General features: G+C 68.9%; 52 protein-coding genes and 1 pseudogene. 15 read left to right on the forward strand and 38 right to left on the reverse strand.

Annotation, left to right across the window (positions count from 1 at the left end; translation table 11 throughout):
• Positions 1-121 precede the first annotated feature (121 nt).
• On the reverse strand, positions 122-517 hold the full coding sequence (locus tag BEMPMBAN_RS24245; protein ID WP_159233818.1) for a DUF2784 domain-containing protein: 396 nt from the start codon (positions 515-517) through the stop codon (positions 122-124).
• A gap of 62 nt (positions 518-579) precedes the next feature.
• Here BEMPMBAN_RS24245 and BEMPMBAN_RS24250 point away from each other — a divergent pair, with 62 nt between their 5' ends.
• Both BEMPMBAN_RS24250 and BEMPMBAN_RS24255 read left to right on the forward strand, forming a co-directional pair.
• Complete coding sequence (locus BEMPMBAN_RS24250; RefSeq protein WP_159233819.1) at positions 580-1800, forward strand: serine hydrolase domain-containing protein; 1221 nt, start codon at positions 580-582, stop codon at positions 1798-1800.
• 7 nt (positions 1801-1807) lie between these two features.
• Positions 1808-2530, forward strand: coding sequence for a type 1 glutamine amidotransferase (locus tag BEMPMBAN_RS24255; RefSeq protein ID WP_234897676.1), 723 nt, complete (start codon positions 1808-1810; stop codon positions 2528-2530).
• Here BEMPMBAN_RS24255 and BEMPMBAN_RS24260 read toward each other — a convergent pair.
• Positions 2512-3861, reverse strand: coding sequence for a TIGR01777 family oxidoreductase (locus BEMPMBAN_RS24260; protein WP_159233862.1), 1350 nt, complete (start codon positions 3859-3861; stop codon positions 2512-2514). The two genes, BEMPMBAN_RS24255 and BEMPMBAN_RS24260, sit on opposite strands and share 19 nt — an antisense overlap.
• A 121-nt stretch (positions 3862-3982) precedes the next feature.
• On the opposite strand from BEMPMBAN_RS24260, the gene BEMPMBAN_RS24265 reads away from it, so the two are divergent.
• The gene (locus tag BEMPMBAN_RS24265; protein ID WP_159233821.1) at positions 3983-4663 is read left to right on the forward strand and encodes a phosphoribosyltransferase; all 681 of its coding nucleotides are present in this window, start codon (positions 3983-3985) and stop codon (positions 4661-4663) included.
• Positions 4664-4673: 10 nt separating this feature from the next.
• On the opposite strand, the gene BEMPMBAN_RS24270 is transcribed toward BEMPMBAN_RS24265, so the two are convergent.
• The 20 genes from BEMPMBAN_RS24270 to BEMPMBAN_RS24365 form a co-directional block, all read right to left on the reverse strand.
• Entirely contained in the window at positions 4674-5060 is a 387-nt protein-coding gene (locus BEMPMBAN_RS24270) for a DUF308 domain-containing protein (RefSeq protein ID WP_234897677.1), read from the reverse strand.
• A gap of 39 nt (positions 5061-5099) precedes the next feature.
• Complete coding sequence (gene wag31 / locus BEMPMBAN_RS24275; protein ID WP_159233822.1) at positions 5100-5912, reverse strand: DivIVA-like cell division protein Wag31; 813 nt, start codon at positions 5910-5912, stop codon at positions 5100-5102.
• A gap of 190 nt (positions 5913-6102) precedes the next feature.
• Complete coding sequence (locus BEMPMBAN_RS24280) at positions 6103-6393, reverse strand: YggT family protein (protein WP_159233863.1); 291 nt, start codon at positions 6391-6393, stop codon at positions 6103-6105.
• A 138-nt stretch (positions 6394-6531) separates the two neighbouring features.
• Positions 6532-7170: a cell division protein SepF gene (locus BEMPMBAN_RS24285; protein WP_159233823.1), complete on the reverse strand. Its 639-nt coding sequence runs from the start codon at positions 7168-7170 to the stop codon at positions 6532-6534.
• Positions 7167-8015, reverse strand: coding sequence for a YggS family pyridoxal phosphate-dependent enzyme (locus BEMPMBAN_RS24290; protein WP_159233824.1), 849 nt, complete (start codon positions 8013-8015; stop codon positions 7167-7169). The genes BEMPMBAN_RS24285 and BEMPMBAN_RS24290 overlap by 4 nt, the downstream gene beginning before the upstream one ends.
• Positions 8012-8722, reverse strand: a complete 711-nt coding sequence (gene pgeF / locus BEMPMBAN_RS24295; RefSeq protein WP_200846107.1) for a peptidoglycan editing factor PgeF — start codon at positions 8720-8722, stop codon at positions 8012-8014. The genes BEMPMBAN_RS24290 and pgeF overlap by 4 nt, the downstream gene beginning before the upstream one ends.
• Positions 8723-8762: 40 nt before the next feature.
• Entirely contained in the window at positions 8763-9941 is a 1179-nt protein-coding gene (gene ftsZ / locus BEMPMBAN_RS24300; protein WP_159233825.1) for a cell division protein FtsZ, read from the reverse strand.
• Positions 9942-10184: 243 nt separating this feature from the next.
• Entirely contained in the window at positions 10185-11126 is a 942-nt protein-coding gene (locus BEMPMBAN_RS24305; RefSeq protein WP_159233827.1) for a cell division protein FtsQ/DivIB, read from the reverse strand.
• Positions 11123-12538, reverse strand: coding sequence for a UDP-N-acetylmuramate--L-alanine ligase (murC, locus tag BEMPMBAN_RS24310; RefSeq protein WP_159233865.1), 1416 nt, complete (start codon positions 12536-12538; stop codon positions 11123-11125). The genes BEMPMBAN_RS24305 and murC overlap by 4 nt, the downstream gene beginning before the upstream one ends.
• Positions 12539-12588: 50 nt before the next feature.
• The gene (murG, locus tag BEMPMBAN_RS24315; RefSeq protein ID WP_159233828.1) at positions 12589-13716 is read right to left on the reverse strand and encodes an undecaprenyldiphospho-muramoylpentapeptide beta-N-acetylglucosaminyltransferase; all 1128 of its coding nucleotides are present in this window, start codon (positions 13714-13716) and stop codon (positions 12589-12591) included.
• Positions 13713-15266, reverse strand: a complete 1554-nt coding sequence (ftsW, locus tag BEMPMBAN_RS24320; RefSeq protein ID WP_159233829.1) for a putative lipid II flippase FtsW — start codon at positions 15264-15266, stop codon at positions 13713-13715. The genes murG and ftsW overlap by 4 nt, the downstream gene beginning before the upstream one ends.
• Before the next feature lie 3 nt (positions 15267-15269).
• On the reverse strand, positions 15270-16745 hold the full coding sequence (gene murD, locus BEMPMBAN_RS24325; RefSeq protein ID WP_200846105.1) for a UDP-N-acetylmuramoyl-L-alanine--D-glutamate ligase: 1476 nt from the start codon (positions 16743-16745) through the stop codon (positions 15270-15272).
• Positions 16738-17817: a phospho-N-acetylmuramoyl-pentapeptide-transferase gene (gene mraY / locus BEMPMBAN_RS24330; RefSeq protein WP_159233830.1), complete on the reverse strand. Its 1080-nt coding sequence runs from the start codon at positions 17815-17817 to the stop codon at positions 16738-16740. Before mraY ends, murD begins: the two co-directional genes overlap by 8 nt.
• Entirely contained in the window at positions 17814-19325 is a 1512-nt protein-coding gene (locus BEMPMBAN_RS24335) for a UDP-N-acetylmuramoyl-tripeptide--D-alanyl-D-alanine ligase (protein ID WP_159233831.1), read from the reverse strand. Before BEMPMBAN_RS24335 ends, mraY begins: the two co-directional genes overlap by 4 nt.
• Complete coding sequence (locus BEMPMBAN_RS24340; RefSeq protein WP_159233832.1) at positions 19322-20890, reverse strand: UDP-N-acetylmuramoyl-L-alanyl-D-glutamate--2,6-diaminopimelate ligase; 1569 nt, start codon at positions 20888-20890, stop codon at positions 19322-19324. Before BEMPMBAN_RS24340 ends, BEMPMBAN_RS24335 begins: the two co-directional genes overlap by 4 nt.
• Before the next feature lie 52 nt (positions 20891-20942).
• Positions 20943-22910 carry a peptidoglycan D,D-transpeptidase FtsI family protein gene (locus tag BEMPMBAN_RS24345; protein WP_159233833.1) on the reverse strand — a complete coding sequence of 656 codons (1968 nt, stop codon included), beginning with the start codon at positions 22908-22910 and terminating at the stop codon, positions 20943-20945.
• On the reverse strand, positions 22907-23974 hold the full coding sequence (gene ftsL / locus BEMPMBAN_RS24350) for a cell division protein FtsL (RefSeq protein WP_200846106.1): 1068 nt from the start codon (positions 23972-23974) through the stop codon (positions 22907-22909). The genes BEMPMBAN_RS24345 and ftsL overlap by 4 nt, the downstream gene beginning before the upstream one ends.
• Entirely contained in the window at positions 23971-25128 is a 1158-nt protein-coding gene (gene rsmH, locus BEMPMBAN_RS24355) for a 16S rRNA (cytosine(1402)-N(4))-methyltransferase RsmH (protein WP_159233834.1), read from the reverse strand. The genes ftsL and rsmH overlap by 4 nt, the downstream gene beginning before the upstream one ends.
• The gene (locus BEMPMBAN_RS24360) at positions 25103-25537 is read right to left on the reverse strand and encodes a division/cell wall cluster transcriptional repressor MraZ (protein WP_159233835.1); all 435 of its coding nucleotides are present in this window, start codon (positions 25535-25537) and stop codon (positions 25103-25105) included. The genes rsmH and BEMPMBAN_RS24360 overlap by 26 nt, the downstream gene beginning before the upstream one ends.
• Before the next feature lie 300 nt (positions 25538-25837).
• Positions 25838-26236 (reverse strand): SCO2097 family morphological protein, encoded by a 399-nt coding sequence (locus BEMPMBAN_RS24365; protein WP_159233836.1) that lies wholly within the window; start codon positions 26234-26236, stop codon positions 25838-25840.
• Positions 26237-26484: 248 nt separating this feature from the next.
• Here BEMPMBAN_RS24365 and BEMPMBAN_RS24370 point away from each other — a divergent pair, with 248 nt between their 5' ends.
• The 4 genes from BEMPMBAN_RS24370 to BEMPMBAN_RS24385 all read left to right on the forward strand — a co-directional run bounded on the left by BEMPMBAN_RS24370 (position 26485) and on the right by BEMPMBAN_RS24385 (position 30646).
• Positions 26485-27054, forward strand: coding sequence for a GNAT family N-acetyltransferase (locus BEMPMBAN_RS24370; RefSeq protein ID WP_200846108.1), 570 nt, complete (start codon positions 26485-26487; stop codon positions 27052-27054).
• A gap of 46 nt (positions 27055-27100) precedes the next feature.
• Positions 27101-27790: an LppM family (lipo)protein gene (locus tag BEMPMBAN_RS24375; RefSeq protein WP_159233837.1), complete on the forward strand. Its 690-nt coding sequence runs from the start codon at positions 27101-27103 to the stop codon at positions 27788-27790.
• A gap of 143 nt (positions 27791-27933) precedes the next feature.
• Entirely contained in the window at positions 27934-29013 is a 1080-nt protein-coding gene (idsA2, locus tag BEMPMBAN_RS24380; RefSeq protein ID WP_159233838.1) for a bifunctional (2E,6E)-farnesyl/geranyl diphosphate synthase, read from the forward strand.
• A gap of 4 nt (positions 29014-29017) precedes the next feature.
• On the forward strand, positions 29018-30646 hold the full coding sequence (locus BEMPMBAN_RS24385; RefSeq protein WP_159233839.1) for an alpha-(1->6)-mannopyranosyltransferase A: 1629 nt from the start codon (positions 29018-29020) through the stop codon (positions 30644-30646).
• Here BEMPMBAN_RS24385 and BEMPMBAN_RS24390 read toward each other — a convergent pair.
• Positions 30567-30971 (reverse strand): Rv2175c family DNA-binding protein, encoded by a 405-nt coding sequence (locus BEMPMBAN_RS24390; RefSeq protein ID WP_159233840.1) that lies wholly within the window; start codon positions 30969-30971, stop codon positions 30567-30569. The two genes, BEMPMBAN_RS24385 and BEMPMBAN_RS24390, sit on opposite strands and share 80 nt — an antisense overlap.
• A gap of 69 nt (positions 30972-31040) precedes the next feature.
• Between BEMPMBAN_RS24390 and BEMPMBAN_RS24395 the strand changes: the two genes are divergently transcribed.
• Positions 31041-32258: a protein kinase domain-containing protein gene (locus BEMPMBAN_RS24395; RefSeq protein ID WP_159233841.1), complete on the forward strand. Its 1218-nt coding sequence runs from the start codon at positions 31041-31043 to the stop codon at positions 32256-32258.
• A 15-nt stretch (positions 32259-32273) separates the two neighbouring features.
• Here BEMPMBAN_RS24395 and BEMPMBAN_RS24400 read toward each other — a convergent pair whose 3' ends face one another.
• The 3 genes from BEMPMBAN_RS24400 to BEMPMBAN_RS24410 form a co-directional block, all read right to left on the reverse strand.
• Positions 32274-33674 (reverse strand): class II 3-deoxy-7-phosphoheptulonate synthase, encoded by a 1401-nt coding sequence (locus tag BEMPMBAN_RS24400; RefSeq protein ID WP_159233842.1) that lies wholly within the window; start codon positions 33672-33674, stop codon positions 32274-32276.
• A gap of 63 nt (positions 33675-33737) precedes the next feature.
• The gene (locus tag BEMPMBAN_RS24405; protein WP_159233843.1) at positions 33738-34217 is read right to left on the reverse strand and encodes a polyadenylate-specific 3'-exoribonuclease AS; all 480 of its coding nucleotides are present in this window, start codon (positions 34215-34217) and stop codon (positions 33738-33740) included.
• A 2-nt stretch (positions 34218-34219) separates the two neighbouring features.
• Positions 34220-35110, reverse strand: a complete 891-nt coding sequence (locus BEMPMBAN_RS24410; protein WP_159233844.1) for a hypothetical protein — start codon at positions 35108-35110, stop codon at positions 34220-34222.
• 81 nt (positions 35111-35191) lie between these two features.
• Here BEMPMBAN_RS24410 and BEMPMBAN_RS24415 point away from each other — a divergent pair, with 81 nt between their 5' ends.
• On the forward strand, positions 35192-36472 hold the full coding sequence (locus BEMPMBAN_RS24415) for a glycosyltransferase 87 family protein (protein ID WP_159233845.1): 1281 nt from the start codon (positions 35192-35194) through the stop codon (positions 36470-36472).
• A 36-nt stretch (positions 36473-36508) separates the two neighbouring features.
• Here the strand turns inward: BEMPMBAN_RS24415 and BEMPMBAN_RS24420 are convergent, their stop codons facing one another.
• The 5 genes from BEMPMBAN_RS24420 to BEMPMBAN_RS24440 form a co-directional block, all read right to left on the reverse strand.
• Positions 36509-37234 carry a lysophospholipid acyltransferase family protein gene (locus BEMPMBAN_RS24420; RefSeq protein WP_159233846.1) on the reverse strand — a complete coding sequence of 242 codons (726 nt, stop codon included), beginning with the start codon at positions 37232-37234 and terminating at the stop codon, positions 36509-36511.
• A 109-nt stretch (positions 37235-37343) separates the two neighbouring features.
• Positions 37344-37721, reverse strand: coding sequence for a hypothetical protein (locus BEMPMBAN_RS24425; protein ID WP_159233847.1), 378 nt, complete (start codon positions 37719-37721; stop codon positions 37344-37346).
• Entirely contained in the window at positions 37718-39004 is a 1287-nt protein-coding gene (locus tag BEMPMBAN_RS24430; protein WP_159233871.1) for an ArsA family ATPase, read from the reverse strand. Before BEMPMBAN_RS24430 ends, BEMPMBAN_RS24425 begins: the two co-directional genes overlap by 4 nt.
• Positions 38997-39434 (reverse strand): SRPBCC family protein, encoded by a 438-nt coding sequence (locus BEMPMBAN_RS24435; RefSeq protein ID WP_159233848.1) that lies wholly within the window; start codon positions 39432-39434, stop codon positions 38997-38999. The genes BEMPMBAN_RS24430 and BEMPMBAN_RS24435 overlap by 8 nt, the downstream gene beginning before the upstream one ends.
• A gap of 101 nt (positions 39435-39535) precedes the next feature.
• The gene (locus tag BEMPMBAN_RS24440) at positions 39536-39934 is read right to left on the reverse strand and encodes an SRPBCC family protein (protein ID WP_159233849.1); all 399 of its coding nucleotides are present in this window, start codon (positions 39932-39934) and stop codon (positions 39536-39538) included.
• Between the two features lie 108 nt (positions 39935-40042).
• Between BEMPMBAN_RS24440 and BEMPMBAN_RS24445 the strand changes: the two genes are divergently transcribed.
• A complete protein-coding gene (locus BEMPMBAN_RS24445; RefSeq protein WP_159233850.1) occupies positions 40043-41836 on the forward strand; it encodes an AMP-dependent synthetase/ligase in 1794 nt (597 codons plus the stop codon).
• Here BEMPMBAN_RS24445 and BEMPMBAN_RS24450 read toward each other — a convergent pair.
• From BEMPMBAN_RS24450 to BEMPMBAN_RS24465, 4 genes are all read right to left on the reverse strand, one after another.
• Complete coding sequence (locus BEMPMBAN_RS24450) at positions 41833-42978, reverse strand: glycosyltransferase family 4 protein (RefSeq protein ID WP_159233851.1); 1146 nt, start codon at positions 42976-42978, stop codon at positions 41833-41835. The two genes, BEMPMBAN_RS24445 and BEMPMBAN_RS24450, sit on opposite strands and share 4 nt — an antisense overlap.
• 10 nt (positions 42979-42988) lie before the next feature.
• Entirely contained in the window at positions 42989-43852 is an 864-nt protein-coding gene (locus BEMPMBAN_RS24455; RefSeq protein ID WP_159233852.1) for a peptidase, read from the reverse strand.
• Positions 43821-44960 (reverse strand): peptidoglycan hydrolase RipC, encoded by a 1140-nt coding sequence (ripC, locus tag BEMPMBAN_RS24460; RefSeq protein ID WP_159233853.1) that lies wholly within the window; start codon positions 44958-44960, stop codon positions 43821-43823. Before ripC ends, BEMPMBAN_RS24455 begins: the two co-directional genes overlap by 32 nt.
• A gap of 152 nt (positions 44961-45112) precedes the next feature.
• On the reverse strand, positions 45113-45367 hold the full coding sequence (locus BEMPMBAN_RS24465; RefSeq protein WP_159233854.1) for a hypothetical protein: 255 nt from the start codon (positions 45365-45367) through the stop codon (positions 45113-45115).
• A 142-nt stretch (positions 45368-45509) separates the two neighbouring features.
• Here BEMPMBAN_RS24465 and BEMPMBAN_RS24470 point away from each other — a divergent pair.
• Positions 45510-47300, forward strand: a pseudogene (locus BEMPMBAN_RS24470) (DEDD exonuclease domain-containing protein); the annotation flags it as partial.
• On the opposite strand, the gene trpD reads toward BEMPMBAN_RS24470, so the two are convergent.
• A complete protein-coding gene (gene trpD, locus BEMPMBAN_RS24475) occupies positions 47238-48332 on the reverse strand; it encodes an anthranilate phosphoribosyltransferase (protein WP_159233856.1) in 1095 nt (364 codons plus the stop codon). The pseudogene BEMPMBAN_RS24470 and the gene trpD sit on opposite strands and share 63 nt — an antisense overlap.
• Positions 48333-48400: 68 nt before the next feature.
• Here trpD and ctaE point away from each other — a divergent pair, with 68 nt between their 5' ends.
• The 4 genes from ctaE (at position 48401) to qcrB (ending at position 52777) form a co-directional block, all read left to right on the forward strand.
• The gene (ctaE, locus tag BEMPMBAN_RS24480; RefSeq protein ID WP_159233857.1) at positions 48401-49012 is read left to right on the forward strand and encodes an aa3-type cytochrome oxidase subunit III; all 612 of its coding nucleotides are present in this window, start codon (positions 48401-48403) and stop codon (positions 49010-49012) included.
• A gap of 68 nt (positions 49013-49080) precedes the next feature.
• On the forward strand, positions 49081-49917 hold the full coding sequence (gene qcrC / locus BEMPMBAN_RS24485; protein WP_159233858.1) for a cytochrome bc1 complex diheme cytochrome c subunit: 837 nt from the start codon (positions 49081-49083) through the stop codon (positions 49915-49917).
• Complete coding sequence (qcrA, locus tag BEMPMBAN_RS24490) at positions 49914-51122, forward strand: cytochrome bc1 complex Rieske iron-sulfur subunit (RefSeq protein WP_159233859.1); 1209 nt, start codon at positions 49914-49916, stop codon at positions 51120-51122. Before qcrC ends, qcrA begins: the two co-directional genes overlap by 4 nt.
• A complete protein-coding gene (qcrB, locus tag BEMPMBAN_RS24495) occupies positions 51119-52777 on the forward strand; it encodes a cytochrome bc1 complex cytochrome b subunit (RefSeq protein WP_159233860.1) in 1659 nt (552 codons plus the stop codon). The genes qcrA and qcrB overlap by 4 nt, the downstream gene beginning before the upstream one ends.
• A 67-nt stretch (positions 52778-52844) precedes the next feature.
• Here the strand turns inward: qcrB and BEMPMBAN_RS24500 are convergent, their stop codons facing one another.
• Together BEMPMBAN_RS24500 and BEMPMBAN_RS24505 are read right to left on the reverse strand one after the other, a co-directional pair.
• Complete coding sequence (locus BEMPMBAN_RS24500) at positions 52845-53507, reverse strand: DUF2561 family protein (protein ID WP_159233861.1); 663 nt, start codon at positions 53505-53507, stop codon at positions 52845-52847.
• Between the two features lie 16 nt (positions 53508-53523).
• On the reverse strand, positions 53524-53933 hold a 410-nt coding region (locus tag BEMPMBAN_RS24505), incomplete at its 5' end, for an MmpS family transport accessory protein (RefSeq protein WP_234897678.1).

Here is a 53933-nt window from a genome sequence, read left to right on the forward strand (position 1 = left end):
GCCACGCTTTTCAGCGTCTCGAGCTGCTCGACCTGCGCGCGCAGCTCAGCCTCACCAGCGGCCACATCCACATCGAACACACGTTCGAACATGAAACCCACGCTAAACCACCCCACCGACATCACTGCGCCGGCGAGCCCACCCGCCGATCTCGGCTCCGAAGAATGAGACCCGTCCAAGACACCGCCACCGCGGCGAACACCAGCACCTGCACCCCGACGGCGTAGTCAGCCGGGTACCAGACCCCGGTGAGGTAGTGCTCGATGAAGCCTTCCGGGGGCAACTCCCCCATCCCGGCGCCCGCACGGCCGAAGCGCTCGACATCCGTCAACGGGCACGGCAGCCCGAACAAAAGGCTCGCCGCACCCCACGCCACCACGGCGATGTGCAGGCCGATGGTGGCGGGCCACCGCCACGCCAGAAAGCCCCCGACGACGAGGTAACCGAGAAACACAAGATGAAGCGTGACCGCGACGGCCACGACAAACGTGTACGGAACTGCCCCAATCAGATTCATGCCTGCTGTCATGGTAACGACAAACGGCTGCCCCAGCAGGCACAGTCTGTCAGGATCCGGAGATGCCACCCCTGCGTCGCCTGGCCACTGCGTCCTGCGCTCTGCTGCTGCTGACCGGTTGCGGCGCCTCCTCCGTCAGCACCGACCGCCCGGCGTCGGCGGAAGCGGACGCAGTGATGCGCATCGTGAGCGAAGCCCTGACGCAGTCCCACCTCAGGGCGGCGATCGTCCGGGTGACGGTGGACGGAAACGAGGTGGTCACCGCCGCGGTCGGCGAATCGATGACGGGCGTCCCCGCCACCCCGGCGATGCATTTCCGAAACGGCGCGGTCGCCATCTCCTACATGTCCACGCTGCTGCTCAGGCTTGCAGAGGAAGGCGCCGTCGGCTTGGACGACAAGCTCTCAGCGTACCTGCCAGACGTGCCGAACGCCGAGCGGGTGTCGCTGCGCCAACTCGCCCAGATGACGTCCGGTTACGTCGATTACGTGATCGGCAACACCGCGATGAACGACGCGCTGTTCGCCGATCCGTTCCGCGCGTGGAGCACCGGCGATCTGCTCGACTTCGCGATCGCCGAGCCGCTGCTGTACGAACCGGGCACGAACTGGAACTACTCACACACCAACTACCTGCTCCTGGGGATGGCGATCGAAAAGGCCACCGGGCAACAGATCTCGGACCTGCTGGCCGAAAACGTGCTTCGACCATTGGGCCTGACCAACACCGTCGCGTCGCTGACCGCGCAGATTCCGTCCCCGGTGCTGCACGCGTTCACCTCGGAACGTCGCCAGGCTCTCGGAATCCCTGCCGGCACAGCGTTCTACGAGGAGTCGACGTTCTGGAACCCGTCGTGGACGATCACCCACGGGGCCGTTCAGACCACCAATATCCACGATCTCGAGGCCACCGCGGCGGGCATCGGTTCCGGCGAGCTGCTGAGCCCTGAGTCCTACGAACAGATGGTCTCGACCGGGCTGCGCGGCAAGACACGCGCCCAGCCCGGCTGCGCCACGTGCATGGAGATGACCGAGGGCTACACCTACGGGCTCGGGCTGGTGATCTCGGGCAACTGGCTGTTGCAGAACCCGATGTTCGCCGGTTACGCCGCCGTCGCGGCCTACCTGCCCAGCCAGAGGATCGCCGTCGCCGTCGCGACGACGTTCGCCCCCGGGGCGTTCGACGAGCAGGGCGACTACGCCAACGAGGCTGAAGCGTTGTTCCGGGCGATCGGCGCCGAACTGGCCCCCGGGGATGCACCGCCGATGCCGCCATCGAAATAATGGTGTCGTGACACCCAAGGTTCTTTTTCTGCGAAACGAGCACATGGCAACCGAAGCCCTGCTCGGAGAGGCGTTCAGCGACCACGGTTTTGACGTCGAGGCGTTCGAGGTCGTCCCCGCCGAGCGAGTCCACGACCCGGTGGGCGACGTGGCATTCCCCGACCCGACCGGATACGACGTCATCGTTCCGCTGGGTGCGACGTGGGCGGTGTATGACGAGGCGCTCCGCGATTCCTGGGTCGGCGCCGAGATGGCGCTGATGCGCGACGCGGCCGAAGCGGGCACAGCGCTGCTGGGCGTCTGCTTCGGGGGCCAACTGCTCGCACAGACGTTCGGCGGCACCGTGGCCCGATCACCGCACCCGGAAATCGGTTGGTACGACGTCGTCAGCGACCGACCCGATCTCGTTCCGGAAGGGCCATGGTTCCAGTGGCACTTCGACCGCTGGAGCCTGCCGCCCGGTGCCACCGAACTCGCCAGGACCGCGAACTCCTCCCAGGCGTTTGTGCTCGGCCGGACAATGGCGCTGCAGTTCCACCCCGAGGTCGACGCCGACCTACTCGAGGTCTGGCTCGCCGAAGACCGCGACGGCGATGTCGTCGCCCTCGGCTCGACTCATGACGAATTACTCAGCCGGACAGCTGAACTCGCCGACGATGTCGCAGCGAGAATCCGTCTTCTGGTGCAGGGCTTCCTGACCTACACGGCGGCTCAGCCACGCCCCAGTTGATGGGCGAGCGCGTCGCCGAGGTCCGGATGCCGGAATGGGTGACCGACTGCCAGCAGCTTCGAGGGCACCGCCCGTTGGCTTGCCTCGGCGAGCTCACGGGCGCCCTGCGCACCCAACAACACCCGCGGCCCCAGCGACGGGACCGGAAGCACCGCCGGCCGGTGCAACACCCGGGCCAGCACACGGGTGTATTCGGAGTTGCGCACGGGGTCAGCGCCGACGGCATTGACCGGACCGTCCAGCCGATCGTCGTAGAGCGCCCGATGGTAGACGTCCAGCAGGTCGTCCAGACCGATCCAGGACAGCCACTGCCTGCCGCCCGCGACCGGACCGCCGAGGCCCGCCGCGAACAGCGGACGCAACAGACGCAACGTCCCGCCGGCGGCCGCCTGCACGATCCCGGTGCGCACTCTGACCACCCGCAGCCCGGCATCGGCAGCAGGGGCGGTCGCCGCCTCCCAGTCGGCGGCCACGTCGGCGAGGAACCCGTCGCCGCGGGTGCTGTCCTCGGTCAGTTGGGTGTCACCGCGGTCAAACCCGTAGAAGCCGATCGCCGAAGCGCTGACGAAGGCGCGTGGCCCGTCGGCTGCGGAGGCTGCCGCGGTCGCCAGGAGTCGGGTGGGTTCGATCCGGCTGTCCCGGATCGCGGCCCGGTGCCCGTCGGTGAAACGCCCCGCGATGGACGCGCCGGCGAGGTGCACGACCGCGTCGACGCCGTCGAGCAGACCCGGAGCGGGAGCGTACGGGTTCCACAGCCGCTCGTCGTCGCCGTGTGCGGTCGAGCGCACCAACCGGATCACCCGGTGACCACCCGTGGTCAGGAAGGCGCTCAGCGCCGACCCCACCAGCCCAGAGGCTCCGGTGAGCGCGATGACCAACGGTTCGGCGCCCGCCTCTGCGGCCCGTCGGTGGGCCGCGAGGTCGTCGACGAGCTGTCGGTGCCGGTAGACGAATGTCGACCGCAGCGCCGCCGCCGGCACCGCGGTCTCCACCTGGTCGTGGATCTGGGTCTGCGGGCCGGTGCCGCTGAAGTCGTGGGTGTGCCGCCACCCGCCGATGATCCGGGCGGGCCAGGACGCCGGACCGCGAGACGCGAGCTCGTCGGCGAATCGGCTACCCGGGACGTACGCCGACGGATCGTGGCGGGCGACCCACCGCAATCCGCCCGGCAGCCCCAGCACGGCCACCCCGTCGGCGAGTGACGTCGCCTCCTCCACCACGGTCATCGGCTGCCAGGGCGGCACCAGCCGCCGCATCGCCCCGGGCCGCGCGTGCCACTGCCACACCTCGTCTCGTGGGTGGTCGATGACGCTGTCGTATTCGATGCCCATGCAGATCCCGTCCTCAGCAGTTGTCAACCATTCGTCACCGGTCAGGTCAGGGATTGCCCCGGATGGGCTTCGGGTATCACCTCTGCGGGTACCACCATGATCACCGAGCAGCGACCGAGAAATGACCGACACCCGACGAACGTTTCGAGACCGCCACGAAGCCGGCAGGGTCCTGGCCCAGGATCTGGCCCACTATCGCGGCCGAGCACACCTGCTGGTGCTCGGGCTGGCCCGCGGCGGGGTGCCGATCGGCTGGGAGGTCGCGTCCCTACTTCAGGCCCCGCTGGATGTGTGCCTGGTGCGCAAGCTCGGTGTGCCGCAATGGCCTGAGCTAGCGATGGGCGCGGTGGCCACCGGGGGCGGCGTGGTGCTCAACGACGACCTGCTGGCGAGTCTGGACATCGGCGAGGAGCAGATCCGTGACGCCGTCACCCGTGAGACCGCAGAACTACACCGTCGCGAGCAGGCCTACCGCGGTGGTCGCGACGCACTGAAGCTGACAGGGCTGACCGTGATCCTCGTCGACGACGGGATCGCGACCGGCTCCAGCATGATCGCCGCAGTGCGCTCGGTGCGGCAGGCGGGCGCGGAACGGATCGTCGTCGGCGTCCCCGTCGGGCCGGCGTCGGCCTGCCGGCAACTCCGCCGCGAGGCCGACGACGTGGTGTGTTCGACGATGCCCAGCGACTTCCGGGCGGTGGGGCAGGTTTTCGAGGACTTCCATCAGGTCAGCGACGACGAGGTGCGCGACCTGCTGGCCACGCCCACCGACGGACGTGGACCGGTCATCAACAATCGTTGACCGCCGGGGCTCAAGCCTTGGGGTTGTCGTCACCGGCCACCGGCTCGTGTTCCGGGGAAACCAACGGGGCGTCTTCTTCGCGATCGCGGGGCACCGGTTCGACGTCGGCGGAGACGTCGTCGGCAGGCCCGTCCTGATAGTCCGACGCCACCGGAGCCTCTTCGGGATAGTCCTCGTCGTAGACGACGGCGTCGGCCTCCGAGATCTCGGCGGCCTCGTCTGCGGACTCCTCATCCCCGTCGCGCTTGCGGTCTCGCAGCGCATCGACGATCAACAGCAGCACACCGATCACACTCGCGGCGATGCACACCCAGGCGATCAACTCGTTGCTGGTGACCACGGCGGTCACCAGGGCTGCGAGGCCGACGACTGCGAGCACGAGCGCGACGATCAGCATGGGCCTGCCCCGAAAGGTGTGAGTTGGAGGTGCACGTGACTAGTTGTTGCCCCGGTTGAACTGGTTGAATCCGCCCTCGTTGTTGGCACCGGAATCCACCGGTGCGGCCGAGCCACGCTGCCCGAGTTCCTCGAGCTGCGACTCCAGGTAGGTCTTCAACCGGGTCCGGTATTCGCGTTCGAACGTACGGAGCTGCTCCAGACGACCCTCGAGCACGGTGCGCTGCTGGTTGATGGTGCCCATGATCTCGGAGTGCTTGCGCTCGGCGTCGGCCTGCAGCGCGTCCGCCTTCTCCTGCGCCTGCCGCAGCTGGGTTTCGGAGCGGGTCTGCGCGTCGGCCAGCATGGCGTCGGCGCGCTGACGGGCTTCCGCCACGGTGGTCTCGGCGGTCTGGCGTGCCTCGGCGACCATCGAGTCGGCCTGGGCGCGGGCATCCGAGAGCATCTTGTCGGACTCCGCCTTCGCGGTTCCGGTGAGCCGGTCGGCGGTGTCCTGGGCAAGGCTGAGCACCTTGGCCGCACGCAGGTGCTGATCCTCGGTGGCGGCTGCGGGCTGCGCGGCCGGCGCCTCGTACACCGGCTGCGGCGGTGGCGGTGCGGGCTCGGGCTCCGGCTCGTAGACTGGGATCGCCTGCGTCGGTTGCGCACCGCCGCTCCCGGAACGCGCCGAGGCGAGTTCCTGGTCCAGTTCGGCGACGCGCTGTCGGAGGTCGCTGTTCTCCTCGATGAGGCGGGACAGCTCGTTCTCGACGAGATCGAGGAACGCGTCGACCTCGTCCTCGTTGTAGCCGCGCTTGCCGATGGGTGGCTTACTGAACGCGACGTTATGCACGTCGGCAGGTGTGAGCGGCATCGTCTGCCCCCTTGAAGTCTGGATCGTCAAACGATCTCAAAGTGTAGAGCCTTGCTGGAGAGTAACTGGCGTCCATCCTGTCACACCAGACCCGGCGGTTGCAGGCGAGGCCGCAATTAGGGGCGAATTTCAACAATACCGAGATGTTCTCGACCGGCATCGATACGCGCCCGACCCCTCGGAGTCGGGCTCAGGCAGCTGCCCCGAAGGCCAGCTGCATGCCGATGAACGCCACCAGGAGCAGCACCATGATCGACAGATCGAATCGGATGGCACCTATCGTGAGCTGCGGAATGATGCGGCGCAACAGCTTCACCGGCGGGTCGGTGAGCGACATGATGATCTCCAGGATCACCACCGTGGCACCTCGCGGTTGCCAGTCACGGCTGAACGAGCGGATGAACTCGACCACCACCCGGGCGATCAGCAACAGCCAGAACACGAACAGCGCAAAACCAAGGATCTCGAAGAAGAGCGCCAACTGGGCCGACCTCACTACTGGCGGATTTGTGACATTTTGATACAGGTCATTGCCGCTCAGAGCCGAGGGCGCCGGCGCGACGTCGCCAGCCTACCCGCCGGACCCGGGGGTGCAGATCCCGAGTGACCGGCGCACGGCCTACTGATACGCGTAGAAGCCGGCCTCCGCGATCCGACGGCGCTGCTCGGCAGTGACGTCGACGTCCGCCGGCGACAGCAGGAACACCTTGGTGGCGACCTTGTCGAAGGAGCCGCGCAGCGCGAATGCCAGTCCGGCCGCGAAATCGACCAGCCGCTTGGCATCGGCATTGTCCATCGAGACCAGGTCCATGATCACCGGCGTACCGTCGCGGAACCGCTCGCCGATGGTGCGGGCCTCGCTGTAGTCCTTCGGGCGCAGGGTGGTGATCTTGGCCAGCGGGCTGCCCGCCTCGAACAGCTCGGCCATCCCCCGCGGGTCCATCGCCAGCGCACCTCGGGTGGAGCCGCGCATGGAACCGAATCGTGGTGGGGTGCGGTCGAATTCGCGCGGGGCACGCAGCCGGGGCTCGAACCGGGCGTCCTCGAAACCGCCGGGCAGACCGCCCCGGTAGGAGGGCTCGTCATAGTCGCGCCGGTCGTCGTAGCCGCGCGGGTAACCCTCGTCCTCGAAGCGGTCCTCACGGGGACGGCGGTAGCCGCGGACGGGGCCGCGGTCGTCGTCCTCGTAGTAGTCGTCCTCGTAGTCATCCATAGGCGCCATACCGAAGTAGGCCTTGACCTTGTGCAGTGTGCTCATCGTGAGGACCCTTCTCGCGGTGCTGAGGTGTCTGAGGAGTCTGGAGTATTCGAAGAATCTGCAGAATCTGTTGTCTGTGATGAAGGTGTGACTGGAGTGACTACTTCGGGTGACGTTAGCGGTCGCGATCCCAGAAGCGCGGTACCGACACGCACACAAGTCGAACCATGTTCGACCGCCGCCTCGAGGTCGCCGGACATCCCGGCCGACAGCTCGAGGCGCTGCTGATATGCGGTTTGTACCCGTTCGCGTTCCTGTCGCAAACGCGCGAATGCGGTTGCCGGATCCGCGTCCCGCGGCGGAATCGCCATCAGCCCGACGAAGCGCAGCCCGGGCGCCTCGTGCATGGCGCCGCACAACTCGTCGATGCGGCCGGTCGCCGCGACGTCCACCCCGCCCCTGGTCTCGTCCCCATCGAGGCTGACCTGCAGATAGACCCGCAATGCCTCGTTCCGGCGGCCGCCCTCGAGCGCCTCGACCGCGGCGCGGTCGAGAGCCGCGATGACCTTGGGGCTGTCGACGGAGTGCGCCGCGTAGGCCCACTGCGCCACCGAGCGCGCCTTGTTGCGCTGGATCCGGCCCACCATGTGCCAACGGAGGGCGTCACCACCGTCGATGCCGCGGACCTCCTCGATCTTCTGGGTGGCTTCCTGGTCCCGGGACTCGCCGACCGCCTCGCAGCCGAGTCGGTGCAGCAGCACTACGTCGCCGGCCGGGAAGAACTTGGTGATCGGCAGCAGTTCGATGTCGCCGACGTCCCGCCCGGCGGCTTCGGCGGCATTGGCGAGTCGCCGGCGCACTGCGGCCAGCGACTGTCGCAACTCCTGTTCCCGCGCCGTACTCATCGGCCGGGTTCCAGCCACAGCAGCGACGCCAACCGGCCGGTCGGGGCATCCCGCCGATGACTGAACAGATTCGGGTCCTCGAACGTGCAGCGCGGATCGACGTCGATCGCGGTGACCCCGAGCGTGCGGAGCTGGGCAGCGATCCCGGCCCGAAGATCCAGGCCCGGCGTGCCGCGAGAAGTGGTGGTCCGGCTGCCCGGAAGCGACCTTTCGACCTCGGCGGCCATCTCCGCGGGCACCTCGTAATTGGGGCCACTGATCGCGGGTCCCAGAAGCACCGAGATGTCCCGCGCCCGGGCACCGAGGTCGGCCATCGTCTCCAGGGCGCGCGCGACGATGCCCCGCTGCGCACCGACGCGGCCGGCATGGACAGCGGCGATCACCCCGGCGCGCGCGTCGGCCATCAGCACCGGTACGCAGTCGGCCGTCACCACCGCCAGCGCCAGCCTCGGCGTCGTGGTGACCAAACCGTCTGTGCTGTCCACGGTTTCGCCGGCGTCGTCGACGACCGCGACGTCGGCGCTGTGCACCTGGTTCATCCACACGATGCCGTCGGGCAACCCGATCGCGGTGGCCAGCCGGTGTCGGTTCGCCGCCACAGCCGCCGGATCGTCGCCCACGTGGTCACCGAGATTGAACGTTGCGAACGGCGGTTTGGACACACCGCCGGCACGCGTGGTGGTCACCCGACGCACCCGAAAGGTCACGCCGGCGGACGCGTGATCAGGCACGGTGCGACTGTATGCGCTAGTGGCGCATGAAGGGTGGCACGTCGACGTCATCGTCGGAGATGCCACCGTCATCACGGCCGTCACCGCCGATCCGCACCGTCGCGCCGTTGGTGTGCACGGGCACGCTCGCGGGATCGGACGGCTCGAATAGCGACGAGGTCACCCGGCCCGCCTTGCCGGGCGCAATCGGCTGACCGCCCGACGCCGCAGGCGCCGCATCCGCACCAGTGACCGGCTTGCGGCCGGGACCGGCAGCATCGAAGCCCGCGGCGATCACGGTGACCCGGACCTCGTCTCCGAGCGAGTCGTCGATGACGGTGCCGAAAATGATGTTGGCCTCTGGATGTGCGGCCTCTTGGACCAGCGACGCCGCCTCGTTGATCTCGAAGAGCCCCAGATCGCTGCCACCGGCCACCGACAACAGCACGCCCTGGGCACCCTCCATCGACGCTTCCAGCAGCGGCGAGTTGATGGCGATCTCGGCCGCTTTGAGCGCCCGCCCGTCGCCGCGCGCCGAGCCGATACCCATCAGCGCCGTGCCCGCGCCGCTCATCACGCCCTTGACGTCGGCGAAGTCGACGTTGATCAGGCCGGGCGTGGTGATCAGGTCGGTGATGCCCTGCACGCCGTTGAGCAGCACCTCGTCGGCACTGCGGAACGCGTCCATCAGCGACACCGCGGCATCACCCATCTGCAGCAGCCGGTCGTTGGGGATGACGATCAACGTGTCACAGCTCTCCCGCAGGGCAGCGATGCCCTCCCCGGCCTGGTTGCTGCGACGCTTGCCCTCGAACGAGAACGGCCGCGTCACCACGCCGACGGTCAGCGCACCGAGCTTGCGGGCGATGGTGGCCACCACGGGTGCGCCGCCGGTGCCGGTGCCGCCGCCCTCGCCTGCGGTGACGAACACCATGTCGGCGCCGCGCAGCAGTTCCTCGATGTCGTCTTTGGCGTCCTCGGCGGCCCTGCGGCCGACCTCGGGATCCGCGCCGGCACCGAGACCGCGGGTCGAGTCCCGACCGACGTCGAGCTTGACGTCGGCATCACTCATCAACAACGCCTGCGCATCGGTGTTGATCGCGATGAACTCAACTCCCTTGAGTCCCTGTTCGATCATCCGGTTGACGGCGTTGACGCCGCCGCCGCCGATGCCGACCACCTTGATCACGGCGAGGTAGTTGTGCGGGGGGGTCATCGCCACACCTTCTTCGCGCATGCGCTCATCGCGGTCGCCTTTCCTGCCTGGTTGCCTGTCCGTCATCCTCGGGTACCCCTCAAGCAAACTCTCAACCTCAACCATAGGCTTAGAGTTATGTCAAGTTGTTCCGCGCAAACAGAACGGTAGGGCGATCACACACGGGATCCATGCAGGCGCGCCGACACATTCACCAACAAATTTAGGCGACTGTGTCGCCGGCCGTCCCGGCCCGGCCGCGCACTACCTGACGGTGGGCAGGTCCGGGCTGGAGACGTCGTAGGTCTGGCCCGGCTGGGTCAGCAGCGCAGCGAGTTTGAGCGCTTTCTCCTCGGTGCGGTCGGTGGTCCCCCATACCACGACGCGGCCGTCGATCAAGGTCAGCGTGATCGACGCGACCGACGGCGCCGACACCCTGCCCACCTGAGTTGCCACGTCCGGTCGCAGCGACGTCATCACCTGCAGCGCAGCCTGAGTGGCCGGATCATCGGGCCCGGGGTTGTCGGTGTCCAGGTAGGGCACCCCCGGCGGCGGCGGCGCCGTGGCGAAGTCCACGCCGTCCCGGTCGAACAGGTGCACGCCGTCCGGATAGTCCTTGACCACGATCGGGATGCGTTCGACGAGCGTGATCCGCAGCGTCGACGGGTACTGGCGCTGGACCCGGACCGACGCGACGCGGCGGATCTCGGCCACCCGCTCGGCCACCACGTCGGTGTTCACCTGCAGCAGCGGGGTTCCCGACGCCACCCCGGTGGCGGCGACCACCTCTTCCTGGGTGACCGCGCCCAGACCGGTGACCACGATGCTGCGCGTCGACATCACCGGCGTGAAGTACAGCACCAGCCCGAGCCCCACCACGAGGACGGCGATCACCGCGGTCCACATGATCAGCTTCAGCCCACGCACCGCACCCCGGCCCAGCGTCTTCGGCTCCTGGGCGGGTCGTCCCAGCGCGCGCCGCTTGGCCTCACGCCGGGCCTCCTCGATGGCCGTGGCCCTGGCCTGGGCCGCCCGCCGCTCCTCCCGCTCCCGACGGGCCCGGCGGCGCGGGCCCTCGAGATCCTCGGCGGGCGCGTCCCCGCCGGCCTGCTGGTCGGTGGCGGCCGGGTCCGGATCGCCGCCCTCGAGGACGGTGTCATCCAGGTCGGGCTCGGGCTCGGCGCCGTCCTGTGGGGGCCCGGTCATCGCAGGACCGTCCCCGCTCCGCCCGCATCGCCACGATCAGCCTCGGCCTGCAGTGCCGCCAGGATCTCCCGGCCCAGCATGGTCACGTCGCCGGCACCCATGGTGACGAGGACGTCGCCGGGTTGGGCGGCGGCGGCGACCCGCGCGGGCACCGCCGAGAAATCCGGCAGGTAGGTCACCGGGGCGCTGACCGCGTCCGCGATGGTGGCGCCGCTGACACCGGCGAGGGGCTGCTCCCGCGCGGCGTACACGTCGAGCACGAACACCTCGTCGGCGATGTCGAGGGCCCGTCCGAACTCCGCGGCGAAAGCCTCTGTGCGGGAATACAAATGGGGCTGGAACACCACCAGAGCGCGACCCGCACCGGCCTGCTCGACGACCGCCCGCAACGCCGTGAGCGTGACACCGACCTCAGTCGGATGGTGCGCGTAGTCATCGAAGACACGGACACCGCTCGCTTCACCGACCAACTCGAAGCGACGACGCACCCCCTCGAATCCGGCCAGCCCGTCGAGCACTTCCTCGATCTGGGCGCCGGCCTGGGTGGCCGCCAGCATCGCCCCGAGCGCGTTGAGCGCCATATGCCGACCCGGAACCGACAACCGCATCGTCCGCGGCTCGCTCTCGCCGCGCAGCAGCATGCGCGCGACGGCGCCGGTCCCCTGCTGGGTCCAATCCACCAGCGTGGCGTCCAGATGCCGGGCGCTGCCGTAGCGCAACACCCGGATGCCCAGCTCTGCGGTCCGGTCCCCCAGCGCCGCGGCACCTGGGTCGTCGGCGCAGATCACCAGGGCGCCACCGGGTCTGATGCGCTCGACGAATTGGTCGAACACCGCCGTATAGGCCTCGACGCTGCCGAAGAAATCCAGGTGATCGGCCTCGACATTGGTGACGACCACGACGTCGGGCCGGTATTCGAGCAGCGAACCATCGCTCTCGTCGGCCTCGGCGACAAACGACGTTCCGCTGCCGTGATGGGCGTTGGTGCCGGCCTCTCCGAGGTCGCCGCCGACCGCGAAGGACGGGTCGAACCCGCTGTGCTGCAACACCACGATCAACATCGACGTGGTGGTGGTCTTGCCGTGCGTGCCGGTCACCATCAGCGTGGTGTGGCCCGTCATCAGCTTCGCCAGCACGGCTGGGCGCAGGATCACCGGGATTCCGCGTCTGCGGGCCTCCACCAGCTCGGGGTTCGTCTTCGGGATCGCCGCGTGCGTGGTCACCACGGCGGTCGGGCCGCCCGGCAGCATGTCCAGCGAGGACGGGTCGTGGCCGATCCGGATCGCGGCACCACGGGCCCGCAGCGCGATGAGTCCGCGCGAGTCCTTGGCGTCCGAACCGGACACCATGCCCCCGCGGTCCAGCAGGATGCGGGCGATGCCCGACATCCCGGCGCCACCGATGCCCACCATGTGCACCCGGCGCAGCTCGTCCGGCAGAGCCACGGAGCGGTCGCCGGAGGTCACCGCGCCGTCCGCCGTTCTCGCGCGGCCCGCGCGACATCGAGCGCCACCTCGGCCACCCGCCGGGCGGCGTCAGGATGTCCCGCCAGCGCCGCGGCGGCCGTCATCGCCGACAGCCGGGCCTCGTCATTGAGCAGCGAGGTGACGGTATCGGCGACAAAATCCGCGGTGAGCGCCCGGTCGTCGACGATCAACCCGCCACCGGCCTCGACCACCGGCAGGGCGTTGAGTCGTTGCTCGCCGTTGCCGATCGGCAGTGGGACGTAGACGGCGGGCAACCCGACGGCGGTGACCTCGGCCACCGTCATCGCCCCGGATCGGCAGATGGCCAGGTCCGCGGCCGCATACGCCAGATCCATTCGGTCCAGGTACGGGACGGCGACGTAGGGCGGATCTCCCGCGAGCCGGTCCCGCAGCTGCAGGGTGTTCTTCGGGCCGTGCGCGTGCAGAACCGAGATACCTTTTCCGGCCAGGGCTTCCGCAGCTGCTGACACTGCCCTGTTCAGCGACTGGGCGCCCTGCGAGCCCCCGAACACCAACAGCACCCGGGCGTCGTCGGCGAATCCGAAATGGGCACGGGCCTCGGCCCGCAACGCCATCCGGTCCAGCGAGGTGATCGCCTCCCGCACCGGCACGCCCACCACCTCGACGTGGCGCAGACCGGGATCGGGCACCGCCGCGAGCACTCGCTGCGCCGACCTGGCGCCGACCTTGTTGGCCCAGCCGGCGCTCGCGTTCGCCTCGTGAATCACCACGGGTATCCGCCTGCCGCGTCGCACGCTGCGCGCAGCCAGGTAGGCCGGCAGCGCGACGTATCCGCCGAACCCGATGACCACATCGGCGTCGACGGCATCGAGCACGGCACGGGTCTGCCTGACCGCACGCCACACCCGCCCCGGCAGCCGGATCAGGTCGGCCGACGGTTTACGCGGCAGCGGTGCCGGGGTGATCAACTCGAGCTGATATCCGCGGGCCGGGACGAGCCGGGTCTCCAGCCCACGCTCGGTGCCCAACGCGGTGATCCGCACCCCCGGTTCGAGTGCGGTCAACGCGTCGGCCACCGCCATCGCCGGTTCCACGTGGCCCGCGGTGCCACCGCCGGCGAGAACCACCGAGATTCCCGTCACCCGTAACGCTGACCTTCCAGTGTGCGGGCCCGTCGGCCCTGCTTGCGCTGGCCAGCACCATACCTGCCACCGGCGGCCGCCTGCTTGCCACCGGCGGCCGCCTGCTTGGCGCCGGCGCTCCCGGAACGACGCACCGGACGGTCGGCCGCACGCGGCGCGCGGGCTCGCTTCGGAGGCTGCTTCTGCTCGACCCGGGCCGGTGGTCGGCCCGAACGCGACCGCAACCGGTCGCGCAGCGCCTCGGTGCGGGTCGGCACATACGGCGCGGGCAGCGGCAGCCGCAACACCCGGTTGACCCGGTCATCACGGCCGGCCCGCAGCGCCGCGACCGCCTCCGGTTCGTGGCGCGCGGCGTTGGCCATGATGCCGATCATCAGCAGCGTCGTGGCGGTCGATGTTCCACCGGCCGAGATCAGCGGCAGCTGCAACCCCGTCACCGGAAGCAACCCGACCACGTAGCCGACGTTGATGAACACCTGGCTCAGGATCCACAGCGTCGCGGTGGCGGTGAGCAACCGCAGGAACGGGTCGGCCGATCGGCGCGCGATCCGCATCCCGGTGTAGGCGAACAACCCGAACAGGCACAGCAGCCCGGCGGCGCCGACGAAACCCAGTTCCTCGCCGACGATCGCGAAGATGAAGTCGTTGTGGGCGTTGGGCAGGTAGTTCCACTTCGCCGAGCCCTGACCAAGCCCGTCGCCGAAGATGCCACCGTTGGCCAGCGCGAACCTGGCCTGGCGCGCCTGGTATCCCGACCCCTGGGCATCGGCAGCCGGATTCAGCCAGGACTGCACGCGGGCTGACCGGTAGCCCTCGGCGACCGCGAGGATCGCACCCGAGGCGATCACCGCACCCAGCGAACTCAGGAAGACCCGCAGCGGGAGCCCCGCGTACCAGAGCAGTCCGAGCAGGATCACCCCCATCGACATCGTCTGCCCCAGGTCGGGTTGGGCGACGACGAGCGCCAGCGCAATGACCGCGGCGGGCACCAGCGGGATCAGCATCTCGCGCAACGACGCCTGTTCCATGCGTCGGGCGGCGAGCAGGTGGGCACCCCAGACCGCCAGGGCGATCTTGGCCAACTCGGAAGGCTGCATCGAGAAACCGGCGACGATGAACCAGCTCCGGGACCCGTTCGACAGGGTGCCGATCCCGGGCACCAGAACCAGGATCAGCAGCATGACCGAGAGGGCGAACCCGCTGAACGCGAGCTTGCGCATCAGCTGCACCGGCATCCGCAGCGCGACGTAGAAGGCGAACAATCCGACGATCGTCCACGCCGCCTGCCGGCCGAAAACCGCCCACGGCGAACCGTCGGTGTCGTAGGAGTACACCCCGGAGGCCGACAGCACCATCGTCAGGCCCATCGTGGTTAGTAATGCAGTGATGGCGATGATTAGGTGAAACGACGTCATGGGGCGGCCCAGCCACGCCCCGAACCGGGTACGCGGGCCCCGGACCGGGGCGGTGACGGCGGCCGCGGGCTGCGCCGAGTCGTCGGCGGCGGGGTTGGCGCGGCGGTTACGCAGCCGGGTGAGGATGTTGCTCACGGGTTACCCGAGCGCGGCGCGGACGGCCGCGGCGAACGAGTCTCCGCGGTGGCCGTAGCCGCTGAACTGATCGAACGAAGCGCCTGCCGGGGCGAGCAGCACGGTGTCCCCCGGCCGGGCCAGGCCTCGGGCGGCCTCGACGACAGCGGTCATCACCGCGTCTGCCATCGGTCGACCACCAACATCGACTACTCGAGTCACATGAGTAACACCTGACCCAATTGAATCAGCTTTCACAGGCACCCCAGAATCCTCTCCTGCCACTAGCTCCACGACGGGGACATCCGGTGCGTGTCGCGATAACGCCTCACCGACGACCGCCCGGTCCCGGCCGATCAGCACCGCACCGGCCAGCCGATCGGCTGTCGCCGCGACCATCTCGTCGACCGAGGCGCCCTTGAGCAGCCCCCCGGCCACCCACACCACCCGGGGATAGGCGCTGACCGAGGCCTGCGCGGCGTGCGGGTTGGTGGCCTTGGAATCGTCGACGTAGGTGACGCCGTCGGCGACGGCGACGGTCTCGGCGCGGTGCCGGCCCACCCGGAACGTCGCGAGCGCGTCGGCGATCGCCGTGGCCGGCACGTCGACCGCACGGGCCAGGCAGGCGGCGGCCAGCGCGTTGAGCACGCCCACCGGGCCCGCCGCCGTGATGCTGTCCACGTCGGCCAGCACCAGTCCGTGCGCGAACGCGTTGTCCACCAAGGCGCCGTCACGCACCCCGACCTCACCCGGTCCGGGCTTCCCCGACCGGAAACCCACCTTCATCGGAGCCGGCGCCGCGTCCAGCAGCGCGGCCGCGGTGGCGTCGTCCAGCCCACCGACAGCCACCGCCCCGGTCAGCGCACGGGCTTTGGCCTGCGCGTATGCCTGCATCGAGCCGTGCCAGTCCAAGTGGTCCTCGGCGATGTTGAGCACTGCCCCTGCGGTCGGGCGCAACGACGGCGCCCAGTGCAACTGGAAGCTGGACAGCTCGACGGCGAACACGTCGGCCGGCTGATCGAGTACGTCGAGTACCGGTTCGCCGATGTTGCCGCACAACGCCGCGCGGATTCCCGCCGCCTCGAGCATGGCGAACAGCATCGACGTCGTCGTGGTCTTGCCGTTGGTGCCGGTGACCACCAGCCACTGCCGTGGCGCGCCGTACCGGCCCGATTGGTCCAGCCGCCAGGCAAGTTCCACGTCACCCCAGATCGGGACGCCCGCGGCGGCCGCTGCCGCCAGCACCGGCGCGGTGGCCGGGAACCCGGGGCTGGTGACCACGAGCTCGAAGCCGGTCATCTGCTCGACGGCCGCCGCCGAGTCCAGCACCGCGACACCCTGCTGGGCGAACGAGGTCAGCGCCGTCGGGCTGTCATCGGTGAGCGTCGCCCGCACCCCCAGCGGAGCGAGCACGGTGAGCACGGCGCGGCCGGTGACACCGGCGCCCGCCACCAGGACCCGGGAGCCGCCCGACAGACCCGGGCCGACGTCCTCAAGCACCAACGGTGGTCAACCACTCGCTGTAGAAGAGCGCCACCCCGAGACCGCACGCGATCGCCGTCAGCAGCCAGAAACGAATGATCACCGTGGTCTCGGCCCAGCCCACCAGCTCGAAATGGTGATGGAACGGCGCCATCCGGAACACCCTGCGTCCGGTGGTGCGGAAGGCCATGATCTGCACGACCACCGAGGTCACCTCGGCGACGAACAGCGCACCGAGCACCACGGCGAGCATCTCGGTCCGGCTGGTGACCGACAGGCCGGCGATGATGCCGCCCAAGGCCAGCGAGCCCGTGTCACCCATGAAGATCTTGGCCGGCGCGGCGTTCCACCACAGGAACCCGATGCACGCCCCCGCGGTGGCCGCCGCGACGATCGCGAGGTCGAGGGGATCACGCACGTTGTAACAACCCACCCCGGGGCTGGTTGCGCAGGCATTGCGGAATTGCCAGAACGTGATGAGCACGTAGGCGGCACACACCATCGCCATCGCTCCGGCCGCCAGTCCGTCCAGCCCGTCGGTGAAGTTCACCGCGTTCGACCACGCGCTGACGATCACCACGCAGAACAGCACGAAGATGGCGGGCGCCAGCGTGACCGTCGCGATCTCGCGCACGTAGGAGAGCTCGGCGCTGCCCGGGGTCAATCCGTCGGCGTTGCGGAACTGCAGGGCCAGCACGCCGAACAGCACGGCGGCGACGAGGATCCCCACGGTCTTGGCGGTCTTGTTCAATCCGAGGTTGCGGGCGCGCCGGATCTTGATCATGTCGTCGGCGAACCCGACGGCGCCCAGCGCCGTCACCAGCCCGAGCACCAGCAGCCCGGACGCCGACGGGCCCTTGCCGTCGATCAGCACGCCCACCAGATGGGTGCCCAGATAGCTGGCCCAGATGCCGGCGATGATCGCCACGCCGCCCATCGACGGGGTGCCGCGCTTCTTGTGGTGGCTCGGCGGGCCGTCCTCACGGATCTCGTGACCGAAGCCCTGCCGGGTGAACACCCTGATCAGCACCGGCGTCAGAAGTATCGACACCGCCAGCGCGATCGCGACTGCGATGAGTATCTGCCTCATCGATCGCCCTCCCCGGCACCGGGGACATCGGCCACCAGCGCATCGGCCAGCGCTCCCAGCCCGGCAGCGTTGGACGCCTTCACCAGCACCACATCACCGGCCCGAAGCTCGGCACGCAGCAGGTCCAGGGCGGCGTCGGCGTCGGCGACCGCGGTGGCCTCGGCTCCCCACGATCCCTCCATGACCGCCCCGTTGAGCATGGCGCTCATAGGCCTCCCGGTTCCGACGACGATGAGTCGTGACACATCTAATCGCACCGCCAGTCTTCCGATGCGGTCATGCTCGGTTATCGCGTCGTCGCCGAGTTCGGCCATCCCTCCCAATACCGCCCAGGTTCGGCGTTTGGGCGCCCCACCCCGGCTCATCCACGCCAGCGCCTTGAGGCCGGCGCGCATCGACTCGGGGTTGGCGTTGTAGGCGTCGTTGATGACCGTGACACCGTCGCTGCGGGTGCAGACCTGCATGCGCTGCCGGGAGGCCGGGCCCGCGGCGGCGAGCGCGGCGGACACCTGTTGCAGGTCGGCGCCACACTCCAGTGCGACGGCCGCCGCGCACAGCGCGTTGGACACCTGATGATCGCCGTGCACGGCGAGGGAGACAGGGACCCGGGCACCGCCGGCGTGCAGCGTGAACCGGGGCCGGGCCAACTCGTCGAGGGTGGCGTCGCCGGCCCACAGGTCCGCACCGGGCGAGCGCGAGACCCGCACCACGCGTGCCGCGGTGGTCTCGGCCATCGCCGCCACCATCGGGTCGTCGGCGTTGAGGATCACCACTCCCGAAGCCGGAACTGCTTGGGGCAGCTCAGATTTGGTGGCGGCGATCACTTCGCGCGATCCGAACTCGCCGAGGTGGGCGGTGCCGACGTTCAGCACCACGCCGATCGACGGCGGAGCGATGCGGGCCAGTGCGGCGATGTTGCCCGGATGCCGCGCCGACATCTCCAGCACCAGGTAATCAGTGGATCGAGTGGCCCGCAGCACCGTCCACGGGTGACCGAGTTCGTTGTTGAACGAACCCGGCGGGGCGATCACCTCCCCCAAGGGCGCGAGCACTGCGGCGATCAGATCCTTGGTCGACGTCTTACCTGACGAACCGGTGATGCCGACGATCGTCAGCCCGCCCGCCGTCAGCTCCGCGGCGACGGCGGCCGCGAGCTTGGCCAGCGCCGCGAGCACCGCGGCACCGGAGCCGTCGGCGTCGTGCTCGAGGACACCGGAGATGCCGGGGGACGCGCCCGTCGGTTCGACCGGCTCCATGACGATCGCGGGCACACCGACCGGGCGGGCCGACAGCACCGCCACCGCGCCCGCTGCGATCGCCGCCGCCGCGAAGTCGTGCCCGTCGGAACGCTCACCAGGCAACGCCAGGAACATCCCGCCCGGCGTCACGGCACGTGAGTCGAACTCGACGGTGCCGGTGACGTACGTGGTAGCGGCCTCGTCGGCGTCGAGGCCGTCGAGGCGGCCCCCGACGATCTCGGCGATCCGGGCCAGCGACAGCTCGATCATGCGTCCGGCTCCGCATCGTCAGGCGCCCGGTGCGGGGACGTCAGGGCCTCCAGTGCACCGGCCAGCTCGTCGCGGTCGTCGAACGGGCGAGTCCGGCCCCGGCTGGTCTGGCCCGCCTCGTGTCCCTTCCCTGCGATCAGCACGATGTCGCCGGGTCTGGCCCAGGCCACCGCATGATCGATCGCCCGGCGCCGATCCCCGATCTCCACGACCTCGGCTCGACCGGCGGCTCCGACTGTGCTTGCGCCCTTCATGATCGCCGCACGGATGGCCGCCGGGTCCTCGTCGCGCGGATTGTCGTCGGTCACCACCACCAGGTCGGCCAGTTCGCCCGCCACCTCCCCCATCGGTTCGCGCTTGCCCCGGTCACGGTTACCGCCGGCGCCGAAAACCACGGCGAGCCGGCCCTCACCCTGTCGGCGCAGGGTGTGCAGCACCGCCCGCAACGCACCGGGCTTGTGCGCGTAGTCGACAAGGGCGAGGAACGGCTGCCCACGGTGCACCGCCTCCAGACGGCCCGGCACCGTGGCAGTTCGAAGTCCCGGCGCCGCCTGCTCGGGTGACACGTCGACGGCGTCGAGCAGCGCCACTGCCAGCAGCCCGTTGGCCACGTTGTATCCGCCCGGCAGTCCGATCTGCAATCCGTGATGGACACCGGCCGGATCCACGGCAAAAAAGTCCTGGGAGCCGCCCTCGCCGGGGGTGATCGCGTCGACGGCCCAGTCGGCCGGTTGGGTCACGCTCACCGTCACCACGCGGTGAGCCCGCTTCGCCATCGCGCGGCCCCACTCGTCGTCGATGCATACCACCGACACCTCGGCGTGGGTCGGCGCCTGAGGGTCGAACAGTCGCGCCTTGGCCTCGAAGTAATCCTCCATCGACTGGTGGAAGTCCAGATGGTCACGGGACAGGTTGGTGAACCCGCCGACCGCGAACGACACGCCGTCGACGCGGCCCAGGGTGAGCGCGTGGCTGGACACCTCCATCACGACGGTGTCCACCCCCTGCTCGACCATCACCGCCAGCAGCGCCTGCAGGTCCGGAGCTTCCGGGGTGGTCAGCCCGCTCGGCTGGTCGCGGCCACCGATGCGCACACCGACGGTGCCGATCAACCCGGCCACCCGGCCGGCCGCTTGCAGGCCTGCCTCGACCAGATACGCCGTCGTGGTCTTGCCGGAGGTGCCGGTGACCCCGATGACGCGCAGGTGTTGTGACGGGTGGCCGTACACAGCGGCCGCCACCTCCCCGAGCACCGCCCGCGGCGTCGGGTGTACCAGCACCGGAACTCCCAGCGCACCGTCCGGGCCGGCGACCTGCGCCACACCTTCCTGATCGGTCAGCACCGCGACCGCGCCGCGGGCGACCGCGTCGGCGGCGAACCGGGCACCGTGCGCCGTCGCCCCGGGTAACGCCGCGAACAGATCACCGGGCTGGGCGTCCTGCCCGCGAAGGGTCACGCCGGTGACCCGGAGAGCGGACGTCGACGGGCCCAGGGACAGACCGGCCACCAGATCGGCCACCGCGACGAGCGGCAGACCGACAGGATGTGAGGGGCGCAGATTCATGGCCTTGACACAGTACCGGCCTCGTTGTTCGGCTCAGCCGGCCTGAAGTGGCTCACCCAGCCTGGAGGGTAAGCGGCGCACCCGGATCCGCCGACAGCGGAACGTTCTCCCGTTGCAACAACCAGGATGCGATCTCGTGGAACAGCGGAGCACCCGACGATCCGGGCGAGCCGTCGGCGGCTCGGTGCGGAGCGTCGAGCATCACACCGACCACGTAGCGCGGGTCGTCGGCCGGCGCCATCCCTGCGAAGGTGATCCAGTAGACGTCGTCGTAGTAGCAGCCGCAGCCCGGGTTGATCTGCTGGGCGGTACCGGTCTTGCCGGCGATCTGGTACCCATCGACCGCGGCCTGCGGGCCGGTGCCCTGCTGGATGCCACGCGGGTCACGCTGCACGACCGAGCGGAACATGTCGCGCACGGTACGGGCGGTCTCCGCCGACACCACCCGCACGCCGTCGGGCCTGGGTTCCTCGGTGCGGGTGCTGTCGGACGCGACCGTCGCCTTGACGATCCGGGGCGGGATGCGCACCCCGTCGTTGGCGATGGCCTGGTACATCCCGGTCATCTGCAGCAGAGTCATCGAAAGCCCCTGGCCGATCGGCAGGTTGGAGAAGGTGCTGCCGGACCACTGGTCGATCGGGGGAACCAGACCGGCACTCTCACCGGGGAGGCCCACATCGGTGCGCTGGCCCAGGCCGAACTTGCGCAGCATGTCCGCATACCGTTCCGGCCCGATGCGTTGGGCCAGCATCAGCGTGCCGACGTTGGAGGATTTTCCGAACACGCCGGTCGTGGTGTACGGCATCACCCCGTGGTCCCACGCGTCGCCGACCGTGACCCCGCCCATGTTGATCGACCCGGGCACCTGCAGCACCTCGTCGGGGTTGGACAGCCCGAACTCGATCACCGACGCCGCGGTGACGATCTTGTTCACCGAGCCAGGCTCGAACGGCGAGGACACCGACAGGTTGCCCAGCTCGCGCTCCTGCTGGCGGCTGAGCTCCTGGGAGGGGTCGAACGTGTTGTCGTTCGACATGGCCAGCACCTCACCGGTTTTGGCGTCCAGGACGACGGCCGAGGCGTTCTTGGCACCGGACCGGTCCTTGGCCAGCTGCACCTGCTGCTGCACGTAGAACTGGATGTCGTCGTCGATGGTCAGCACCACGTTCGACCCGTTCACCGCGTCGTGGCGGTTGCGGTAGCTACCCGGGATCACCACCCCGTCAGAGCCGCGGTCGTAGGTGACCGAACCGTCGGTGCCGGCCAGCACCGAGTCCAGCGAATCCTCCAGGCCGAGCAGGCCGTGCCCGTCCCAGTCGATGCCGCCGACGATGTTGGCCGCCAGCACCCCGCCCGGATACTGGCGCAGGTCCTGACGCTCCGAGCCGACCTCGGGGAACTCGCTGGTGATGGCCTCGGCGATCGCAGGATCGACGGCCCGGGCGAGGTAGACGAAGGTCTCGTTGCTGCGCAGCTTCTTGAGCACGGTGGCACTGTCCGGCTTGTTGCCCAGCCGGGAGGCCACCTCGGCAGCGATGTCGCGCAGCCGCTCGTTCGGGTCAGGTGCATCAGAGCCCTGCTGCTGCGCCTTCTGGGCCGCTTCCTCCAACTCCTTGCGCACCTTGACCGGCTGGAACGTCAACGCGCGCGCCTCGATGGTGAACGCCAGTTTGTCGTTGTTGCGGTCGACGATCGCGCCGCGCAGCGCTGCGTCGATATCGGTGACCTTCAGCTGACCCGCCGCCTCGGCGCGCAGCCCCTCGGCGCGTGGCACCTGCAGGGTGAACAACTGGGCCGCGGCCACCACCAGCAGCAGGAAGATCGCCGCGTTGCCGGCGCGGTGCCGGAACACGAAAGATGCGCTGCGCAGCCCGTTCTGGGGCGCTGCCTGCCGGGAGCGCCGCGCTCTGGCCGAGCGCTCCTGGCTGGGCGGTGTCTTCGGCGCTCTGGCCGAGCCCGCCGGTCGTGCGGACTTGCCCGACGTGGTCCCGCGCTCCCGCCGACCTGGCTCGCGGGTCATGCCGGCGGTCCCGGCAGCGGCGCCNCGGGTGCGAGTTGTTCAGCGCCCACCGGGGCGCCCGGCGCGGTCGCGACCCCCGGCTGCTGGGGCAACGGACCGGCACGCAGCGGCTCGGCCGGCTGGTAGACCGGTGGCTCCACCCCGGTGGCCGGTGCCGCCGGCGGCATCGCGGGCATGGGCCCCGGCAACTGCTGCCCGGACACGACGTGCGGCACCTCGGCACCCGGCGGTGCCGCCAGCGGTACCCCGGGCGCGGCCGCCGGAGGTACCCCGGGCGCGGCCGGGACGGGTAGCGCCGCCCCGGGTACTTCGGGGCGGGCGGCGGGGATCCGCACCGGCACCTCGAGCGGTTCGACCACTCGCTGCGCGGGCGGCGCCGGGACCGGATCGGGCAGTGGGGTGTTCAGCGGCGGGGGCGGCACCCCTTCGGCGGGCTTGGGGGTACCGACGACAACCCAGTTGCCCGCCGGATCCTGCACGAGGTGCGCGGTGTCGCGGGACGGGATCATGCCCAGTTCCCGCGCGGCCTCGGCCAGTGCCGGGGCGGCCTGGGCTTCGAGGACGTCGCGTTCGAGAGCCTCTTTCTGTTGCATCAGAGCCTGATTGACCTGGCGGGCATTGCCGAGCTGGTAGGAACGCTCGGCGGCGTCGGTGGACAACCACAGCGTCACGCCCAGACCGGTGCCCAGGGCGGCGATGATCAGGACGACGAACGGAACCCGTGCGACCAGCGTGCGGGGACGAAGGTCTGTCGAGGCGAGCCTGATCAGAATCCGCTGGCGCAGCGGAGTGCGAACAACCTTGGGCGCCTTGGCCTTGCGGGCCTTGGAGCGCGCTTTGGCCTGGCTGGCATTCTTCGGCCGCGCCGGGTTGGTCGCCGGACGCCGTACCGGGCTGGTCTGCGGCACCGAGCGCTGCGGGCGAACCTCGTGCTCGCGTGTCGGCTTGCGCCTGCGCGGGGGCGCGTCGGCCATCCGCTTCGTCTCGCGCGCCGACCCGCGAGCACCTCGCTTGGGGGCCTTCTTCTTCGACGCAGCGTCGCGTCCAGGCCGCTTTTCCTTCATCGCTGCTGATTCCCCCCCACTCGTTGCAGCGCACGCAGCCGAACCGGGGCGCTTCGCGGATTGCGTTCTGTCTCGTCGGACCCGGCCCGTTCGGCGCCGCGCGTCAGTGTGACGAATTCGGGCTCGTACCCGGGCAGTTCGACCGGCAGTCCTGGTGGTGTCCGGGACGCGGTTGCCGCGGCGAACTCGGTCTTGACGATCCGGTCCTCCAGCGACTGGTAGGCCATCACGACGATCCGGCCTCCCGGGCGCAGCGCCGCCATCGCCACCGGGAGGGCGGTGCGCAGCGACTCCAGCTCGGCGTTGACCGCGATGCGCAGCGCCTGGAAGGTCCGCTTCGCCGGGTGCCCCCCGGTGCGCCGTGCCGGGGCCGGAATCGCTTGGTAGAGCAGCTCGACCAGCTCACCGGTCCTGGAGAACGGGGTGACGGCGCGACGCCGCACGATGTGACGGGCGATGCGGCCGGCGAAGCGCTCCTCGCCGAACTCACGGAGCAGTCGCGTCAGGGCTTTCTCGTCGAACGTGTTCAGGATGTCGGCGGCCGTCAGATCGGCTTCCGGCCCCTCCCGCATGCCCATCCGCATGTCCAGCGGCGCGTCCGTCGAGTAGGAGAAGCCGCGCTCCGGCCGGTCGAGCTGCATCGATGACACGCCCAGGTCGAACAGGATCCCGTCGATGCCGGTGTCACCGACGGTCGTGTCGTTGATGACGGTGGCCATGTCGTCGTAGCGGGCGTGCACCAACGTCACCCGGTCGGCGAACGGCGCGAGACGGTTGCCGGCGATCTTCAGGGCATCGGGGTCGCGGTCCAGGCCGATCAGCCGCAGACCGGGAAACTGGGTGAGGAATCGTTCGGCATGCCCCCCGGCGCCGAGGGTGGCATCCACCAGGGTGGCACCTGTCCCGTCGGAGTCCGTTCGGGTCAGCGCCGGGGCGAGCAACTCGACGCACCGGTCGAGCAACACCGGGATATGGGGCTCGTCATCCACCATCGCAGCACCCTGTGGGGTTGGAGCGGCCCCTGCAGTGAGGTCCCTGCCCGAGTGCGCGAACCTGACGTCGGGGAAGTACGTCAGGGCCGGGTCGGGCAGAGGCCACACTGCACGGGCCTGCGGGCCAGTGGCCAGATCAGAGAATGTCGCCGAGTGCTTCATCGCTGGCCGCGGAGAAGTTCTCTTCGTGAAGTTCCTGGTAGTCGTGCCATGCCTGGGCGTCCCAGATCTCCAGGAACCCGATCGAACCGGTCACCACGCAGTCCTTGGAGAGGTTTGCGTAGCGGCGATGTTCTGCGGAGAGCGTGATGCGGCCTTGGGCATCGGGGTACTGCTCGTCGGTGCTCGCTGCCAGGTTGCGCAGGTAAGCACGCGCCTGCGGGTTGCCCCGCTTGGCCTTGCCGGAAATGTCAGCGACCATCGCCTCGAACTCCGCACGCGGATGGACAGCCAGGCTGTGATCTTGGCTCTTGGTGACCATCAACCCTCCTGCCAGTGCGTCTCGGAACTTGGCGGGCAACGTCAGCCGCCCCTTGTCGTCGAGCCGTGGTGTGTAGGTGCCGAAGAACATCTCGCCACCTCGCAGACCTCGCTCGAGTCTCGCTCAACGGAACCCCGGTCGCTCCGTTGTCCGCCACTTTACCCCACAATCCCCCACCTTGCGCCAAATCTTGCCCTGCATTTCCCTCCAGCCCCCACGATCCACCCTCGTTGCGCGGGACAGCACGCACCGATGACCGGTTCATCGGCATCCGGAGGGCAGAAAATCACAGCTCACAGCGCTATGACCGACCTCGGGCGTCAGGTGGGGCGCAGTGGGGCAAAAAAGAAGGGGCAGCCCTTACGGACTGCCCCTGACTCGGAGAGACGTTTACTCGTCGAAGCGCCGGCGGAACCGGTCTTCCATGCGGCTGGTGAACGAGCCGCCACCCTTGGCACGCTTCTGGCGGGGGGCCGCGGTGTCGGCAGGCGCTGCGCCCTTTCCGCTGGTACGGGGCCCGGTGATGGCAAAAACCACACCGCCGAACATGATGATGAAGCCGAACACCGACAGGATCGGGAAGCTCCCGATCATGGTGGCCTTGAACGCCACACCCGACACGAGCATCGCCAGACCGGCGACGAAGAGCGCGGCACCCTGCAGGCGACGGCGTGTCGAGGGTGTCCGCAGATTTCCACCACGAACGCTTGACGCGAACTTGGGGTCCTCGGCATAAAGCGCGCTCTCGATCTGGTCGAGCATGCGCTGCTCATGATCGGAGAGTGGCATTCGTCCCTCCCTTTGCCGTGGGGTCGTCGCTGTCGTTCGAAAGTGAGTGTGCGCATGTGACTGCGCACTTAACAGTAATGATACGAGGTGAATCTGACCCGTACCACCTTGTTCGTAGGCCGATTCTATGACGTGCGCCGCCGCTGGAACCCAGCACCTCGCTCACCGGATAATGGTGGCGTCACACATTTCACCCACCGGGAGGTATCAGATCGTTGACAACCCTCATCGATCTGTCGCCCAGCGATATGGCGCATCGGCTCAGCGACGCGCTGGCGGTGTACGTCGACGCGATGCGATACCCCCGGGGCACCGAGGATCAGCGAGCGTCGATGTGGCTCGAACACACCCGCAGGCGGGGCTGGAAGGCCGTCGCTGCCATCGATGACTCCGCGGCCCTCGACGGCAACGACGGTGCCGGCACAGGCGCGCTGACCGCGGCACCCATGGTCGGCGTCGCCTACGGCTACTGCGGCGCCCCGGACCAATGGTGGCAGCAGCAGGTCGTCGCCGGGCTGCGACGCAACGGCGCCGATCAGGCGGACATCGCCAATCTGATGACCAGCTATTTCGAGCTCACCGAGCTCCACATCCACCCGCGTGCCCAGGGCCGCGGGCTGGGCGAGGCGCTGATCCGGCGGCTGCTCGACAACCGCGGCGAGCAGCACGTCCTGCTGTCCACCCCGGAGATCAACGGGGAGGCCAACCGCGCCTGGCGGCTGTATCGCCGGCTCGGCTTCACCGACGTGATACGCAGCTACTACTTCGCGGGCGATCCTCGGGCTTTCGCAATCCTGGGACGCTCGTTGCCGCTGTAGCGCTCCACACGGCGCCCCGACGCGCCTCGTCTGGCACGATGACCAGGTGCCGACCCGTCACCGCACCCGCAAGCGCTTCCTCGCGTTGTTTTTGCTGCTGTTGGTGACGGCACCCTCAATGATCGGGTGCGTCCGGATCAGGACGTCCCTCACGGTGTCGCCGGATGACCGGGTGTCGGGCCAGATCATCGCGGCGGCGATCGCCCGCGACGGCGACGACAAGGGCCCGCAGCTGCTCAACAGCCTGCCGTTCGCGCAGAAGGTCGCCGTGTCCGAGTACAGCCGAGACGACTACGTCGGATCCCAGGCGGTGTTCTCGGACCTCACGTTCGCCGAACTCCCCCAGTTGGCGAGCATGAACCGGGACGCTGCCGGCGTCGACATCTCGCTGCGGCGAGCCGGCGACCTGGTGATCCTGGAAGGCCGCGCCGATCTGACCTCGCTGAGCGATCCGGACGCCGACGTGTCGCTGAGCGTGTCGTTCCCCGGCGAGGTGACCTCGACCAACGGTGACCAGATCGCCGCCGAGATCGTCGAATGGGAACTGCAGCCCGGAGTGGTCAGCACGATGAATGCTCAGGCCCGTTACACCGACCCCAGCGCGCGCTCGTTCACCGTCGCCGCCATCTGGCTCGGGGTCGCATCGTTCATCGTCGCCGGCATCATCGGGGCGCTCGCCTACACCACCCGGGACAGCTCGTCGCGCCCCGGCGAAGAACCCGCCGACGCGCAGTAGCTGCGCAGACCGCACCACACTGGCAACCTGACTTGCTACAACTTCATTCTCAGGCTCTACTCTGAAGACACTCGGGGCCAGAGTGGGACGGACTTGCGACGACGACGATCTTGCGACGACATGGAAAGGGGCGCCCGCTGAGCGTGGATGCAGCGGCACCGTCGGCCGTCGAACTGGCCGCAGCCGTCACCGAACAACTACGGGGCTACCTTCGTGAGCGCCGCCGCGACGCCGCATACATCGGCGCCGACTATGCAGTGCTGACCGAGGCCGTCGAAGAGTTCGTCCTTCGCGGCGGCAAGCGCCTGCGCCCGGCTTTCGCCTATTGGGGCTGGCGGGCGGTGGCGGGCACCGAACCGGACCCCGGTGTGCTCCGCCTTTTCTCGGCACTGGAACTGTTGCATGCCTGCGCACTCGTGCACGACGACGTCATCGACGCCTCCGCCACCCGGCGCGGGCTGCCCACGGTGCACCGGATCTTCACCGAACGGCATCGCGGCAACAACTGGCTCGGCTCGCCGGAGCAGTTCGGTTTGTCGGCAGCGATCCTGCTCGGTGATCTGGCCCTGGTCTGGGCCGACGACATCGTCGCGACCGCCGAACTCGACGTGCCCGCCCACCGCCGGGTCCAACGGGTGTGGGCGGCGATCCGCACCGAGGTGCTCGGCGGGCAGTATCTCGACATCGTGGCCGAATCCAGCGGCGCGGAAACGGTGGCCTCGGCGCTGACCGTGAACATCTACAAGACGGCCTCGTACACGATCTCCCGGCCGCTGCAGCTCGGCGCCGCGGCTGCCGCGGACTGCCCGGAGATCCTCGAGGCTTTCCACGAGGTGGGCACCAGCCTGGGCGTGGCGTTCCAGCTACGCGACGATGTGCTCGGCGTGTTCGGCGACCCCGCCGTGACCGGCAAGCCCTCGGGGGACGATCTGCGCTCCGGCAAGCGCACCGTGTTGTTGGCCGAGGCGATCGAGCTCGCCGAGAAGCGCGACCCGATTGCCGCCAAGCTGCTTCGCACGTCGGTGGGCACCGAGCTGTCGGACACCCAGGTCAAGGAGGTCTGCCTGGCGATCGAGTCGGTGGGCGCGCTCGCCGCGGTCGAGGACAGGATCACCACGTTGACCCGCCGCGCGCTGGAGATCCTCAACGCCGCACCGATCGACGCCGGCGCCAAGTCCGGACTGGCCGAACTCGCCAGATTGGCCGCGAACCGGACCGCATAGGAGCATGACGACGCCCGCGCCGGCCCAGACCCCGAGACCCGGTCTGTCAGCGACCTTCTCGCAGATCTTCTCGCAGCTCGCACGCCTCGGAGAGTTCACCCGGTCCCCCGACGCCCGGCCCGCTCTGGTCGGGGCGCTCGGCGCCGCGCTGATCACGGCCGGTGGGCTCGGCGCGGGGAGCACCCGGCTGCACGATCCGGTGCTGGAGTCGATGCATCTGTCGTGGTTGCGGTTCGGGCACGGGCTTGTGCTGTCCTCGGCGCTGCTGTGGGTGGGTGTGGCGCTGATGCTGATGGCCTGGCTGTGGCTGGGCCGTCGGGTGATCGACCGCACCGCCAGCGAGTACACGATGGTCGTCACCACCGGATTCTGGCTGGCCCCGCTGCTGCTCAGCGTTCCGGTGTTCAGTCGCGACACCTACTCCTACCTGGCCCAGGGCGCGCTGCTGCGCGACGGCTTCGACCCGTATCTCGTCGGGCCGATCGACAACCCGAACTCGCTGCTGGACAACGTGAGTCCGATCTGGACCACAACCACCGCGCCGTACGGACCGGCGTTCATCCTGGTCGCGAAGTTCGTCACCATGGTGGTCGGTGACGACGTCGTCGCCGGGACGATGCTGTTGCGGTTGTGCATGCTGCCGGGTCTGGCACTGCTGATCTGGGCGGCCCCCAAGGTGGCCCGCCACGTGGGCGCCAGCGGGGCGGCGGCGCTGTGGATCTGCGTGCTGAACCCGCTGGTGATCGTCCACCTGATGGGCGGCGTGCACAACGAGATGCTGATGGTCGGGTTGATGATGGCGGGCATCGCGCTGTCGTTTCGCGGTCACCACGTGTCGGGCGTCGGCCTGATCGCGGTGGCTGTCGCGGTGAAAGCCACGGCGGGGCTGGCACTCCCGTTCATGGTGTGGGTGTGGGCACGCGGCCTTCGTGATCGCCGCGGCCTGGGTCCGGCGAAGGCGTTCGCCGCGGCCACAGCTGGGTCGCTGGTGATCTTCGTCGCGGTGTTCGCAGTCCTGTCGCTGGTGGCCGGCGTCGGGCTGGGCTGGCTGACCGCACTCGCCGGGTCGGTCAAGATCATCAACTGGCTGACGGTGCCCACCGCGACGGCGAACCTGATCAACGCGTTCTTCGGGCTGTTCCTGCCGGTGAACTTCTACGCGGTTCTCGAGACCACCCGCATCATCGGGATCGCGGTGATCGCGGTCTCGGCGCCGCTGCTGTGGTGGCGGTTCCGGCGCACCGACCGGGACGCGCTGATGGGGATCGCGCTGCTGATGGCCGTGGTGGTGCTGTTCGTGCCCGCCGCGCTGCCGTGGTATTACACCTGGCCGCTGGCGGTGGCTGCTGCGCTGGCGCAGTCCCGGCAGGCGATCGCCCTCATCGCCGGGCTGTCGACGTGGATCACCGTGATCTGGAAGCCCGACGGCGCCCACGGGATGTACTCGTGGGCCCATGTGCTGCTGGCCACCGCGTGCGCGGCCGGTGCGTGGTACTGGCTTCGCCAGGACCGGCGAGCCGAGCCGGTCAGTTCCACCACGACCGGCGAGCCGGTCAGTACGCCATCGCCTGCGCGCGACGAACCACCTCACGCGCCTGATGCGAGTGCAACGCATCCACCGGGCGGGCGTTGACCTGTGACTCGGTGGACCCGTCTCGGGTGATCGTCAGCGACGGGTCCGGCGTGAACAACCACCGCACGATCTCGGTGTCGCCGAATCCCCCGTCGTGCAGCACGACCAGTAACCCGGACAGACTCTTGACCACCTGCCCGGATTCGTCGAAGAAGATCTTGGGCACGACGACGGTCTTCGCGCGGCGGACCGCGATCAGATGTCGCTCTCGGAGATGCTGATGCACCTTGGTCACCGCTACGCCCAGCAGATCCGCCACGGTGGACAGGTCGTAGACGGGCTCGTCGGGGTCCAGGATGTCATCGGCAGTCGGAATGCTGCTCACCGCACTGAGTCTAGGTCCACCCGGCGTCCGGCCGGCGGATGGCGGGCCGCCGGGGATCCGGCTCGTAACATGTGTCCGGTGGAGACCTATCAGCCCGCCGACCCGCTCACCGGGTCCGTGCTGGACGGTAGGTACCGGGTGGACACGCTGATCGCGACCGGAGGCATGTCCGGGGTGTACCGCGGGCTGGATCTTCGGCTGGACCGTCCGGTGGCGATCAAGATCATGGACACCCGCTATGCCGGCGACGAGCATTTCCTGACCCGCTTCCAGCGCGAAGCCCGGGCAGTCGCCCGACTGAAGAACCCCGGTCTGGTGGCGGTTCACGACCAGGGCATCGACGGTCGGCACCCCTTCCTGGTGATGGAGCTGATCGAGGGCGGCACGCTGCGGGAGCTTCTCCGGGAGCGCGGTCCGATGCCCCCGCACGCCGTCACCGCCGTGCTGCGGCCGGTGCTCGGCGGGCTGGCCGCAGCGCACCGCGCCGGTCTGGTGCATCGCGACATCAAGCCGGAGAACATCCTGATCAGCGACGACGGCGAGGTCAAGATCGCCGACTTCGGGCTGGTCCGGGCCGTCGCCGAGGCCAAGATCACCTCCAACAGCGTCATCCTGGGCACGGCCGCGTATCTGTCGCCCGAGCAGGTGAGCACCGGTGACACCGATTCCCGGGGCGATGTCTACGCCGTCGGCGTCCTGATCTACGAACTGCTGACCGGCGCCACCCCGTTCACCGGAGACACCACGCTGGCGGTCGCCTACCAGCGACTCGACCACGACGTTCCGCCGCCCAGCACTGCAATCGGGGGCGTGCCGCGGCAATTCGACGAGCTGGTCCACACCGCCACCGCGCGCGACCCGGCGGAACGATACGCCGACGCCGGCGAGATGCTCGACGAGCTCGACACCGCCGCCCGGGTGCTCGGCCTGCCCCAGTTCCGGGTGCCCGCCCCGCGGAACTCCGCGCTGCACGCCTCCGCGATCGTTCCGGCGGCTGACCCCGGCCCCACCGACGGCCTGGACAAGCATCCCGGCCCCCCGTCGGGGCACCGGCATACCAGGGTGTTCACCCGCGACGAGCTTCCTGCGGTCGACTATGACCAGGACGACGACGAATACCAGCCCTTCACGGGGCGATTCGCCGGGATCGAGCTGTCAGAGTTCCACTGGGCGCGGCAGCGCGCCAAGCGGGTGCTGTTCTTCTGGGTCGTCGCGATCATCACCCTGGCCGGCCTGACCGCCGCCGGAGCCTGGGCACTGGGCAGCAACCTCAGCGCGCTGCTCTGAACCGCTCCGCGACGATCAGTCCCGCAACATCTCCGCGACCAGGAACGCCAACTCCAGCGACTGCTGGGTGTTCAGCCGCGGATCGCAGGCCGTCTCGTAGCGACCGGCGAGGTCGGTGTCGGAGATGTCCTGTGCGCCACCGAGACACTCGGTGACGTTCTCGCCGGTGATCTCGACGTGGATGCCGCCGGGATGGGTGCCCAGCGAGTGATGCACCTCGAAGAAACCCTGAACCTCGTCGACGATGCGGTCGAAGTGACGTGTCTTGTAGCCGGTCGACGACTCGTGGGTGTTGCCGTGCATCGGATCGCACTGCCAGATGACCTGATGCCCGGAGGCCTGCACCTTCTCGATGATCGCCGGCAGCACGTCGCGCACCTTGCCGTTGCCCATCCGGCTGACCAGGGTCAGCCGGCCGGGTTCGTTGTTCGGATCGAGCCGCTCGACGTACTCCACCGCCAACTCGGGCGACGTGGACGGGCCGATCTTCACGCCGATGGGGTTGGCGATCACCTCGGCGAACGCGACATGGGCGCCGTCGAGTTGCCGGGTGCGTTCACCGATCCACACGTAGTGCGCCGACAGGTCGTAGAGCTTGGGACTGGGATTTTCTGCGTCCGCATCGGGAACATCCATCCTCAACATCGCGCGCTCGTAGTCCAGCACCAGTGCCTCGTGGCTGGCGTAGATCTCGGCGGTCTGCAGGTTGCGGTCGTCCACGCCGCAGGCGCCCATGAAGCGCAGTCCGCGGTCGATCTCACCGGCCAGCGCCTCGTAACGCGCCCCGGCGGGCGAGGTCCTGACGAATTCGCGGTTCCAGTCGTGGACCTTCTGCAGCGACGCCATCCCCGACGAGGTCAGCGCCCGCACCAGGTTCATCGCCGCGCTGGCGTTGGCGTAAGCCCGCACCAGCCGCGAGGCGTCGTGCTCACGCACGGCGGCGTCGGGGGCGAACCCGTTGATCATGTCCCCCCGGTAGGAGCGCAGGCCCAGCGCGTCGATGTCGGCCGAACGCGGTTTGGCGTACTGCCCGGCGATCCGCGCTACCTTCACCACCGGTGTGCTCGCCCCGTACGTCAGCACCACCGCCATCTGCAGCAACGTGCGGATGTTGGCTCGGATGTGCGGTTCGGTGTTGTCGACGAACGTCTCGGCGCAGTCACCGCCCTGCAGCAGGAACGCCTTTCCCCGCGCGACGTCGGCGAGGTGGGATTTGAGCCGCTCGATCTCGGACGGCACGGTGACCGGTGGGACGCTCTCCAGCACCGTGCGCATCGCCTTTGCCTGGTCCGCAGGCCAACTCGGCTGCTGCAGGGCCGGCCTGGCGAGCGCCGCGTCCAGCCGTTGCCGCAGGTCCTCGGGCAGCGGCGGAAGGTCCGGCAGCTGGTCGATGGGTACGTCGACGGTCCAATTCACCCGTCCATCGTAACCGCGGCTCAAAACCGCTTTTCACGCCTGGGCAGCCGTCTGCGGTCAAGCTCAGCCGCCGGTGATCAACTGGTACCGGTACAGGTTGTGTTTGGCGTCGACGAGCGCATCGTGAGCGTCGCGCGGGCGCGGCGGCATCCGCGGGCAGCCGTGCTCCTCCCAGAACTGCCGCAACTCACGGGTGAAGCGCGGGATCGCGGGCGGCAGATCCGTCATCGGTCCCCACAGCTGGCACAGCACCACGTGGTCGTAGGCGCCGACCCACGCCCACAGCTCGATCGGCTCGTCGCCGTCGATCCCCAGGAAGTCCTCGAGCTCGGCGCGGATCTGCCGGCGCGAACGCCACAGCGGAGACGCCGGCGAGGGCAGCTTGGGAAGTACGTGTTTGCGTACCCAGCTGCCGGCCCGCTCGGGATCGAATTCGGTTGAGATCGCATAGTATTCGCGCCCGTCCTCGGCCGCCACGCCGATCGAGATCAACTCGATGGTGTAGCCGTTGTCGATGAACTCGGTGTCGTAGAAGTACCGCACAGTTATGTGACTTCCTCACTGACGGGGCCGCGATCGAGGGGGGCGGGCGCTGCGTGGATCTCGCGGTCGAGTTGTTCGTCAACCTTGGCATCGTCGGGGAATTTCGGCATCCCCGCAATCGCGTCCTGCAACCACAGCTTGGCCTGGACGACAGGCCGGCGCAGCCACCGCTCGCGCTCCAGCGCCCGGTGCATCTTGCGCGGGCGATTGGTGTAACGCCACCGCGCCCATGGCGCATGCGGCCGGGACAACCGGATCGCACCGACGACCAACAGCGGGGTGATGAACATGCCCACCAGACCGGTCCAGACCTTGCCCTTGAGCAACACGATCACCGCGAGGCCCAGCGTCAGGAGCGCCACCACGACCACGATGGTCCGCGCGACCACGGACTGATCGCTGCGCCAGATGTCGATGTCGAAGAACGACAGCGGGCTGAACCCCAGGATCAGCAGCCCGGCGACCGCGACGGCGACGAACACCGCATCAACCGAGGTCCGCCCGTCCTCCGCCCAGTACACATCGGACAGATGCAGGATCAACGCGAACTCGTCGAGCACCAGCGCAGCGCCGATACCGAAAAGGATGGACGCGGCCGTGAACTCGGGCACTCCCCCGTCGACGGCCAGCGTCACCATGGCCACCCCGGAGATCATGACCAGGACCACACCGATCACCACGTGATGGATATGCAGGCCACCGCCGCCGGAGATGTTGCGGGGTTGCCACCACTTGCGGGGGGTGTCGCTGTCCGCCTGGCTGCGGATGTACCGCACGATCGTGCGGGTCACAAAGAACGTCAGGATGAACGCCACCAGGCAGCAGACCAGCGGCAACCGCGACGGCGGGATGTCGGTCGAGAATCCGAGGTCGAGGTCCAGGGTCGGGCGCACTCAGAGAACTTACGCCGACCTGCGCGTGTCCATGCCGGGATACCCGCAGACGCGCCGGTGGGCAGCGATAGTCTCTGCGCAATGAGTACGTGGCGGTCGCCGGGAGCGGCCGGTTGGGGGCCAACGCTGGCATGGCGGCTGTTTCAGCTGATGACCGCCGCGGCGTTGCTGTGGGCGGGTTGGCGGCTGCTCGGGCAGACCCCCTACCGCATCGACATCGACGTCTACCGCATGGGTGGACAGGCTTGGCTCGACGGGCAGCGCCTCTACGCCGACGAAACCGAGTTCTACACCCAGAGCGGCGTTGACCTGCCCTTCACCTATCCGCCGCTGGCGGCCGTGCTGTTCGCCCCTTTCGCATTGTTGTCGCTGGGCGGTGCCAGCGCGGCCATCACCGTGACCACGCTGCTCCTGCTGCTGGTGTCGACGGTGATCCTGCTGACGCGGCTGGAGGTGTGGTCGACGACCCGGATCACCGGTGAGCCGGCGTGGGTCCGGCGGTGCTGGCTGGCTGCGGCCGTCGTGGCGCCCGCAGTGATCTATCTCGAGCCGATCCGGTCGAACTTCGACTTCGGCCAGATCAACGTGGTGCTGATGACGTTGGTGATCGCCGACTGCGTCCCGCGCAGAACCCCATGGCCGCGGGGCATGCTGCTCGGTCTCGCGATCGCGCTGAAGCTGACGCCGGCGGTGTTCCTGCTGTACTTCCTGCTGCGCCGCGACACCCGCGCGCTGTTGATCACCGCGGCATCGGCGGCGGTCGCGACGCTGGCCGGGTTCGCGTTCGCGTGGCGCGACTCCTGGGAGTACTGGACCCAGACGGTCGGCAACACCGGCCGCATCGGCCCCGCGACGCTGAACACCAACCAGAACATCGCGGGCGCATTGGCCCGGCTGGGCCTCGGGGAAGGCGAAAGATTCCTGCTGTGGACGATCGCGTGCTTCGCGGTGCTCGGCCTGACCGTGTGGGCCGCCCGCCGGGCCCTGCGCGCCGGACAGCCGGTGCTGGCACTGATCTGCGTGGCGATGTTCGGTCTGATGGTCTCGCCGGTGTCATGGTCACACCACTGGGTGTGGGCGCTACCGACGGTGCTGGTGTCAGCTGTGCTGGCGGTGCGCCTGCGTCATGTCGCGCTGGGTGTGGTGTCAGCGCTGGGAGTGGCGCTGATGGTGTGGACGCCGATCACGCTGCTGCCGGTGCACCGTGAGACCGCGGCGCCCCTGTGGCGCCAGCTGGCGGGGGGTTCGTATCTGTGGTGGGCGCTCGCGGTGATCGTGGTCGCCGGAACCGTCTCCACCCGTGCCGCTGTCAAGAGCGCCTCGTCGGTCGATGCCGCGCCGGTCGCCGCCCGCAAGCCCTGACCTGCCGGCTCAGCCGGCTCCAGCTGAACTGCCGGCTCAGCCGGCGGCTGCCTCGGGGAGCCGTGTCGGCGGCTTCACAGCTCCCTCAGCTTTTCCCTCTTTGATGTCGGCGGCGTAGAGGTCGACGTACTCCTGGCCCGACAGCTGCATCAGCTCGTACATCACCTCGTCGATGACGGCCCGTTCGATGAACCGGTTACCGGCGAGGCCCTCGAAGCGACTGAAGTCCATCGGCTCGCCGAACTTGACATGCACCCGGCCGAACCGCCACATCTTGCTGCCGGGCGGGTTCACGGTGTCGGTTCCGATCATCGCGACCGGGATCACCGGGACCTGGGTCTCCAGCGCAAGCCGGGCCAACCCGGTCTTGCCCTTGTAGAGCCGTCCGTCCGGAGACCGGGTGCCCTCCGGGTACATGCCCAGCACCTTGCCCTGCTCGAGAATGCGCTCCGCGGTGGTCAGCGCGTCCTGGGCGGCGTCGGCACCGGCACGGTCGATGGGAACCTGGCCCGCCGCGGTGTAGAACCACCGGGTGAACCAACCTTTCACGCCGGTGCCGGTGAAGTACTCGGCCTTGGCCAGATAGGTGATCCGGCGGCGCACCACCAGGCACTTGTAGAAGCTGTCGGCCACCGCCAGGTGATTACTCGCCAGGATCACCGCTCCGGACTGCGGGACATGCTCGAGCCCTTCGACTTTCGGGCGACCCAGCAACGACAGCAGCGGCCCCATGAAGATGAACTTGAACAGCCAATACCACATGGAACCTCCGCATCACCCGACCGCAGGGCCGGTCGGGTTGGCCGACCGCCGGCACGGTGCTCTGGCACAACCTTACCCACGGGTCTGTGCGCCCGACCACATGTGCGCCTCACTCCTCCACAATCACCGTGATGCGCTGATAGTGACCGGGCTCCACCGGCCCGGCCGGGTCGGGCGGCGGCTGACCATCCGGCGGGGGGCCGTCGGGATCCGGGGGTGTCGCCGCACCATCGAGGTTCTCGACCATCGCCTTGACCACTGTCAGCAGTGCGACGCTGTGCTCGGCGAGCACATTGAGCAGTGGGTGCTGCTCGCCGGAGATCAGCGCGGCAAGCGCGCACACCGGGCACCACACCTGGTCGCACTTGCCGGGACCGCCTGCCTGTGCCCTGGCTGCGGCCAGGCGCACCGCGGGATCAAGGCGATCGAGGATCGACTGCGCGAGTTGCCGCAGTTCGGGCCCGATTTCGGAGTGAGAGCCACTCAAGCCGGCCACACCTCCGGGTTCGGTCGAAATCGCACCGTCAACTCGGTGCCACGCAGCGCGGCATCGGTGACGATGCATCGCCGCAGCACCGACGCCAGCCGCACCCGGCGCCGCATCCCACCGACGCCGATGATCAGGTCGTCCCCGACCCTACCCAACGACAGCGCAGAGGAGTCCACCTGCGGTAGCTGCAACCGCAGCCGGTAGACGGCGTCCAGACCACTGCCGGACTCACGGTCGACGATCGGCCGCAGCGGACCCGGTGGCGGTGCACCGTCCCGGCGTCGTGCGCAGTCCAGCAGCTCGCCGAGCGCCTTCGCGCCGATCGGCTCGCCTGCCAGATGCGGCACCAGGACCAACGCGACGTCTCCGATGACGCGGTCGAGTTCTCCGAGCACCACCCGCTGCTCGGAGATGCGCTCGGCGTACCAGTCGAAAGCCGGATGCTCGGGGAGGTTGTGGTACTCGAACGAATCGTCCTCGACAAGAAGCTGGTTGACGATCAGCTCGGCCACCTGCACGCCCATCAGGGCCAGCGAGCCCAATGTGCGGACCGCCTCGGCGGCGACCACCCGTTCGGCCGTCATCACCAGGTGAGCGCTGACCCTCGCTGAGTCGGTGAGCATGGTGCCGAGCTGCTCGGTGCCCACGCTGATCCGCTCGAGCAGGCCCACCACAGCCGCGGTGCGCGCGTCGTCAGCGCCGGACAACCGGCGGTGCCTGGGCCAAGCGCGCTCAAGATACAGCGCGAATGTCGCGGGCAGCGTCAGCATCCGCATCGCATCGGCGGTCGAGGCACAGTCGACGACGACGAGGTCCCACTGCCCGGAGTCGGCGAGTTCGCCGACCTCGTGCAGACCGAGCACCTCCTGCACGCCCGGAAACGCGGAAAGCTCTTCTGGCGCAATATCGCCGACGTCGGAGTCCGGGAACCTCTCGGAGAGCAGTCCGGCGATCTCCCGCCACCGCGCGGCCAGCAGCGCCAGGGTGTCGAGGGCGAGCGCGTCCAGCGATCCACCGCCCGATTCTGCGGTGTCCAGTTCGGCGAGCACCCGAGTGGGCTCGCGCCTGCCGGTGGGGATGATGGTGGTGCCCAACACGTCACCGGTCGAATGCGCCTGGTCGGTGGACACGATCAGCACCCGCATCCCGGCGCGCGCCGCGCGCACTGCCGTGGCGGTCGCCAGCGTCGACTTCCCCACGCCGCCCTTGCCGACGAACAGACTGATCCGGGCGCTGCCGGCTGTTCGCTCCGCGTCGACGGCGTGCCTGTCCTCAGTCAGCCTCGACTCGTTTCTTGAGGTCTTTCAACGCGGTTTCCGTCAGGCGTCGTTCAGCCTTCCTTTTCAGCAGGCCGATCATCGGGATCATCAGATCGACCGCCAGCTCGTAGGTGACATCGGTGCCAGATCCCTTGGGCGCCAGCCGATATGCACCTTCCAGAGACTTCAGCAAGTTGCTCGAGACCAGCGACCATGTCACGGACTCCCGGTCGGCCGGCCACTGGTAGGCCAGGACCATGGTGTCCTTGAGCACCGCGGCATCCAGGACCAGCCGGGCCACCTTCGGGTAACCGGCCTCGTCCGCCTCGAGAACCTCGGCCTCCTTGTACTCGGCGACCCAGTCCGGGTAGGAGCCGATGTCGGCGATGACATCCATCACCGTCGAAAGGTCGGCATCGATGAAAATGGTCTGCGCCGTCTTGTCCGCCACTGAATCATTCCCCGCTCGGTCTGGTCGCTGGCCAAAAATCTACCCTCCCGTCCCGGGGATGGCCCCCGTACTCACGATTGGGGCACGACCCGGGAGCGGCATCAGGCCAGCCGGGACACCCCGACCGGGCGTCCGGCCTCCAATCGGTGTTTCACCTCGAAGGCCATGTTCTTGCCGGCGACGCGGCGCCGGTGGTTCATCTTGGCGAGGTTCATCTTCGCCAGTTGCCACGCCGCAGCCCCCGACGGCTCGGCATGCAGGAAATAGTGCAGCACCACACCATCGGGGCCGTCACGCGTCTCTTCCAGCCAGATCTCCATCGTGCCCGTCAGCGCCCCGGTCACCGTCCATCGCTGTCCGACCTCACCCCGGTCCTCGACAACCGTCAGGCGCAGGTCGGGCCACCACCGGGACCAGCTCGCCGGGTCGGCGACGGCCTCGCCGACCTCGGCCGGGTCGGCCGCGATGAAGGTCTCATCGGCGATCTGGATGCTGTTCATGACAGACAAGCTTCACACATCGCGGACGTCGCCCGGTCCCGGCCGACTAGGCTGGACAAGGCAACACCTTTTGTCGAGCCGCCTGAGAATCACGAGAGGGCCTCCACCGTGCGCGAGTTCAGCGTCCCCGCATCATTCACCGTCGGCGAGCACGACAACATCGTCAGCTCCGTCTACACCCACGAGCGCGACGATCCCGACCACGTGATCTTCCAGCGCCTCGTCGACGGCACCTGGGTCGACGTGACCTGCCGTCAGGCGGCTGATCAGATCCGTTCTGTGGCAAACGGTTTGATTGCCCACGGGGTCCAGCCCGGCGATCGCGTCGCGATCCTGTCCGCGACCCGCTACGAATGGCCGATAATGGACTTCGCCATCTTGTCGATCGGCGCGGTGACCGTGCCGATCTACGAGACCAGCTCGACCGAGCAGGTGCAGTTCGTCCTGGCCGACTCCGGCGCCGTCGCGGCCTTCGCCGAGACCGACGCGCATGTCGGTCGGATCGACCAGCTGCGAGACCAGTTGCCGCAGCTGCGCCAGGTGTACTGCATCGACGGTGCGGGTCTCGACGAGTTGGCCGACGCCGGCCGCGACGTCGAAGCCACTGCGGTCGACGAGCGCCTCGCCGCGATCCGCTCCGCCGACCCCGCGACCCTGATCTACACCTCGGGCACGACCGGGCGCCCCAAGGGCTGTCAGCTGACGCACTCCAACCTGCTCTACGAGATCCGCGGCGCCAAGGCGTGCTTCCCGGATCACCTGGCCAAGGGCGAGAAACTGCTGGTGTTCCTGCCGCTGGCCCACGTGCTGGCCCGCGCACTGACGGTCGCCGCCTTCTCCGGCGGGGTAACGCTCGGCTTCACCAGCGACATCAAGAACCTGGTGCCGATGCTGGCGGTGTTCAAGCCGACGCTCGTGGTGTCGGTACCGCGGGTGTTCGAGAAGGTCTACAACACCGCCGAGCAGAACGCCGAAAGCGACGGAAAGGGCAAGATCTTCGAGATCGCGGCCGACACCGCGATCGAATGGAGCGAGGCCCAGGACAGCGGTGGCGCGGGCCTGCTGCTCAAGCTCAAGCACGCGCTCTTCGACAAGCTCGTCTACGGCAAGCTGCGTGCCGCCCTCGGAGGCAACTGCCACGCCGCGATCTCCGGAGGCGCACCGCTGGGCGCCCGGTTGGGTCACTTCTACCGCGGTGTCGGGCTGTCCATCTACGAGGGCTACGGGCTCACCGAGACCAGCGCGGCGATCACCGTGAACCGGGTCGGCGAGCTGAAGGTCGGCTCCGTCGGCAAGCTGCTGCCCGGAAACAGCATGAAGTTGGGCGACGACGGTGAGCTGCTGGTCAAGGGTGGCGTGGTGTTCGGCGGCTACTGGGGCAACGAGGAGGAGACGAAGGCGGTGTTCTCCTCGGACTGGTTCCACACCGGCGACCTCGGCACGATCGACGACGACGGGTTCCTGACGATCGTCGGTCGCAAGAAGGAGATCATCGTGACCGCCGGCGGCAAGAACGTCGCTCCGGCGTTGCTCGAGGACCGGCTCCGCGCGCACCCGCTGATCAGTCAGGCGATGTGCGTCGGGGATGCGAAGCCGTTCATCGCATCGCTGATCACCATCGACCCCGAGGCGTTCCCCGGCTGGAAGGAACGCCATGGCAAGGCCGCGGACGCCTCGGTGTCCGACCTGACCACCGATCCGGACCTGTGCTCGGAGATCGAGTTGGCGGTCAAGGAGGCCAACCAGGCCGTGTCGAAGGCTGAGCAGATCCGCAAGTTCCGCATTCTGCCGGTCGACTTCACCGAGGACACCGGCGAGCTGACACCCACCCTGAAGGTCAAGCGCAAGGTCGTCGCCGAGAAGTTCGCGGCCGACATCGAGGCGCTCTACGCGAAGGGCTAGAGCAGCCGGGCCAGCCGCTGCGCCTGGGTGCGCCACTGCCAGTTGTCGACGACCCAGCGGCGGCCCGCCGCGCCCATCTCCGCGGCGTGCCGCGGCGCCGCGAGCAGATCGATGACGGCAGCGGCGATCGCGCCGACATCCCAGCCGTCCACAACGGTGCCGGTCTGGCCGTCGATCACGGTCTCCGGCGCGCCGCCGGACCTGCCGGCCACCACGGGCACGCCGGATGCCGACGCCTCCAGGTAGACGATGCCCAGCCCTTCGACGTCCAGCCCGGCCCCGCGGGTTCGACAGGGCATCGCGAAGACGTCGGCCATGGCGTGATGGGCGGGCAACTCGTCCCCGGGCACGCTGCCGGTGAACACCACGTGCTCGGCGACCCCGAAGCTGTGCGCGAGGCGGGTCAGCGTGGTCCGGTACGGGCCCCCGCCGACGATCACCAGCGCCGTGCCCGGCACCCGCTCCCGGATCGCCGGCAGCGCCCGGATCAGCATGTCCTGCCCCTTGCGCGGCACCAGCCGCGACAGACACACCACGACCGGGCGCCCGCCGAGTCGGTAGCGGGCCCGCATCTCGGCCCGCGCCACCTCGTCGGGGACGAAGCGGTCGACGTCCACACCGGGCGGGACGTGCTCCAGCGCCGCCGCGGGCCCGAACGCCGCGGCGAACCGTCCCCGGGTGTAGGAGCTGATGTAGGTCACCACGTCGGTGTCGTTCCCGATGCGCCGCAGCGCCTGTCTAGCCAGCGGCAACATCGACCAGCCGACCTCGTGCCCGTGGGTGCTCGCGATGACCCGGGTGGCCCCCGCGGCCCGCGCGAACGGGCTCAGCAGCGCCAACGGCGCTGCGGCGCCGAACCACACGGTGTCGACGTCCCGCTCGACGATGAGGCGGCGCATCCGCAGCACCACCGTCGGTTCGGGCACCATCAGGGTCCCCGGGTGACGCACGACGTCGTAACCGGCCTCTGCAGCGGCCGTGTCGTAGTCGCTCGCGCCCTTCCACTTCGGCGCGTAGACGGTCAGCGAGTGCCCCCCTGAAGCCCCGGAACCGGTGAGATGGGTGACCAGAGCCTCGAGGTAGGACTGGATCCCGCCGCGGCGAGGCGGGAAGTCGTTGGTGACCAGCAGCACCCGGCTCATCGCAGCCCCGTCAACTGTCGCGCCATTGCCGCCAGCCGCGCAGCACCGCGGACAGCTCGGCTCCGAGTGCCTCCCGCACCGCGGTGGCGATGTCGGCATGGCCGGGTCCGCAGGCCTCGACGTAGAGCGTGCGCAGCCTGTCGGCACCATAGGTGTCGGCAACGTAGGAGGCGAACGACCAGGCCCGGTCGTATGCCGCCGAACGGGCCGGACCCGCGGTAGCGAGCTCGGCATCGGTGGGCAGCTCCGGCACCACCGGCGGCGGCACCGCGGCCGCGGGCCTGCCGACGAAGTCGGCGACGCCCTCGGTGAGCCAAACAGGCGCGTCTGCCGCCGTCTCGGACCGCGCTGCGTAGTGGAAAAGCTCGTGGCGCAGCACGATCCGGAGGTCGGCATCGGTCATCGCGGCGGCGGCCGGAGAGAACATGATCCGGTCGACGGTTGTCGTCGCAGCGACATCGGTGCCACCGCCGGCAAGGGTTGCGAACTGTTGCGGTGAACCGGCGACGACGATGTCGAGTTCCCTGGGCCAGTTCTCGCCCCAGAATGCGGTGACGGCGGCCGTGGCACCGGGCAGCTGCGCACCGATGCGGTCCAGCAGCGCCGCGCCACCGGGGGCACCAAGGTCGATCAGCTGGGTGATCCGGCCGTCCGGCGTGGTCACTGTGCGAGCCGCAGCGCTCGGCGCGACAGCCGATGGTGACGGGTTCGCTGCGACAGACGGCGCGGCGTCGGCAGGCCCGGCGGGTACGGTCTGGGACCCTCCCACCAGCAACACCGCGCAGATCAGCTCGGCGCCGAGAACCGCGCCCAACCGGCGGCGGTCTGCCGCGCGGGCCGTGTCAGTAACGCCGGACGTTGTGGATCGGCGCATTGTGCACCGGGGCGACTCGCACCGGTGTGCCGTAGGTCGAGGCGTGCACCATCATTCCGTCGCCGATGTAGATGCCGACATGTGAAGCGTCGGAGTAGTAGGTGACGAGGTCACCGGGCTGCATCTGATCCGACGACACCGGCTGTCCGCCCCGGGCCAGTGCCTGGCTGGAGTGCGGCAGCGAGATACCCGCCTGCTGGAAGGACCACATCACCAGACCGGAGCAGTCGAATGCGCCCGGACCCGAGCCGCCCCACGAATACGGAGAGCCGACTCGGCTCAACGCGGCCTGGATGACCGTGCCGGAGTGCGGAGCGCCGGGAGGTGCGATGTCGCCCGGGGGGATCGCGCCCGGGACGTCGGGCAGGGGCTGGGGAGCGGGCGGCGCGGCCAGGACGGCCGGATCCTCGCCAGGCGGCACCGCTGCCGGTGGCGCGGGAGGTGGCGGCGGCATCGCGGCGAGCGTCTCCCGCTGAACCGGGGTCAGCGACTCGTACTGCGCCTTGACCACCGCGATCTGCACCTGCAGCTGGCTCTGCTTGGACTGCAGGTCCGCGCGCACGGCCGCGGCCTGCTCGGCTGCGGTCTTGGCCTCGGCGGCCGAGGCGGCCGACGCCTGCTCGGCCAGCTGTGTCTGCCGGCCCAGCTCGCGATGGCGCGCCATCTGGGACTGCATCTCATGGGCCATCACCCGCTGAACGGACAACTGCTCGATCAGACCCTGCGGCGAAGAGGCGGTCAGCATGGCGTCGAAACCGGAGGTGCGACCGCCCATGTACTGGGCGGCGGCCAGCGTGTTCACCGCGTTCTGGAACGCCGCGAGCTCGGCCCTGGCGGATTCGACGGCCGCGATGTCGCTGGCGTGCTTGGCTTCCGCAGCCTGCTGGACCTCGAGTTTGTTGTCCAGATCGAACTGCGCCGAGTGCATGGCCTCGGTGGTCTGCTCAGCCTGCCGGGACAGTTCGGTCAGCTTTGCCAGCGCGTCGTCAGCGGGGTCAGCCTGTGCCTGTCCGATCATCACCGAGAGGAGAACGGTAAGCCCGGCTATCGCACCGATGACGGGTCGCCAAGAACGACGGGTGCTGCTGTGCGCGCGAACGAGCCTCAAGATTTACGTCCTTCAACTGCCGTACGGAGCCGCCTCGAACTAACTGTTAGGTCTCGGATAGGTTACGAAACGGCATCGGCCTTGTCCATCAGGAGACGCAAATTTAACAGGCGGGACTGTGATGGGCACAACGCCCGCGAGGGCGCGTGTCATCAGGCAACTCCGGTGCCCTTCTCCCGGTGAATCGGGACGAGCCGCAATCTCGGGGCCAGCCCCACGTCAGCCAGAACCTCCAGCGCCCGACGCTCGTCCACCAGCAAAGTTTCGGGCACGCCGAGCAACACGCTGACGACACAGTCCTGACAGCCGGAACCGCGCACCGCGCAGTCATCGCAGTCGATCGTCACCGTCCCGGTGTCGCTGTCCGGGCCGGATCCATCACCCGGCGGCCGCTGTTCCTGTGCCATCGCACCCGTCCTCTCGATCGGAGTCTTCCGCACGGTATAGAGCGGTACCGACAAGTCCGCGCCGCAGCGATCGCGAAGCCGACATGCGATGGAACCGCGGAGGTTGTCGGTGAATGTCGGTGCCGGCGCTTACCTTCGGCGCATGGGTCAGCTGAGCTTTGCGGACGTCGATCCGCTCGCCGACCCGACGCTGAGAGAAACCACCTTCGTGGTCGTCGATCTCGAGACCACCGGTGGCCGGCCCACCGGCGACCGGGCCGACGCGATCACCGAGATCGGCGCGGTGAAGGTCCGCGGTGGTGAGGTCCTGGGTGAGTTCGCCACCCTGGTCGACCCGGGTCGGGCCATCCCGCCCCAGATCGTCGCGTTGACCGGGATCACGTCGGCGATGGTCTACGACGCACCGACGATCGACCACGTGCTTCCGTCGTTTCTCGAGTTCTGCCGGGGCGCGGTGCTGGTCGCCCACAACGCCGGGTTCGACATCGGGTTCCTGCGCGCTGCGGCCGAACGCGGTCGTTTTCCGTGGCCCAAGCCGCCGGTGCTGTGCACCGTGCGGTTGGCCCGGCGGGTGCTCACCCGTGACGAGGCGCCCAGCGTGCGCTTGGGCGCGCTCGCCGCGCTGTTCGGCGCCTCGACCACACCCAACCACCGCGCACTCGAAGACGCCCGGGCCACCGTCGACGTCCTGCACGGGCTGATCGAACGCGTCGGCAACCAGGGTGTGCACACCTACGCCGAGCTGCGGTCGTATCTGCCGGATGTCACCCCGGCCCAGCGCAGCAAGCGCCACCTCGCCCACGCCCTGCCGAGAACTCCCGGCGTGTACCTGTTCCGGGGGCCCTCGGCCGAGGTGCTCTATGTGGGCACCGCGGTCGACCTGCGGCGGCGGGTGTCGCAGTACTTCAACGGTGCCGACCCGAGAACCCGAATCAAGGAGATGGCGTCGCTGGCCACGGCGGTCGACCACGTCGAGTGCGCACACGAGCTGGAGGCCGGCGTCCGGGAACTTCGACTGCTGGCCGCCCACGCGCCCCCGTACAACCGTCGGTCCAAGTTCCCCCAGCGCTGGTGGTGGGTGCAGCTGACAGACGAAGCCTTCCCCCGGTTCTCGGCGGTTCGTACGCCCCGCTGCGGCAGCGCCGTCGGGCCTTTCCGGTCTCGCGCCGACGCCTTGGAGGCTGCGGCGCTGATGGCCCGGTTCACCGGGGTGCGGGATTGCACGAACCGGTTGGGCCGGTCGGCACTGCACGGCCCGTCCTGCCCCGAACGCGAGGTCTCACCTTGCCCGGCCGCCCGCGGCGTCGGCGCCGAGGAGTACGCGGCCGCGCCCCGGGCTGCGCTCGCATTGATCGACGGCCACGACACCGGTCCACTGGAGGCGGCGCTCTCTCACATCGCCGACCTGGCCGGGCGCAACCGTTACGAGACGGCCGCCCGGCTGCGCGACCACGTCGCCGCCACGATCGACGTGCTGTGGCGCGGCCAACGGCTACGAGCGCTGGCATCCGTTCCGGAGCTGGTGGCGGCCAAGCCCGACGGGGCCCGCGGCTGGCACCTCGCGGTGATCCGGCACGGCCAACTGGCCGCCGCCGGCGTGGCCCCCAGGGGCGTGCCGCCGATGCCGGTGGTGGACGCGCTGTGCGCCGCAGCGCAGTCCGTGCTGCCCGGTGCGGGCCCACTGGGCGGTGCGCTGGTCGAGGAGACGGCGCTGATCACCCGCTGGTTGGCCCAGCCCGGCGTCCGGATCGTGCGCACCGAGGCGGGCTACTGCTCGCCGGTCGGTGCGGCCGGGCGCTGGGCCCACTGGTCGGCTACGGCCCGCTCGGCCCGTCTGGCCGCTGAACAGACCACCGCACAGCTCGCCGACTCACAACTGTTGGGTGAATCGCGCCCAACGCGCGAGCAGTTGTTCGGCCGCCCCGGAGTCGATCGCCTCAGCGGCCCTGGCCAGGCCGGACTCCCACGCCGGAACCCACTTGGCGTCGCTGGATAGCCCGGCGTGCGCGACCAAGGCACCCGCGGCGTTGAGCACGACCGCGTCGCGCACCGGCCCTCTCGCTCCGCCCAGCACCGCCCTGGCCTCGGCCGCATTCGCTTCGGCGTCGCCGCCGACCAGGGCGGAGATCTCCGCTCGCTCGAACCCGAACGCGGCCGGGTCGAACGTCAACCTCTCGACAGTGCCGGCCTGCACCCGCCAGATTGTGCTGGTCGTCGTCGTAGTCAGTTCGTCGAGACCGTCGTCGCCGTGCACCACCAGAACACTCGATCCGCGGGTGGCGAACACGCCGGCCATCACCTCGGCCAGGTCACCCCACGCGCACCCGATCAGCCCGGCCCTGGGGCCGGCCGGGTTCGTCAGCGGGCCGAGAAGGTTGAACACCGTCGGGACGCCGATCTCACGCCGCACCACCCCGGCGTGCTTGTAGGAAGGGTGGAACTGCGGTGCGAACGCGAACCCGATGCCCACCTCGGCCACGCTGCGGGCGACCTCGTCGGGTCCCAGATCGATCCGGACCCCGAGCGCCTCGAGCGTGTCGGCGCCCCCCGACAGCGACGACGCTGCCCGGTTGCCGTGCTTGACCACCGGCACACCCGCCGCGGCCACCACGATGGCCGCCATCGTGGACAGGTTCACGGTGTTGGCGCCGTCACCGCCGGTACCCACCACGTCCACCGTCGCCGTGCCGATGGTGTCCGTCGGCACCCGCCGAGCGTGTTTGAGCATGATCTCGGCCAGTTCGGTGACCTCGGCCGACGTCGGACGCTTCATCTTCATCGACACGCCGAACGCGGCGATCTGGGCGGGGGTGGCGCTGCCCGTCATGATCTGGTCCATCGCCCAGGCCGCCTGACCGGGTGCAAGCGACTGACCTGTGGTCAATCTGCCGAGGATCAGCGGCCATGTCGGAGTGACACCCGCCGGGTTGTGCGAGGACGGGAGGTTGGGCGCAGAAGAAGTCACCGAAAGATTATGACGAATTGCTGCACCCGGGTGGAGTTCGACAACTACAAAGCGTCATACTTGCTTCTGTGACGAGCGCTGTAGGGACCTCGGGAACGGCCATCACATCTCGGGTGCATTCGCTGAACCGGCCGAACATGGTGAGTGTCGGCACGATCGTGTGGCTTTCCAGTGAGCTGATGTTCTTTGCCGGCCTGTTCGCGATGTATTTCACCGCGCGCGCCCAGGCCGGTGGTGACTGGCCGCCGGAGCCCACCGAGTTGAACCTCGCGCTCGCAGTGCCGGTGACGCTGGTGCTGATCGCGTCGTCGTTCACCTGCCAGATGGGCGTCTTCGCCGCCGAACGCGGTGACGTCTTCGGCCTGCGCCGGTGGTACACCCTCACCTTCGCGATGGGCCTGTTCTTCGTGCTCGGTCAGGGCTATGAATACCTGCACCTGGTCGAGACCGGCACCACCATCGCCGGCAGTGCCTACGGCACCGTCTTCTACCTGGCCACCGGTTTCCACGGCCTGCACGTCATCGGCGGCCTCATCGCTTTCGTGCTGCTGCTGGTCCGCACCCGGTTGAGCAAGTTCACCCCCGCACAGGCCACTGCCGCGATCGTCGTGTCCTACTACTGGCACTTCGTCGACATCGTGTGGATCGCCCTGTTCGCCGTCATCTACTTCGTGCGATGAGTCGCATGACGGCAGGCGCCTCCCCAGAGCAACCGATCTCTCAGACCCAGCCGATGAGAAGGGGTTCGATGACCACCAAGGCCCGCGGAGCCGGGCAGCCGGCGACAATCAGGCGTCGCCGGCTACGCCGGCGCCTCTCAGCAGCAGTGCTGCTGCTGACCGGACTGACCGTCGCCGGTGGCCTGGCGGCGACCCTCACACCGTCACCGCAGGTGGCCGTCGCCGACGAGTCGGCCTCGGCGCTGCTGCGCACCGGGCAGGAGCTCTACGACACGTCGTGCGTCACCTGCCACGGCGTCAACCTGCAGGGTGTCGCCGACCGCGGCCCCAGCCTCATCGGTGTCGGCGAAGCCGCCGTCTACTTCCAGGTGTCGACCGGCCGGATGCCGGCGATGCGGGGCGAGGCGCAGGCACCGCAGAAGCCGCCGCACTTCGACGAGGCCCAGACCGACGCGCTCGGCGCCTACATCCAGGCCAACGGGGGCGGCCCGGTGGTTCCCCGGGACGAGGACGGCAGCGTCGCCTCGCAGTCCCTGATCGGAAACGACGTCGCCCGTGGCGGTGACCTGTTCCGCCTGAACTGCGCCTCCTGCCACAACTTCACCGGGAAGGGCGGCGCGCTGTCGTCGGGCAAGTACGCGCCGGATCTCGGTAACGCGACCGAGGCGCAGATCTACACCGCGATGCTCACCGGTCCACAGAACATGCCCAAGTTCTCCGACCGGCAGCTGACACCGGATGCCAAGCGCGACATCGTGGCCTACGTCCGCGAGGCGTCCGCGACCCCGACCCCCGGCGGTCTCGGGCTGGGCGGTTTCGGCCCCACCTCGGAGGGCATGGTCGCGTGGATCGTCGGAATGGTGGCCATCATCGCGGCCGCCCTCTGGATCGGAGCACGGGCATGAGTGAGGACCGCGACGACCTCAAGGGAACCGACACACCCGGTCAGACCGGTGTGCCGGGCCAGCCCACCGACGCCGAACTCGCCGAGATGTCCCAGCAGCAGTTGCTGGAACTCGGCGGGAAACTCGACGGTGTAGAGATCGTCCACCGGGAAGACCGGTGGCCGGTACCCGGCACCAAAGCCGAGAAGCGCGCCGAACGAACGGTGGCGTACTGGCTGCTGCTGGCCGGCTTCTCCGGGCTGGCGTTGCTGCTGGTGTTCCTGTTCTGGCCCTGGGAGTACCAGCCCTACGGGTCGGAAGGCGAGTTCCTGTACACGCTGGCGACCCCGCTCTACGGGCTCACTTTCGGGCTGTCGATCTTGGCCATCGGTGTCGGCGCGGTGCTCTTCCAGAAGAAGTTCATCCCGGAGGAGATCTCCATCCAGGAGCGCCACGACGGCAGCTCCCCCGAGTTGCACCGCAAGACCGTCGCGGCCAACCTGGGCAACGCGCTGGACACCTCAACGCTCAAGCGCCGCAAGATGATCGGGCTCAGCCTCGGCATCGGGTTCGGCGCCTTCGGGGTGGGCACGCTGGTGGCGTTCGTCGGTGGTCTGATCAAGAACCCGTGGAAGCCGGTGGTGCCGACAGCCGACGGGATGAAGGCCGTGCTGTGGACGTCGGGATGGACCCCGCGGTTCGAGCGCGAGACCATCTTCCTGGCGCGGGCCACCGGCAATCCCGGCGAGTCACCGTTCGTCAAGATGCGACCGGAGGACATCGACGCCGGCGGCATGGAAACGGTGTTCCCGTGGCGCGAGTCCGACGGTGACGGCACCACGGTCGAGTCCGAGCATCACCTGTTCGAGATCTCGATGGGGGTGCGCAACCCCGTCATGCTGATCCGCATCCGGCCCAGCGACATGAAGCGGGTGGTCAAGCGTCAGGGCCAGGAGAGCTTCAACTTCGGTGAGCTGTTCGCCTACACGAAGGTGTGCTCACACCTGGGCTGTCCGTCCTCGCTCTACGAGCAGCAGACCTACCGCATCCTCTGCCCCTGCCACCAGTCGCAGTTCGACGCGCTGCATTTTGCCAAGCCCATCTTCGGTCCGGCGGCCCGCGCCCTGGCGCAGCTGCCGATTACCATCGACCAGGACGGCTATTTGGTCGCCAACGGCGACTTCATCGAACCCGTCGGACCGGCATTCTGGGAGCGCACGTCATGAGCCCACGACCGAACATGGCCGAGATCGCCGCCAAACAAGGCGATGCGATCGATTCGCGATATCACCCGTCGGCCGCGGTGCGCCGGCAGCTGAACAAGGTGTTCCCCACCCACTGGTCGTTCCTGCTGGGTGAGATCGCGCTGTACAGCTTCATCGTGCTGCTCCTCACCGGGGTCTGGCTGACGTTGTTCTTCGACCCGTCGATGGCGCACGTCACCTACGACGGGGTGTACCAGCCGTTGCGCGGCGTACAGATGTCGCGCGCCTACGAGACCGCACTGGAGATCAGCTTCGAGATCCGCGGTGGACTGTTCGTTCGTCAGGTCCACCACTGGGCCGCTTTGCTGTTCGCGGCGTCGATCATGGTGCACCTGGCCCGCATCTTCTTCACCGGCGCATTCCGCCGTCCGCGCGAAGCCAACTGGGTGATCGGCTCGCTGCTGCTGATCCTGGCGATGTTCGAGGGCTTCTTCGGCTACTCGCTGCCCGACGACCTGCTCTCCGGCACCGGGCTGCGGGCCGCGTTCTCGGGCATCACGATGGGCATACCGGTGGTCGGCACCTGGATGCACTGGGCACTGTTCGGCGGTGACTTCCCCGGCGAGATCATCATCCCGAGGTTGTACGCGCTGCACATCCTGCTCATCCCCGGCATCATCCTGGCCCTCATCGGCGTGCACCTGGCGCTGGTGTGGTTCCAGAAGCACACCCAGTTCCCCGGACCCGGCCGCACCGAAACCAACGTCGTCGGCGTCCGAGTCATGCCGGTGTTCGCGGTGAAGTCCGGTGCGTTCTTCGCCGTCACCGTCGGCATCCTGGGCCTGATGGGCGGTCTGCTGCAGATCAACCCGATCTGGACGATCGGCCCGTACAAGCCGTCCCAGATCTCGGCGGGCAGCCAGCCGGACTTCTACATGATGTGGACCGACGGTCTGATCCGGTTGTGGCCGGCCTGGGAGTTCTACTTCTGGGGTCACACCATTCCGCAGGGCGTGTGGGTCGCGGTAGGGATGGGTGTGATCTTCGCACTGCTGATCGCCTACCCCTTCCTGGAGAAGAAGTTCTCCGGCGACGATGCGCACCACAACCTGTTGCAGCGCCCCCGGGATGCCCCGACGCGGACTGCGGTGGGCGCAGCGGCGATCTCGTTCTACATCCTGCTGACGTTCGCGTGCATGAACGACATCATTGCGCTGAAGTTCCACATCTCTCTCAACGCGACCACCTGGATCGGGCGCATCGCCATGGTGGTGCTGCCGGCGATCGTCTACTTCGTCACCTACCGCTGGGCGGTGGCGTTGCAGCGCAGCGACCGTGCGGTCCTCGAGCACGGGATCGAGACCGGCATCATCAAGCGGCTCCCCCACGGTGCTTATGTGGAACTGCATCAGCCGCTGGGACCCGTGGACGAACACGGCCACCCGATTCCACTGGAGTACCAGGGCGCGGCGCTGCCCAAGCGGATGAACAAGCTCGGCTCCGCAGGTGCCCCGGGCACCGGCAGCTTCCTCTACGGGGATCCGCTCTCCGAGCACGAGGCGCTCACCGAGGCCGCGCACAGCTCGGAGCGGCGGGCACTGACCGCGTTGCGGGAACACCAGGATCGCAACGGGCATTCCAACGGCTCGTCCAACGGTTCCAACGGGCACCACTGACAGGCACATCGGAAGAAAACACCGGATCCGCGACGCGGATCCGGTGTTTTTTTTGCTGTCAGACGAATCAGTCGAGGAGCGCGCGCAGTTCACGCAGAAAATGCCACGGGATGGCCAGCATCGCCAGCGTGACCGCCCCGGCGACGCCGTAGACGACCCAGGCAACGGTGTCGGTGTCGACGGCCATCAGGTAGGTCGACACCGCGGTCAGCAGCGTCGCGACGCCCATCGCGCACACGAGGGCCGCCGTGCACCGCAGCCACACCCGGTCGACGTCCGGGGCGGTGGCGGCGGCCGAACCGAGGACTCCCGGCAACGCGCGACTGGGTTCGACGGTGGCCGGCGCGCGGAACTTCTCGGTCGGCGCCTCGGCGCGTCGTAACGGGGTCTGCGGCGGCGGCGCGTCAGGCTCGGGCCGCGGGTCGGGCGTGGAATCCTCACCGGCGGTACGGCGCGCCCGCAGCAGCAGCGGCACCGCCGCGACGATCACCACGGCGGAGATCCCGATCACGGTGTAGAGCACCCACGGGGTACCCGAGTCGGCGCCGGACGTGGTGGCGCCGCGGGATAGGTCCACCAGGGCGACCGTCGCGGCCACCCCGGCCCCCAGTGCTCCCAACCAGGCCGCCGCGGCGCAGCCGAGCAGGATTCGGTCGACTCGGTCCAGTGCCGAGAGATCAAGCGCGGGACCCGGTCCCGAGCGGTCAGCGGTGTCGGCGAGGTATGTCATCAGTGGTGTGGTCTGCCTAACAACTGGTCTGTGCAGCGTTGTTGGTGTTCGACGACAGCACTTCGCCGTCGCTCGTGGTGATCGAGCAGTTGAGCCTGCTGACCAGGAAGAGGCTGGACGCCTGCACGGAACCGACCTCGGACTGCGAGATCGGGGTGACGGTCAGCGACCAGGGAATGTAGACGTTGCGCTGGGTGCGGCTGCGACCGGACGCGTCGATGTAGGTGACGGAGATGATGTCACCCGGCGCCTTGGTTCCGGTGACGGAGTAGGTCACCTGCCGTGGACCGGCGCGCGTGGTCGTCGTCGGTGGNGGTGGCGGCGGCTCCTCGGTGACCGGTGGCGGAGGCGGTGGCTCGGCGACCGGTGGAGGTGGTGGTGGCGGCTCCTCGGTGACTGTGATGGTCTCCGGGGGCGGTGNTGGCG

It is taken from the genome of Mycolicibacterium austroafricanum (genome assembly GCF_902705885.1).
Taxonomy (GTDB): domain Bacteria; phylum Actinomycetota; class Actinomycetes; order Mycobacteriales; family Mycobacteriaceae; genus Mycobacterium; species Mycobacterium vanbaalenii_A.

Coding starts and splice junctions, on each gene's coding strand:
- BEMPMBAN_RS24270 (WP_234897677.1), bottom strand. CDS start 5,060: ATGCTGATCGTCGCGCTCGTGCTCGCAGTCGTCGGCCTCGCAGCCCTG.
- qcrA (WP_159233859.1), top strand. CDS start 49,914: ATGAGTGAGGACCGCGACGACCTCAAGGGAACCGACACACCCGGTCAG.
- rsmH (WP_159233834.1), bottom strand. CDS start 25,128: ATGAAGCACTCGGCGACATTCTCTGATCTGGCCACTGGCCCGCAGGCC.
- BEMPMBAN_RS24360 (WP_159233835.1), bottom strand. CDS start 25,537: ATGTTCTTCGGCACCTACACACCACGGCTCGACGACAAGGGGCGGCTG.
- BEMPMBAN_RS24455 (WP_159233852.1), bottom strand. CDS start 43,852: ATGCGCCGATCCACAACGTCCGGCGTTACTGACACGGCCCGCGCGGCA.
- BEMPMBAN_RS24465 (WP_159233854.1), bottom strand. CDS start 45,367: ATGGCACAGGAACAGCGGCCGCCGGGTGATGGATCCGGCCCGGACAGC.
- BEMPMBAN_RS24305 (WP_159233827.1), bottom strand. CDS start 11,126: ATGACCGGGCCCCCACAGGACGGCGCCGAGCCCGAGCCCGACCTGGAT.
- BEMPMBAN_RS24395 (WP_159233841.1), top strand. CDS start 31,041: ATGTGTCCGGTGGAGACCTATCAGCCCGCCGACCCGCTCACCGGGTCC.
- BEMPMBAN_RS24285 (WP_159233823.1), bottom strand. CDS start 7,170: ATGAGCACACTGCACAAGGTCAAGGCCTACTTCGGTATGGCGCCTATG.
- BEMPMBAN_RS24290 (WP_159233824.1), bottom strand. CDS start 8,015: ATGAGTACGGCGCGGGAACAGGAGTTGCGACAGTCGCTGGCCGCAGTG.
- qcrB (WP_159233860.1), top strand. CDS start 51,119: ATGAGCCCACGACCGAACATGGCCGAGATCGCCGCCAAACAAGGCGAT.
- mraY (WP_159233830.1), bottom strand. CDS start 17,817: ATGAGGCAGATACTCATCGCAGTCGCGATCGCGCTGGCGGTGTCGATA.
- qcrC (WP_159233858.1), top strand. CDS start 49,081: ATGACCACCAAGGCCCGCGGAGCCGGGCAGCCGGCGACAATCAGGCGT.
- BEMPMBAN_RS24335 (WP_159233831.1), bottom strand. CDS start 19,325: ATGATCGAGCTGTCGCTGGCCCGGATCGCCGAGATCGTCGGGGGCCGC.
- BEMPMBAN_RS24420 (WP_159233846.1), bottom strand. CDS start 37,234: ATGTGGTATTGGCTGTTCAAGTTCATCTTCATGGGGCCGCTGCTGTCG.
- BEMPMBAN_RS24440 (WP_159233849.1), bottom strand. CDS start 39,934: ATGAACAGCATCCAGATCGCCGATGAGACCTTCATCGCGGCCGACCCG.
- BEMPMBAN_RS24260 (WP_159233862.1), bottom strand. CDS start 3,861: ATGGGCATCGAATACGACAGCGTCATCGACCACCCACGAGACGAGGTG.
- BEMPMBAN_RS24450 (WP_159233851.1), bottom strand. CDS start 42,978: ATGAGCCGGGTGCTGCTGGTCACCAACGACTTCCCGCCTCGCCGCGGC.
- BEMPMBAN_RS24385 (WP_159233839.1), top strand. CDS start 29,018: ATGACGACGCCCGCGCCGGCCCAGACCCCGAGACCCGGTCTGTCAGCG.
- BEMPMBAN_RS24265 (WP_159233821.1), top strand. CDS start 3,983: ATGACCGACACCCGACGAACGTTTCGAGACCGCCACGAAGCCGGCAGG.
- BEMPMBAN_RS24250 (WP_159233819.1), top strand. CDS start 580: ATGCCACCCCTGCGTCGCCTGGCCACTGCGTCCTGCGCTCTGCTGCTG.
- BEMPMBAN_RS24500 (WP_159233861.1), bottom strand. CDS start 53,507: ATGACATACCTCGCCGACACCGCTGACCGCTCGGGACCGGGTCCCGCG.
- BEMPMBAN_RS24245 (WP_159233818.1), bottom strand. CDS start 517: ATGAATCTGATTGGGGCAGTTCCGTACACGTTTGTCGTGGCCGTCGCG.
- murC (WP_159233865.1), bottom strand. CDS start 12,538: ATGGTGGGCATCGGTGGCGCCGGGATGTCGGGCATCGCCCGCATCCTG.
- BEMPMBAN_RS24370 (WP_200846108.1), top strand. CDS start 26,485: ATGGCGCATCGGCTCAGCGACGCGCTGGCGGTGTACGTCGACGCGATG.
- wag31 (WP_159233822.1), bottom strand. CDS start 5,912: ATGCCGCTCACACCTGCCGACGTGCATAACGTCGCGTTCAGTAAGCCA.
- BEMPMBAN_RS24345 (WP_159233833.1), bottom strand. CDS start 22,910: ATGACCCGCGAGCCAGGTCGGCGGGAGCGCGGGACCACGTCGGGCAAG.
- BEMPMBAN_RS24415 (WP_159233845.1), top strand. CDS start 35,192: ATGAGTACGTGGCGGTCGCCGGGAGCGGCCGGTTGGGGGCCAACGCTG.
- ftsZ (WP_159233825.1), bottom strand. CDS start 9,941: ATGACCCCCCCGCACAACTACCTCGCCGTGATCAAGGTGGTCGGCATC.
- BEMPMBAN_RS24365 (WP_159233836.1), bottom strand. CDS start 26,236: ATGCCACTCTCCGATCATGAGCAGCGCATGCTCGACCAGATCGAGAGC.
- BEMPMBAN_RS24340 (WP_159233832.1), bottom strand. CDS start 20,890: ATGAATCTGCGCCCCTCACATCCTGTCGGTCTGCCGCTCGTCGCGGTG.